Annotated in this window: 37 protein-coding genes, 1 tRNA gene and 2 pseudogenes (1 of these 40 running past the window's edge); 16 read left to right on the top strand and 24 right to left on the bottom strand. The window is 45.8% G+C overall.

Features of this window, described 5'->3' with window-relative positions; all coding sequences use genetic code 11:
• Both K5Q99_RS04070 and K5Q99_RS04065 read left to right on the top strand, forming a co-directional pair.
• A partial coding sequence (locus K5Q99_RS04070) for an IS3 family transposase (RefSeq protein ID WP_220775748.1) occupies positions 1-119 on the top strand: 119 nt, incomplete at its 5' end.
• Positions 120-127: 8 nt separating this feature from the next.
• Positions 128-697: pseudogene (locus K5Q99_RS04065) on the top strand (HD-GYP domain-containing protein); the annotation flags it as partial.
• A 210-nt stretch (positions 698-907) separates the two neighbouring features.
• On the opposite strand, the gene corA reads toward K5Q99_RS04065, so the two are convergent.
• From corA to cobB, 4 genes are all read right to left on the bottom strand, one after another.
• A complete protein-coding gene (gene corA / locus K5Q99_RS04060) occupies positions 908-1,855 on the bottom strand; it encodes a magnesium/cobalt transporter CorA (protein WP_106650748.1) in 948 nt (315 codons plus the stop codon).
• Between the two features lie 126 nt (positions 1,856-1,981).
• Positions 1,982-2,353 carry a hypothetical protein gene (locus tag K5Q99_RS04055; protein WP_220590437.1) on the bottom strand — a complete coding sequence of 124 codons (372 nt, stop codon included), beginning with the start codon at positions 2,351-2,353 and terminating at the stop codon, positions 1,982-1,984.
• Between the two features lie 344 nt (positions 2,354-2,697).
• A complete protein-coding gene (locus K5Q99_RS04050) occupies positions 2,698-3,147 on the bottom strand; it encodes an ATP-binding protein (RefSeq protein ID WP_220590438.1) in 450 nt (149 codons plus the stop codon).
• Entirely contained in the window at positions 3,144-3,875 is a 732-nt protein-coding gene (gene cobB, locus K5Q99_RS04045) for a Sir2 family NAD+-dependent deacetylase (RefSeq protein ID WP_220590439.1), read from the bottom strand. The genes K5Q99_RS04050 and cobB overlap by 4 nt, the downstream gene beginning before the upstream one ends.
• A 257-nt stretch (positions 3,876-4,132) precedes the next feature.
• On the opposite strand from cobB, the gene fur reads away from it, so the two are divergent.
• On the top strand, positions 4,133-4,564 hold the full coding sequence (gene fur, locus K5Q99_RS04040; RefSeq protein WP_106650752.1) for a ferric iron uptake transcriptional regulator: 432 nt from the start codon (positions 4,133-4,135) through the stop codon (positions 4,562-4,564).
• 81 nt (positions 4,565-4,645) lie between these two features.
• Here the strand turns inward: fur and K5Q99_RS04035 are convergent, their stop codons facing one another.
• The 10 genes from K5Q99_RS04035 to sdhC all read right to left on the bottom strand — a co-directional run bounded on the left by K5Q99_RS04035 (position 4,646) and on the right by sdhC (position 15,664).
• Positions 4,646-5,143, bottom strand: a complete 498-nt coding sequence (locus K5Q99_RS04035) for a GNAT family N-acetyltransferase (RefSeq protein ID WP_220776117.1) — start codon at positions 5,141-5,143, stop codon at positions 4,646-4,648.
• Positions 5,144-5,240: 97 nt separating this feature from the next.
• On the bottom strand, positions 5,241-5,648 hold the full coding sequence (rnk, locus tag K5Q99_RS04030) for a nucleoside diphosphate kinase regulator (protein ID WP_106650754.1): 408 nt from the start codon (positions 5,646-5,648) through the stop codon (positions 5,241-5,243).
• Between the two features lie 381 nt (positions 5,649-6,029).
• Positions 6,030-6,902: a succinate--CoA ligase subunit alpha gene (gene sucD / locus K5Q99_RS04025; RefSeq protein WP_220590441.1), complete on the bottom strand. Its 873-nt coding sequence runs from the start codon at positions 6,900-6,902 to the stop codon at positions 6,030-6,032.
• Positions 6,902-8,068 carry an ADP-forming succinate--CoA ligase subunit beta gene (gene sucC, locus K5Q99_RS04020; RefSeq protein ID WP_107947894.1) on the bottom strand — a complete coding sequence of 389 codons (1,167 nt, stop codon included), beginning with the start codon at positions 8,066-8,068 and terminating at the stop codon, positions 6,902-6,904. Before sucC ends, sucD begins: the two co-directional genes overlap by 1 nt.
• 105 nt (positions 8,069-8,173) lie before the next feature.
• Positions 8,174-9,364, bottom strand: a complete 1,191-nt coding sequence (gene odhB, locus K5Q99_RS04015; RefSeq protein ID WP_220590442.1) for a 2-oxoglutarate dehydrogenase complex dihydrolipoyllysine-residue succinyltransferase — start codon at positions 9,362-9,364, stop codon at positions 8,174-8,176.
• 31 nt (positions 9,365-9,395) lie between these two features.
• Entirely contained in the window at positions 9,396-12,227 is a 2,832-nt protein-coding gene (locus K5Q99_RS04010; RefSeq protein WP_220590443.1) for a 2-oxoglutarate dehydrogenase E1 component, read from the bottom strand.
• Positions 12,228-12,441: 214 nt separating this feature from the next.
• Complete coding sequence (locus tag K5Q99_RS04005; protein ID WP_106650759.1) at positions 12,442-13,149, bottom strand: succinate dehydrogenase iron-sulfur subunit; 708 nt, start codon at positions 13,147-13,149, stop codon at positions 12,442-12,444.
• An 11-nt stretch (positions 13,150-13,160) separates the two neighbouring features.
• A complete protein-coding gene (sdhA, locus tag K5Q99_RS04000; RefSeq protein WP_106650760.1) occupies positions 13,161-14,927 on the bottom strand; it encodes a succinate dehydrogenase flavoprotein subunit in 1,767 nt (588 codons plus the stop codon).
• Positions 14,928-15,275 carry a succinate dehydrogenase, hydrophobic membrane anchor protein gene (sdhD, locus tag K5Q99_RS03995; protein ID WP_106650761.1) on the bottom strand — a complete coding sequence of 116 codons (348 nt, stop codon included), beginning with the start codon at positions 15,273-15,275 and terminating at the stop codon, positions 14,928-14,930. It lies immediately after the preceding gene.
• A complete protein-coding gene (gene sdhC, locus K5Q99_RS03990; RefSeq protein WP_012089416.1) occupies positions 15,269-15,664 on the bottom strand; it encodes a succinate dehydrogenase, cytochrome b556 subunit in 396 nt (131 codons plus the stop codon). The genes sdhD and sdhC overlap by 7 nt, the downstream gene beginning before the upstream one ends.
• A 415-nt stretch (positions 15,665-16,079) precedes the next feature.
• On the opposite strand from sdhC, the gene K5Q99_RS03985 reads away from it, so the two are divergent.
• From K5Q99_RS03985 to K5Q99_RS03970, 4 genes are all read left to right on the top strand, one after another.
• Positions 16,080-17,366, top strand: a complete 1,287-nt coding sequence (locus K5Q99_RS03985) for a citrate synthase (protein ID WP_220776116.1) — start codon at positions 16,080-16,082, stop codon at positions 17,364-17,366.
• 298 nt (positions 17,367-17,664) lie between these two features.
• Positions 17,665-18,729 carry an efflux RND transporter periplasmic adaptor subunit gene (locus K5Q99_RS03980; RefSeq protein WP_220776115.1) on the top strand — a complete coding sequence of 355 codons (1,065 nt, stop codon included), beginning with the start codon at positions 17,665-17,667 and terminating at the stop codon, positions 18,727-18,729.
• Positions 18,730-18,741: 12 nt separating this feature from the next.
• Complete coding sequence (locus tag K5Q99_RS03975) at positions 18,742-21,999, top strand: efflux RND transporter permease subunit (protein WP_220776114.1); 3,258 nt, start codon at positions 18,742-18,744, stop codon at positions 21,997-21,999.
• On the top strand, positions 21,996-25,043 hold the full coding sequence (locus K5Q99_RS03970; protein ID WP_220776113.1) for an efflux RND transporter permease subunit: 3,048 nt from the start codon (positions 21,996-21,998) through the stop codon (positions 25,041-25,043). Before K5Q99_RS03975 ends, K5Q99_RS03970 begins: the two co-directional genes overlap by 4 nt.
• 115 nt (positions 25,044-25,158) lie before the next feature.
• Here K5Q99_RS03970 and K5Q99_RS03965 read toward each other — a convergent pair whose 3' ends face one another.
• Together K5Q99_RS03965 and yqfB are read right to left on the bottom strand one after the other, a co-directional pair.
• Positions 25,159-26,253: a hypothetical protein gene (locus tag K5Q99_RS03965; RefSeq protein WP_220776112.1), complete on the bottom strand. Its 1,095-nt coding sequence runs from the start codon at positions 26,251-26,253 to the stop codon at positions 25,159-25,161.
• 24 nt (positions 26,254-26,277) lie between these two features.
• Positions 26,278-26,598 carry a N(4)-acetylcytidine aminohydrolase gene (gene yqfB, locus K5Q99_RS03960; RefSeq protein WP_028759694.1) on the bottom strand — a complete coding sequence of 107 codons (321 nt, stop codon included), beginning with the start codon at positions 26,596-26,598 and terminating at the stop codon, positions 26,278-26,280.
• Between the two features lie 339 nt (positions 26,599-26,937).
• Between yqfB and K5Q99_RS03955 the strand changes: the two genes are divergently transcribed.
• On the top strand, positions 26,938-27,135 hold the full coding sequence (locus K5Q99_RS03955; protein ID WP_220776111.1) for a DUF2986 domain-containing protein: 198 nt from the start codon (positions 26,938-26,940) through the stop codon (positions 27,133-27,135).
• A 231-nt stretch (positions 27,136-27,366) separates the two neighbouring features.
• On the opposite strand, the gene K5Q99_RS03950 is transcribed toward K5Q99_RS03955, so the two are convergent.
• Positions 27,367-28,914, bottom strand: a complete 1,548-nt coding sequence (locus K5Q99_RS03950; protein ID WP_220776110.1) for an MATE family efflux transporter — start codon at positions 28,912-28,914, stop codon at positions 27,367-27,369.
• 47 nt (positions 28,915-28,961) lie between these two features.
• Positions 28,962-29,816, bottom strand: coding sequence for an ion transporter (locus tag K5Q99_RS03945; protein ID WP_106650768.1), 855 nt, complete (start codon positions 29,814-29,816; stop codon positions 28,962-28,964).
• 172 nt (positions 29,817-29,988) lie between these two features.
• Between K5Q99_RS03945 and K5Q99_RS03940 the strand changes: the two genes are divergently transcribed.
• The 3 genes from K5Q99_RS03940 (at position 29,989) to K5Q99_RS03930 (ending at position 31,940) form a co-directional block, all read left to right on the top strand.
• Positions 29,989-30,501, top strand: a complete 513-nt coding sequence (locus K5Q99_RS03940; protein ID WP_106651838.1) for a L,D-transpeptidase family protein — start codon at positions 29,989-29,991, stop codon at positions 30,499-30,501.
• A 175-nt stretch (positions 30,502-30,676) separates the two neighbouring features.
• A complete protein-coding gene (locus tag K5Q99_RS03935) occupies positions 30,677-31,372 on the top strand; it encodes a VOC family protein (RefSeq protein WP_220776109.1) in 696 nt (231 codons plus the stop codon).
• Between the two features lie 307 nt (positions 31,373-31,679).
• Positions 31,680-31,940, top strand: a complete 261-nt coding sequence (locus K5Q99_RS03930) for a DUF5062 family protein (protein WP_106650770.1) — start codon at positions 31,680-31,682, stop codon at positions 31,938-31,940.
• Between the two features lie 151 nt (positions 31,941-32,091).
• Here K5Q99_RS03930 and K5Q99_RS03925 read toward each other — a convergent pair whose 3' ends face one another.
• Entirely contained in the window at positions 32,092-32,955 is an 864-nt protein-coding gene (locus K5Q99_RS03925; RefSeq protein WP_220776108.1) for a M23 family metallopeptidase, read from the bottom strand.
• A gap of 415 nt (positions 32,956-33,370) precedes the next feature.
• Positions 33,371-34,243, bottom strand: a complete 873-nt coding sequence (locus K5Q99_RS03920; RefSeq protein ID WP_106650772.1) for a 6-carboxytetrahydropterin synthase — start codon at positions 34,241-34,243, stop codon at positions 33,371-33,373.
• Between the two features lie 482 nt (positions 34,244-34,725).
• Between K5Q99_RS03920 and K5Q99_RS03915 the strand changes: the two genes are divergently transcribed.
• Complete coding sequence (locus tag K5Q99_RS03915) at positions 34,726-35,724, top strand: cytochrome-c peroxidase (RefSeq protein ID WP_220776107.1); 999 nt, start codon at positions 34,726-34,728, stop codon at positions 35,722-35,724.
• A 156-nt stretch (positions 35,725-35,880) separates the two neighbouring features.
• Here the strand turns inward: K5Q99_RS03915 and yejK are convergent, their stop codons facing one another.
• Positions 35,881-36,909 (bottom strand): nucleoid-associated protein YejK, encoded by a 1,029-nt coding sequence (gene yejK, locus K5Q99_RS03910; protein WP_107947919.1) that lies wholly within the window; start codon positions 36,907-36,909, stop codon positions 35,881-35,883.
• A 77-nt stretch (positions 36,910-36,986) separates the two neighbouring features.
• Here yejK and K5Q99_RS03905 point away from each other — a divergent pair, with 77 nt between their 5' ends.
• Both K5Q99_RS03905 and K5Q99_RS03900 read left to right on the top strand, forming a co-directional pair.
• On the top strand, positions 36,987-37,205 hold the full coding sequence (locus K5Q99_RS03905; protein WP_011847036.1) for a YejL family protein: 219 nt from the start codon (positions 36,987-36,989) through the stop codon (positions 37,203-37,205).
• A gap of 66 nt (positions 37,206-37,271) precedes the next feature.
• Positions 37,272-39,059: a DUF3413 domain-containing protein gene (locus K5Q99_RS03900; protein ID WP_220776106.1), complete on the top strand. Its 1,788-nt coding sequence runs from the start codon at positions 37,272-37,274 to the stop codon at positions 39,057-39,059.
• Positions 39,060-39,475: 416 nt separating this feature from the next.
• Here K5Q99_RS03900 and K5Q99_RS03895 read toward each other — a convergent pair whose 3' ends face one another.
• On the bottom strand, positions 39,476-40,582 hold the full coding sequence (locus K5Q99_RS03895) for an NADH:flavin oxidoreductase/NADH oxidase (protein ID WP_220776105.1): 1,107 nt from the start codon (positions 40,580-40,582) through the stop codon (positions 39,476-39,478).
• Positions 40,583-40,700: 118 nt separating this feature from the next.
• Between K5Q99_RS03895 and K5Q99_RS03890 the strand changes: the two genes are divergently transcribed.
• Complete coding sequence (locus K5Q99_RS03890) at positions 40,701-41,567, top strand: LysR family transcriptional regulator (protein ID WP_220776104.1); 867 nt, start codon at positions 40,701-40,703, stop codon at positions 41,565-41,567.
• 84 nt (positions 41,568-41,651) lie between these two features.
• Here the strand turns inward: K5Q99_RS03890 and trmY are convergent, their stop codons facing one another.
• Both trmY and K5Q99_RS03880 read right to left on the bottom strand, forming a co-directional pair.
• Entirely contained in the window at positions 41,652-42,248 is a 597-nt protein-coding gene (gene trmY, locus K5Q99_RS03885) for a tRNA (pseudouridine(54)-N(1))-methyltransferase TrmY (protein ID WP_220776103.1), read from the bottom strand.
• 271 nt (positions 42,249-42,519) lie between these two features.
• A tRNA-Pro gene (locus K5Q99_RS03880) sits at positions 42,520-42,596 on the bottom strand.
• Positions 42,597-43,054: 458 nt separating this feature from the next.
• Between K5Q99_RS03880 and K5Q99_RS03875 the strand changes: the two are divergent.
• Positions 43,055-44,098, top strand: a pseudogene (locus tag K5Q99_RS03875) (diguanylate cyclase) (it continues 1,190 nt past the right edge of the window).

Here is a 44,098-nt window from a genome sequence, read left to right as displayed (position 1 = left end):
AGCAAGATGTGACGGCTTACATGAAATATTATAACTTGGAGCGGCTGCATTCTGCTAATGACGATCTGTCACCTGTAGAGTTTGAAAATTCTCAAGTAAAAGTGTCCAGTTTGGGTTGACCAGTACACAGCATCCGTTACTTGGGATTGAACTGCTCAAATTAGCCGATAATTTTCCCCAAGCAGCCTTACCTGCAATCATCAATCACCATGAGTTTCTCGATGGCAGTGGTTATCCCAAAGGCCTAAAAGAAGAGGCTCTCGATAAAGTTTCGCAATTGATTGCGGTAGTGAACGAATATGACTCCCTGTGTTATCCAAGCCAACAGGGCAAAGCCAGAATGCCCTATGCCGCTCTGGGACATTTATACAAGCAATACAAAACTAAGCTTAATCAAGAATACATTGGCAAGATGATCAAGATGCTCGGCATTTATCCTCCCGGCAGTGTGGTGGAATTATCCAGCGGTCAATATGCCATGGTGATGTCGGTTAACTTAACTAAACTGCTATGCCCTAAGATATTGGTTTACGATGCGTTAGTCCCTAAAGATCAAGCGCCTATCGTTGATTTAGAGATTGAAGGGATCAGCATAGTGCGCTGCTTACCCCCTGCGGCGCTTCCTGAAAAAGTTCACGAGTACTTGAATCCCCGCGAACGAGTGAGTTACTACTTTGGTGGTGACAGTCGTAAATGATGACTGAGTTAAGTAGCCGTACAATTGGTGCATAACTGGCGGCACTGATTTAATCAAAGTCATAGAGTTAGACTCGTGACGTAAAGCTCATTAAATCGAGTAAAGCGATTAAATCACAGTGATTAAATCGCAGTTACAAAAATAAGGGTCGAATATAATATTCGACCCTTATTCTTTTATTCGACAAAACCAACACGTCTAGCGGCTGACTTATAACCAATGTTTACGTTTAAAGAAGAAGTAAGTACCGGCGGCACTGGCTAACATCATCACAATCGCCATAGGGTAACCGTATTGCCACTCAAGCTCAGGCATACTGGTAAAGTTCATCCCATAACTACTGGCAATCAAGGTTGGCGGCAGAAACACCACAGCGGCAACCGAGAAGATTTTAATGATTTTGTTCTGTTGCAGGCCACTGAAACCCATAGCCGCATCAAGCAAGAAGTTTAATTTATCGAAAATAAATTGACTGTGGGGCATCAGCGACTCGATATCCGATAACATTTCCCGTAAATCCTTCAAGTGCTCATCGGATAGCTGACCACGATAGTAACGCTGCATATAACGCAGTGAACGCTGGGTATCGAGCAAACTCAAACGGATTTTACCATTGGAGTCTTCTTGCAGAGTGATGAGCTTAAATACATCGTCAAGCTCATCGTTATCAAACACTTGCTCACCGACATTTTCGAGCACAGTGTAAACGTCTTCGATTAAGTCAGACAGATAATCCACTTTCAGATTAAATAATTCGAGAAATAATTCCTGCGGCGTCGACACGTCTAACCGGCCCAGACGTAAATAGTTACGTAGCAAGCGGATAAGACCGACGTCTTCTTCACGGATTGTCAGTAAAAAATTGGCCCTAAGGTTGAAGGACACGTTAACACCACGCACATCTTGGCCGACACGCTGGGGAAATAACGAATTGATGTGCAAGCCGTCGCTGTTTTGATAAAAACGTGCAGAGGCCTCAATTTCATTGATATCTTCTTCGTCAGGCACTTCTTCAACAGAAAAATGACTTAACCATTCTCGCTCCGCATCATCGGGTTTATACAGATCTAACCAAATGGTCGACGCGGGAATACTGTCCAGTATGCCGAGCTCTGTCACAGTAAGGTGACGATTTTCATACACATAAGCAGTAATCATTTGTCCTCCTGAAAAAAACTTAAGTTAACGATCCCACTTAAGTGCAGGCTAAAAAATTGTCGCTAGTTTACCGCATAAGTTGGCAATGAAAAGGCGCGAAGGATAATTTAGTAAAATAAATATGCCTTAATCGGTCTCGATGATCGTCAGCCGTTCTTGGGTCGAAAAGCGAATATGGATGCCATCGAGCGTCACCATTTTCGAATCTGAAATATCCCCCTTACGCACGCGATACTCACCATTGTTGTCAGCATTGGGTGACACGATTCTTACCGTGACTATTGTGTGCTGGTCTCGCCAATACCAAACGCTATAACTGAGTACACTCAGTCCGAGCACCACAAACACGCCAGTGAGCAGATAACGACGCCACAGGGGTTCACTTAAACGTTTAGTGCTGATATTCGCGGCCTGAGGCACAATATGTCGCTGGCGCTTCATCAGCAAAAACCAAGCACCAGCAATAATTAAGAATGTCAGTAAAACTTTAGTGAGCATGACCCTTCCTTTGATGTACTTCGCCTACGCGCAGTCAACGATATAACACATGCTGTAATCGAGCATTAACCCGTCAGTGCCACACATTATCTAAAGGCCATTATACGCGGACTCAAGTGGATAAACTGTCTTTGGGATCAAGCTTAACGCTCACGGTCGAAGAGATAAGACAAATGGCAAATGACATTACACAAAAGCAATGATTTGAAACAGAGTACTACAACAATGTGGCAGGACGAAAAATGACAGGATAAAAAACACCGCGAGATACAGATAATGATAAAGGCCTAATCCGATTACTGTGACAAAAGCGTCACAACACTCATGATGATAAGCCATTTAGATTAAAAATCCTCAAATACCTTTGCCATTCGTTGAATTTGCGCCAAAGGTACGCCATGGCGATTCCGTTTTGCGCATTCCAACTGATGGGCAGGATTACTCGGTTCGCCCACAAGCACAATTCTAACTTGATAACCTAAGGCTTTTGCCGCCGCTTCATAGGCCATGTATTCCCAGCGGCACAGATTAGTGTTGTCGCAAATCACCACGGGCTCGCCTGAAGACAGTGCCTGAATAAACCCCGTCAGATTACATTGATGATACTCAGGCAACCTCTTAGCATCAAAACGGTATTCATCTTGATGGTAGAAAAAGCTATCGGTCGAAAAGACACCGCGTTGGCGCACGCCAATGGCTTTTTCTAAAGCAAGGGAAAGAATATAAGTTTCAACCCAATGTGACTTACCACTGCCCGGTAAGCCACGCATAATAATCGCGATTTTATCACTCATGCGTTTGACTCACTGCCAATCACTCTACCCGCTAAAATAGTCTCGACCAACTGGGGCACTAACTCCCCCGCTTTGCCCGTCAGATGATACTGGAACTGACTGTGTCTATCGGGTGCCATCATATTCACTTCAACCGTTTGCGCGCCGTGATGATTAGCGGTATCGACAAAGCCTGCGGCAGGATAAACAGTACCAGAGGTGCCAATGGCAATAAACAAGTCGCAGTTATCGAGCGCATCGTGAATTCGATCCATCCCTAAGGGCATTTCACCGAACCACACCACATGGGGGCGCAAACGCTGGGCAGGAATACAGCAGGTACAACAGTTATCGGCACCAAAAGGCTCACGTAAAATAAAAGTCTGACGCGAACGCGGACAACGGCCTTTGGATAGTTCGCCATGCATGTGCAGCAATCGACGTGAACCCGCACGCTCATGCAGATCATCAATATTTTGGGTCACGACCAATAACTGACCTTGAAATTCTGCCTCTAACTTTGCCAAGGCAAGGTGCGCGGCATTGGGCTCAACCGTACCACTGTGCAATTGCTGCCAACGACTATTGTAAAAGCGTTCCACAAGTTCAGCATCACGTTCATACCCTTCAGGTGTGGCAACGTCTTCAATATGATGTTCTTCCCACAAACCATCTTGATCGCGAAAGGTGCGTAGTCCCGATTCCGCAGAGATCCCCGCGCCGGTTAACACCACAATTTGCTGGTACATGCCGATTCCTTATTATTTTATTTATTTGAATTATTCTTACTGACTTTGGCAGCCGTGAATATTATTCCTTGGTATAACCATACAAAAACTATGCTTGAATTGCCGCAAAATATTGTGATTTAACGCCTATTGACACAATTTATCTGCATATCGCGCTATAAAGCCAGAACAAAGGTTTAAGTTTTCAACCTGAGCCCCTATAATGGCAAACACTATCCACGGATGAACCTATTGGTTCTGCAATCAAGAGATTAGCAATGACAGATGGAAATCAAGCGCTAAAAAAAGCGGGTTTGAAAATTACCCTGCCACGAGTCAAGATCCTAGAACTGATGCAAGGACCTGAAAACCAACATATCAGTGCAGAAGATTTGTACAAGAAGCTGCTGGATTTGGGTGAAGAAATTGGTCTAGCCACCGTCTACCGTGTGTTAAACCAATTTGATGATGCTGGCATTGTCAGTCGTCACCATTTTGAAAGCGGTAAAGCTGTTTTCGAACTCTCAACTCAGCATCACCATGATCACTTAGTTTGCCTGTCGTGTGGCAAAGTGATTGAGTTTTCAGATGAAGTTATCGAACGTCGTCAAGATGAAATTGCCATGAAACACAACATTAAGCTGACGAATCACAGCTTATATTTGTACGGCACTTGCACCAATGATACCTGTGAGCATAACGACGCTTAGTCGACTTCAGCTTTCATCGCAGAGACATAAAAAACCAGCTTTAGGCTGGTTTTTTATTGGATGATGTTAATCGGCAAATCGTTATAATAGTTTGGCGTAGATATTCACTTTATGGCCCATAAACTCATTTTGCTCGCGCAAGTGCATCCCCACTCGCTTAGCCACGCCTTCTGAACCGAGATTCCCTTCTAAGATAAGTGCAATTGTCTGCTCTATGCCAAAACGCTTAAATTCGGCTAATGCAGCAGATGCGGCCTCAGTGCCAATCCCTGTGCCCCAATACTCAGGGAAATAACGATAACCCAGTTCGACTTCATTAAATTCTGCAATGAATTTCGGGCCACAAAAACCGATCACACGTTTATCGGCTTTATGCTCTACTGCCCAGCGACCAAAACCATGTTGCTGGTAATCGGCTTGGATCACTTGGTGAAATAACTCAACCGCCTGCTCACGAGACGTAAAAGCAGCAGTGGGAATGTATTTCAGCATCGCAGGATTACTGTTCATCAAATACAGGGCTTCACAATCTTGCTCAGTAAATGGCCGAATAATTAATCGTTCAGTTTGGGTTATCATCTTTACTCCTTCAAAAATGGATCGCTTAATACATCAGCCTATCGATAAATGGTTACTATTGGCGTAACGTCAACGACACTACGCCAGAACCTTAAGCTTAACGGTGGTAATCACCACTGCGCTCAGGCTGATACAGGATTTCTTCAATACGCACTTTTACCATGGAACCACCAGGGCCTGGCCATTCAATCTCATCGCCTTGTGACAGCCCTAATAATGCACTCCCCACTGGCGCCAAAATAGAAATCGTGCCCGCGCCGTTTACGTCTTTTGGATACACTAACCGTAAACAGAAGGTCTCATTACTGGATGAAACGCTAAACTTCACTTCCGAATTCATGGTCACCACATTTGCTGGCATCTGAGATGCAGGCACGATATCGGCTCTGTCTAATTCAGCCTCCAATGCCGCTTTGCCCGGAAACGCATTTGCCGGCAGTGACTCCAATAATCGCTCTAGTCTTTCTAAATCGATTTCCGAAATAATGATTTTAGGTGTTTTCACAGTCTTTCCCTCGTAAAGAAACGTGATGCTCAAGCCGTGACTCAGGCTAACATCGACTCAGTGGCTTACCCTCCCCCAATGCGGTAAGCCCCATAATACAAATACGCTCGCAGCGATAGGCTGCAACCGTGTGATAAAAATTTGAATTCAAGATATTTTGCAGAAACAGCACTGAAGCCATAAGCACTTAGCTCATGGTTAATGGCTCTCATCACGCTATGCTCGCCGATGGCGCAGGCGACTGCCGAGTAGAGAAGCATCAATCTAACCCGTAGAAGAAAAAATATCTAGTCTTCATGGTGTTAGCTCAATCCCATTCCTGTCATTTTACAGCCAATAAAAAAGGCGCCTTAGGCGCCTTTTAGTATCGAACGGTTTAGCTTACCAACCAGTACGAGTACGCAGCGCTTTGCCGATATCAGCTAGCGAGCGGACAGTTGTCACGCCAGCTGCTTCTAATGCAGCAAATTTGTCTTCTGCAGTACCTTTACCGCCAGCGATAATCGCGCCAGCGTGGCCCATACGCTTACCAGCAGGTGCAGTTACACCAGCAATGTAAGACACAACAGGCTTAGTTACGTGTGCTTTGATGTAAGCAGCCGCATCTTCTTCAGCGTTACCACCGATTTCACCGATCATTACAATCGCTTCAGTCTGTGGATCGTTTTGGAACATTTCCAATACGTCGATGAAGTTAGTACCTGGAATTGGGTCACCACCGATACCTACGCAAGTAGATTGGCCGAAACCTTCATCAGTCGTTTGCTTAACCGCTTCATAGGTCAGAGTACCTGAACGTGAAACGATACCCACTTTGCCTTTTAAGTGGATGTGACCTGGCATGATGCCGATCTTACATTCACCTGGGGTGATAACACCTGGGCAGTTAGGGCCAATCATGCGAACGCCAGTTTCTTCAAGCTTCACTTTAACTTGCAGCATGTCCAGTGTAGGAATGCCTTCAGTGATACAAACGATAAGCTCGATGCCACCGTCGATAGCTTCAAGGATGGCGTCTTTACAAAATGGTGCCGGTACATAGATAACAGTTGCCGTTGCGCCAGTTGCAGCAACAGCATCTTTTACCGTGTTAAACACTGGTAGACCTAAGTGAGTTTGACCGCCTTTACCAGGAGACACACCGCCCACCATTTGCGTACCGTAATCGATAGCTTGTTGTGAGTGGAATGTACCTTGACCGCCAGTGAAACCTTGGCAAATTACCTTGGTATCTTTATTGATTAAGACAGACATTATTTGCCCTCCGCAGCTTTAACTACTTGCTCAGCCGCGTCAGTCAGACTGGTAGCTGCAATGATATCAAGACCTGATTTAGCTAATACTTCACGGCCAAGTTCAGCGTTAGTACCTTCTAAACGAACCACAACAGGTACTTTAACGCCCACTTCTTTAACGGCGCCGATAATACCTTCTGCGATCATGTCACAACGTACGATACCGCCGAAAATGTTAACCAGAACCGCTTTCACATTGCTGTCAGACAGAATGATTTTGAAAGCTTCTGCTACACGTTCTTTAGTCGCGCCGCCGCCTACGTCTAGGAAGTTCGCTGGCTTGCCACCGTGCAAGTTAACGATATCCATAGTACCCATAGCCAGACCAGCACCATTCACCATACAGCCAACGTTACCGTCTAATGCTACGTAGTTCAGTTCGAACTTAGCCGCGTGAGCTTCACGCGCGTCATCCTGTGATGGATCGTGCATGCCTTTGATTTTTGGTTGACGGAACAGTGCGTTACCGTCGATACCGATTTTACCATCTAGGCAGTGTAGGTTGCCTTCAGTGGTAATAACCAGTGGGTTGATTTCTAATAGTGCGAAATCATGATCAACGAACATAGTCGCCAGACCCATAAAGATCTTAGTGAACTGCTTCATTTGCGTTGGGTTTAAACCTAACTTGAAGCCAAGATCGCGAGCTTGATAACCTTGTGGGCCAGTCAAAGGATCGATGATTGCAGTGTGGATGAGTTCTGGCGTTTCTTCTGCCACTTTCTCAATTTCAACACCACCTTCAGTCGACGCCATGAACACAACGCGACGAGTCGCGCGGTCAACAACGGCACCAAGGTATAGTTCGTTAGCGATGTCGGTACAGCTTTCTACTAAAATTTTAGCAACTGGCTGACCTTTCTCATCAGTTTGATAAGTCACCAGATTTTTGCCTAACCAGTGTTCGGCAAAGGCTCTGATTTCTTCTTTATCGCCAGTGACTTTAACGCCACCCGCTTTACCGCGGCCGCCAGCGTGTACTTGACACTTAACAACCCATAAATTTCCGCCAATATGGCCTGCCGCTTCTACAGCTTCTTGGGCTGTATCACATGCAAAACCTTCTGACACTGGTAAACCATATTCGGCAAATAAGGATTTTGCCTGATACTCATGCAAATTCATGATGATCTATCCGTATACTTCTAATCAAATCCAACTGGCCCGTTTGGGCCAGTCACGAGGGTATGTCTGGCTATTTCTTTAAGCGCGAACTCTTAGCGAGTTGTCTTACAGATCAAGCAGCAGACGAGTTGGGTCTTCTAGGAAGTCTTTAATCGCAACCAAGAAACCAACAGACTCACGGCCATCAACAATACGATGGTCATATGAGAGTGCTAGGTACATCATGGGCAGGATTTCAACCTGACCATTAACTGCCATTGGGCGGTCTTTAATGGCATGCATGCCTAAAATCGCGCTTTGTGGCAGGTTAAGGATTGGGGTAGACATCAATGAACCGAAAACACCACCGTTAGTCACAGTGAAGTTACCGCCAGTCATATCTGCCACAGTCAGCTTACCGTCGCGGCCTTTGATGGCTAAATCACGAACCGCTTTTTCGATTTCAGCTAAGTTCATGGTATCTGTGTCACGTAACACTGGTGTTACCAGACCACGTGGTGTTGATACTGCGATGCTAATGTCGAAGTAGTTGTGATAAACGATATCATCGCCATCAATAGACGCGTTGACTTCTGGGAAACGTTTCAGTGCTTCTGTCACAGCTTTGATGTAGAAAGACATAAAGCCTAAACGGATACCGTGGCGCTTTTCAAAGATATCTTGGTATTGCTTACGGATATCCATGATGGGCTTCATGTTCACTTCGTTAAATGTCGTGAGCATAGCGGTAGAGTTTTTCGCTTCTAACAAGCGGTTAGCGATTGTCTTACGCAGACGTGTCATTGGCACGCGCTTCTCGCTACGGCCAGCCGCTAACGGAGCCACAGCAGGTGCTGCTGGCGCCGCTGCTTTAGGGGCAGACTTAACAAAAGCTTCAACGTCTTCTTTCGTAATACGACCACCCACACCCGTACCTTTTACTTTGCTAGCATCAACATTGTGCTCGGCCAGTAAACGGCGTACTGATGGGCTTAACGCATCGTTAGATTCGTCACTTGTCGCAGCTGCTGGCGTTGCCGCTTCTGCTTCAGCTTTAGTCACTTCTTGGCCAGAAACTGCACCAGCGATGAACTTAGCGATCACTTGTTCACCTAAAACAGTGGCGCCTTCTTCAAACAAAAACTCGCCAATGTGGCCATCTTCTGGCGCAACCACTTCAAGAACCACTTTATCGGTTTCAATATCAACCAGGTTTTGATCACGAGAAACTTGCTCACCCACTTTCACATGCCAAGTGGCAATCGTGGCATCGGCAACAGATTCTGGTAGTACAGGTACCTTGATTTCGATACTCATGAAAAACTATCCTTTTATAAAATGTCTATTACTACAGTGTGATTGTAAGTTTCAGGGCACTGTTCACTAAAGATTCTTGCTGATGTGTATGCAACTCAGGGTAACCACATGCTGGCGCAGCTGACGCTTCACGGCCGGCATAAGTTAACTGTGCACCTGCAGGAATCGCGGCCCAGAAATGGTGTTGACTCGAGTACCAAGCACCTTGGTTCTGTGGCTCTTCCTGACACCAAACAAAATCTTTAACATGTTGGTAATCAGCCAAAGCAACGATCATTTCATCATGTGGGAACGGATATAACTGTTCAACACGAATTAACGCTACGTTAGTGATGTTTTCTTTACGACGTTTTTCCAGTAGTTCGAAGTAAACTTTACCACTACAGAAAACAACGCGATCCACTTTGCTTGCTTCCAAGGTATCGATTTCACCGATCACATTTTGGAAACTACCATTGGCCAATTCTTCCAAACTCGACACGGCTAATGGATGACGCAGCAATGATTTAGGCGACATCACGATAAGTGGTCGACGCATTGGGCGCACCACTTGACGGCGCAACATATGGTAAACCTGTGCAGGTGTTGAAGGCACACACACTTGCATGTTGTGGTTAGCACACATTTGCAAGAAACGCTCTAAACGGGCGCTTGAGTGCTCTGGGCCTTGACCTTCATAACCATGGGGCAACAACATAGTCAGACCACATAAACGGCCCCACTTTTGTTCACCCGATGACAAGAACTGATCAATAACCACTTGGGCACAGTTGGCAAAGTCACCAAACTGGGCTTCCCAAATGGTCAGGCCGCCAGGTTCTGCCGTCGCATAGCCGTATTCAAATGCCAATACTGAGGCTTCAGATAATACTGAGTCAGTAATATCAATCGGACCTTGCTCATCGGCAATGTTGCGTAGTGGCATGTAAGTCGTGCCATCGTTTTGATTGTGCAGCACAGCATGACGATGGAAGAAAGTGCCACGGCCAGAATCTTGACCTGTGATACGAACGCGCTTGTTGTCTTCCAGAATCGAGGCATAAGCCAAAGTTTCTGCAAAGCCCCAATCGAGTGGTTTCTCACCTTTTGCCATAGCAACACGGTCGCCATAAATCTTAGCAACACGGGATTGTAATGGATGGCTTTCAGGAACGTAGCTCAATTTGTCCGCAAGGTTTTGTAAACGTTCTGCCGACATCGCAGATTCGAACGCTTCGTCCCACTCACGACCAATATAAGGTGTCCAGTCAACAGAATGCAGCGTCATTGGACGCCATTCTTTCACCACACAATCACCCTGATCTAATGCGTCACGGTAATTATTGATAAGACCAGTCACCTCATCGGCAGCAATCACGTTTTCAGCGATTAACTTGTCTGCATAAATCTTACGTGGCGTTGGGTGTTTCTTGATCTTGGCATACATCAGCGGTTGAGTTGCACTTGGCTCATCGGCTTCGTTATGGCCATGACGGCGATAACACACTAATTCAACCACCACATCACGTTTGAACTCGTTACGATAATCAACGGCTAACTGCGATACAAATGCAACCGCTTCTGGATCGTCAGAGTTAACGTGGAAAATCGGCGCCTGAACCATCTTAGCGATGTCAGTACAATATTCAGTTGAACGCACGTCCGCATGGTTAGACGTAGTGAAACCCACTTGGTTGTTCACTACGATGCGAATGCTGCCGCCCACTTTAAAACCGCGGGTTTGAGACATGTTGAATGTCTCTTGTACTATCCCTTGACCCGCAATGGCTGAATCACCGTGAATAGTAATAGGCATGACTTGTAAGCCATCCTTACAACCGCGACGGTCTTGGCGGGCACGTACCGAACCAATGACCACAGGGTTAACGATTTCAAGGTGCGATGGGTTAAAGGCCAGTGCTAAATGCACATTGCCGCCCGGCGTTTCGAAATCAGAGGAGAAACCTTGGTGGTACTTAACGTCACCCGAACCGTGGGTATCAGCATGCTTACCCGCGAACTCATCAAACAGTTCAGCAGGACGCTTACCTAATACGTTAACCAGTACGTTTAGACGACCACGGTGAGCCATACCAACGACGATTTCTTTAGTACCCGCTTCACCTGCACGATAAATAATTTCGCGCATCATAGGCACTAACGCATCGCCGCCTTCTAACGAGAAACGTTTCGCACCAGGGAATTTAGCACCTAAGTATTTTTCAATGCCTTCTGCGGCGTTTAAGCCTTCAAGAATGCGTGTCTTAACACTTTTATCGTAGTTAGCTTTACCTAAGGAAGGTTCGAGACGTTGTTGGATCCAGCGTTTCTCATCGGTATCGGTAATGTGCATATATTCAGCACCGATAGAACCACAATAAGTGGCTTTCAGTGCTTTTACCAAATCCGCCAGCTTCATGGTTTCGCCACCATGAGCAAAAGAACCAGTATTAAACTCACGATCCATGTCTTCTTTAGTCAGGCCGTGGAAGGCAGGATCTAAATCGGCCACAGGTTCGCGTTTCCACAGTTCTAGGGGGTCAAGGTTAGCACCTTGATGACCACGGAAACGATGGGCGTTAATTAACTGCAGGACTTTAACTTGCTTAGCATCGAGTTCAGGATCCGTCACACGAGCAGAGCTCTTATGGCGTCCTTCTAACGCTAAACTGCGAAAATAATCACGTACTTTTGAGTGAGCAGCTTCAGGCGCATCAACAGAGGCACCGTTCACAGGAGGGAGATTATCAAATACCGCACGCCAATCATCAGCGACTGACTGTGGGTTTTCTTGATAGGCTTCATACATCTCTTCTACGTAGGTCGAATTTGCACCACTTAAGTGAGATGATTCGAGCCAGGCTTTCATGATGCCTTGGTGCATTTCTATTCCTTTCAAACTTTATACACGTGCTTAGCCATAGTATTAAATATGCAGTCTGTAGAGATTACCTTCGACGCATAATTTCTGCCGCCCCTAGATGTCCAGATATACGGCGCGTTGTCTTCCATTACATACGCAAAAGAGTCACCTTCTGCTACCAGAAAGTGACTCTTCAAGAGCTATATTATTATTGGTTTCAGCTCGGGTTCTCGCATTACACTGCTCGCTTCAACAGCATGGACTTAATATGACCAATTGCTTTAGTCGGATTAAGGCCTTTTGGACACACGTCAACGCAGTTCATGATGCCGTGGCAACGGAACACGCTATAGGCGTCGTCCAGCTCAGAAAGACGTTCTTCTGTTGCTGTATCGCGACTGTCGATCAAGAAACGATATGCGTGAAGCAGACCGCTTGGACCGATAAACTTATCAGGATTCCACCAGAATGATGGGCAAGCCGTAGAACAACAGGCACACATGATACATTCGTACAGACCATCTAAATGAGCACGCTCTTCAGGTGATTGTAAGTGTTCACGGGCTGGTGCTTTCTCATCATTGATGAGGTAAGGCTTGATCTTCTCATACTGCTTATAGAACTGAGTTAAATCAACAACTAAGTCACGAACAACTGGCATACCTGGTAATGGGCGTATTTCTAATTTCTTGCCTTTGAAGGTTGAAATTGGGGTAATACACGCCAGACCATTTTTACCATTCATGTTCACACCGTCAGAACCACAAACACCTTCACGGCATGAGCGACGGAATGACAGAGTCGGATCTTGCTCTTTCAACTTAATCAGTGCATCGAGCACCATCATGTCAGAGCCGTCAGCTACTTCTAAGCTGTAATCCTGCATATACGGTTTAGTATCTACGTCAGGATTGTAGCGATAAACTGCAAATGTCAATTTCATCTTTGCAACTCCTAGTAGGTACGTTTCTTCGGTGGGAATGCTTCACGTAACTTAGGTGCCATGTTCACTGCACGACGATCCATCGTTTCAGTCACAGGGTCAAATAAGCTGTGGCATAACCAGTTCTCATCATCACGCTCTAAATAATCTTCACGTGAGTGAGCACCGCGACTTTCAGTACGGAAGTTAGCAGCATAGGCCGTAGCGATTGCTGTTGCCATTAGGTTATCTAACTCTAAACATTCAATACGTTGAGTGTTGAATTCACGAGAGTTATCAGACAACTTCGCCTTTGCAAGACGTTCGCGGATGACTTTCAACTGCTCTAAACCTTCAGCCATAGCATCGCCACGACGGAATACAGAGAAGTTTAATTGCATACACAGTTGCAGATCCTTACGGATTTGCGCTGGATCTTCGCCATCTTTGTTGCTTTCCCAACGATTCAGACGAGCCAGTGATGCTTGAATATCCGCATCGCTTGCATCTTTTGGATCGTCAGTCTCATCCAAAGCTTTACCTAAATGCTGACCCGCTGCGCGGCCAAAGACCACTAAATCGAGCAATGAGTTACCACCTAAGCGGTTTGCACCGTGAACAGATACACAGGCAATCTCACCCACAGCAAACAGACCGATAACATCTTGTTCAGTACCATCTTCATTCTTACGAATAACTTGACCACTGACTTTAGTTGGCAGACCGCCCATCATGTAGTGACAGGTTGGCAACACTGGAATTGGACCATCGGCCGGATCGATATGGGCAAAGGTACGAGACAATTCACACACGCCTGGTAAACGTGCTTCTAAAGTTTCTTTACCTAAGTGATCAAGCTTGAGTAAACAATGTGGACCTAATGGACCGTCTAAACCACGACCTTCGCGGATTTCAGTCATCATAGAACGTGCTACCACGTCGCGTGATGCTAAATCTTTCGCGTTAGGGGCATAACGCTCCATGAAGCGCTCGCCGTCTTTGTTCAGCAGATAACCGCCTTCACCACGACAACCTTCAGTCACAAGTACACCCGCGCCGGCGATGCCAGTTGGGTGGAATTGCCACATTTCCATGTCTTGCATTTGCACGCCAGCACGCATTGCCATACCGACACCGTCACCGGTGTTGATATGCGCGTTAGTAGTAGAAGCGTAAATACGCCCTGCACCACCGGTCGCTAGAATCGTTGCTTTGGCTTTGAAATAAACGATATCGCCCGTTTCAATTTCAATCGCAGTACAACCCACAACGGCGCCATCATCGTTTTTAACGAGATCTAATGCATACCATTCTGAGAAGACTTGCGTCTTATGCTTCACGTTTTGTTGGTATAAACAGTGCAGCAAAGCATGACCAGTACGGTCGGCAGCTGCCGCAGTACGTGCAGCCTGCTCGCCACCAAAGTTCTTAGATTGACCACCAAACGGACGTTGGTAAATCGTGCCATTTTCGAAACGAGAGAAAGGCAAACCCATTTGCTCAAGTTCAATCACGGCTTCAGGACCGGTTTTACACATGAATTCAATCGCTTCTTGGTCACCGATAAAATCGGAACCTTTCACGGTATCGTACATGTGCTGTTCCCAATGATCTTCATGGGCGTTACCTAACGCAACAGTGATACCACCCTGCGCAGATACGGTATGAGAACGAGTTGGAAATACTTTTGATAAAAGCGCACAGCTTTTACCTTCTTTGGAAATCTGCAGCGCTGCACGCATACCAGCGCCACCGGCACCGATCACTACAGCATCAAATTCGCGTACTGGAATACTCACTTAGACACCCCACACAATAACAATGCCGGCCGCTAAATAACAAAATACGGTAACGACAAAGGTGAACTGTAAAACACCACGTAACGACGTGCACTTGACGTAATCTGTCAGCACTTGCCATACACCAATCCAAGCGTGTACGAGTAATGCAACCAGCGTCAGAAGTGTAAACACTTTCATTGGCAGAGCGCTAAAAAGGCTATGCCAGACGTCGTAGGTGAGAGGGGAACTACATGCAATAAAGCCAACCAAGAAAATGGTGTAACAGGCGAGGATCACTGCACTAGCGCGTAGTAGAATAAAGTCATGAACACCACTGCGTCCAAAACTTGCTGCATTGGTTACCATACCCAAATCCCCGCTATGATTGAAAAGGCTACCGTTAAGGCAAATACAGCTTTCGCTGATGCGGCACCCGATGACAATTCTTCCCAACGACCGGTATCCATTACTAAGTGACGTAGGCCACCAAACAAGTGATACGCCAGTGCAGTCATAATGCCCCACAGGATGAACTTCATAACGAAGTTATCAAATAGAGATTGCACGCCAGCGAAACTTTCAGCTGATGCTAAAGATGAATTTAGCAACCAAATGAGAATGCCAACTGCGAACAGCATGATGACACCGGAAACACGGTGAAGAATTGACACAATCGCTGTTGCAGGAAAGCGAATGGTCTGCAGATCTAAATGGACAGGTCTTTGCTTTTTCACGTTCTGCTCACTCAGCTCCATTGAGCATTTTTTTTGTTATGTGAACCGCTTTTGTACAAACTTTAAACTGGGATGTGAATCACGGCAAAAGTAAACACAAAAGCAAAGTTTAAACAAACAGTTAACTATCTGAGCACGCACTCATTTAACATGTAAACAGAGGGTGCTTTATAATCGTTGTTTGCGGCCCTTATTGGGCGAGGCAAGTATACTCGCGGCAAATGTCAAATACAAACATCACAGAATGCAAATTATGTTTTTTTGACGAATTTTTACTGTAAGTGCCAGTTCCGCATGGGAAAGTAAAGGCATTTATACCATGGTCTAACAAATTTAAACGCTTATTTAAATTGAAATGTGATCTAGAATGGCTGTAAAGTAATGGCGGTTTGACATGCCGCACTCACAGATAAGAACTAAGTAAGGAGAACGGGGTATGGCTGATTTAAAAGCCAAATTAGAATTACCAGGGAACGACTCGATAGAATTGCCAGTAAAGCAGGGAACCGCTGGTTTTGACGTAATCGACATCAGTAAACTTGGCAGCAAAGGTTACTTTACTTTTGATCCAGGTTTTCTTGCGACTGCCTCCTGTGAATCTGCAATTACCTATATTGATGGTGATCTGGGTATATTGTTACACCGTGGCTATCCAATCGATCAACTAGCCGTTGACTCCGATTACCTAGACCTGTGTTATCTGCTGCTTTACGGTGAACTGCCGACGAAAGCGCAATATACTGAGTTTGTACATACAGTTAAAACCCACACTATGGTTCACGAGCAGCTAGCCTTCTTCTTTAGAGGTTTCCGTCGTGATGCTCATCCTATGGCCATGTTATGTGGTGTGACGGGTGCATTATCTGCATTTTACCAAGACTCTCTGGATGTTAACGATCCACGTCACCGCGAAATCGCCGCTTATCGCTTAGTCTCAAAAATGCCTACGATAGCAGCCATGTGCTACAAGTATTCTTCAGGCCAGCCATTCGTGTATCCACGTAATGACTTAAGCTATGCGGGCAACTTCTTAAGCATGATGTTTGCTGTACCATGTGAAGAATACATAGTTAACCCTATTGTTGAACGTGCAATGGACAGGATCTTCATTTTACATGCTGATCATGAACAAAACGCATCGACTTCAACCGTACGTTTAGCGGGTTCTTCAGGTGCTAACCCATTTGCGTGTATCGCAGCGGGTATCGCGTCTCTTTGGGGCCCTGCACACGGCGGCGCTAACGAAGCCTGTTTGCAAATGTTAGAAGAAATCGGTTCAGTTGACCGTATTCCTGAATTCATTGAACGTGCTAAAGACAAGAACGATCCATTCCGTCTGATGGGCTTTGGACACCGTGTTTACAAAAACTTTGACCCACGTGCCAAAGTTATGCGTGAAACCTGTCACGAAGTGCTGAAAGAGCTGAAAGTTAACGATCCACTATTGGATGTGGCAATGGAGCTTGAGCGCATTGCGCTTGAAGATGAATACTTCATTTCTAAGAAACTGTATCCAAACGTCGACTTCTACTCTGGCATCATCATGAAAGCCATTGGTATTCCAACCAGTATGTTCACTGTGCTGTTTGCACTGGCTCGTACTGTAGGCTGGATTGCTCACTGGAAAGAAATGTTAGATCAACCAGGCCACAAAATCAGCCGTCCACGTCAGTTATACACTGGCGAAACTGCACGTGATTTCGTCACACAAGACAAACGCTAAGTCCCACGGCTTACGCATTAAAAAGCGCCTGAGGGCGCTTTTTTCATATCGAACAATCACCTTTTACACTCCCCTTGTTACACAAAATACATTGTTGCAATTGCCTATTTGCATAACCGCTGTTAACCGCCTTTAGTTATTCTCATCACTTTTTAAACTTTTTAGCTACATTTAGTGAAATCCACACATTAGCCCTAACTTAAATATAGCTTAACCATATGAAATTAAGCTACATTTAACATTGGCACGGTTTCTGCTATCAAATGGCATCACAATAAAGACAACAGGTAACACTCTTATGGAAAAGTCAAACATTGCTAAATTCGCCCTCCCCCTGCTCATGATTTCAATGCTGGCAGCCTGTGGTAAGGAAGAAGTGGCCAAAAAAGAAGAAAAATATGCCATTCCCGTCGAAACCACCACTGTGATGCAAGGAAACGTTTCATCTTTCTACAGCACAACAGCCACCTTAGAAGCCCCACAGGAAGCCAATGTAGTGAGTCGTATATCAGGGCTCATTGAATCTCTCGCCGTTGAAGAAGGTGACCGCGTTCAAAAGGGCCAAGTGCTCGCCGTTATCGATGCCAAAAGACAGCAATACGATTTAGACCGCTCAGAAGCCGAAGTTAAAATCATTGAGCAGGAATTGAATCGTCTGAAGAAAATGGGCAACAAAGAATTTATCAGCGCAGATTCGATGGCCAAACTTGAATATAACTTGCAAGCCGCCATCGCCAAGAAAGATCTTGCCGAGCTACAAGTAAAAGAAAGCCGCGTACTCTCCCCTATCAGCGGCGTCGTCGCTAAGCGTTATGTGAAAGCAGGCAACATGGCGAAGGAATTTGGCGACTTGTTCTACATAGTCAATCAAGATGAACTCCACGGAATTGTCCATCTGCCAGAGCAACAACTTGCCAGCTTAAGACTTGGCCAAGAAGCACAAGTGTTCAGCAATCAACAAAGTAAAAATGCTATCCATGCCAAAGTGCTGCGGATAAGCCCGATTGTTGACCCGCAAAGTGGCACGTTTAAAGTGACATTAGCGGTACCGAATCAAGAAGCGCGCCTAAAAGCAGGGATGTTTACCCGTGTTGAGCTTAAGTATGACACCCACGAAAACGTGATTACCGTTCCCTACAGTGCACTGATCAACCAAGATAACAGGCAAGCTCTGTATGTTATCGATGGCACCAATGCTAACCGCCGTGAAGTCGAAATTGGCTACCGTGAAGGTGACTTTGTGGAAGTGATTGCAGGCATTAACCCAGGCGAACAAGTCGTTACCCGCGGCCAGCAAAACTTGAAAGACCAATCCTTAGTCGAAGTGATCACCCCACTCGATCTTGCTTCCGCTAAGAACTGATAGGAGCCTTTCATGTCAATTATCAGCACTTCCGTTAAACGGCCAGTCACGGTATGGATGTTCATGCTGGCGGTGATTTTATTCGGCATGGTGGGTTTTTCCCGCTTAGCGGTAAAGTTACTGCCAGACTTAAGCTATCCCACATTAACCATTCGCACTATGTATGACGGTGCGGCGCCAGTAGAAGTTGAACAGCTCGTCTCAAAACCCATTGAAGAAGCCGTTGGCGTGGTCAAAGGCTTACGTAAGATCAGCTCTATTTCGCGCTCAGGCATGTCAGATGTAGTGCTCGAGTTTGAATGGGGCACCACAATGGACATGGCGAGTTTAGATGTGCGCGAAAAACTCGACACTATCGCCCTGCCTTTGGACGTTAAAAAGCCATTATTACTGCGTTTTAACCCCAACCTTGACCCGATTATGCGTCTTGCGTTGTCTGTGCCCAATGCCTCAGAAGCCGATCTTAAGCAAATGCGCACCTACGCAGAAGAAGAGCTTAAGCGTCGCTTAGAAGCACTTTCTGGGGTCGCCGCCGTGCGTTTATCTGGCGGCCTAGAGCAAGAAGTACACATTCAGCTCAATCAAGAAAAACTATCGCAACTTAATCTCAATGCCGACGACATTAAACGTCGTATTAATGAGGAAAACATCAACCTCTCTGCCGGTAAAGTGATCCAAGGTGATCGCGAATACTTAGTGCGGACACTTAATCAATTCAATTCATTGGATGAACTTGGCCAAGTGTTCGTCTATCGTGACGAGCAAACCTTAGTGCGTTTATTCGAAGTCGCGACAATTACCGATGCTTATAAAGAGCGCAGTGATATCACCCGCATAGGTAGCCAAGAATCGATTGAGCTGGCGATTTATAAAGAAGGTGATGCGAACACTGTCGCTGTCGCCAAAAAACTGCGCGATGAGCTTGTCAAAATCAATCAAGATCCTAAGCAAAACAAACTCGAAGTGATTTACGATCAATCCGAGTTTATCGAAAGTGCGGTCAGTGAAGTCACCTCTTCGGCGCTGATGGGCAGTTTATTGTCTATGCTAGTGATTTACCTATTCCTGCGTAACATCATTCCAACACTGATTATTTCCATCTCGATTCCCTTCTCAGTTATCGCTACCTTTAACATGATGTATTTTGCCGATATCAGCTTAAACATCATGTCATTAGGTGGTATTGCGCTGGCCATTGGTCTGTTAGTCGATAACGCCATTGTGGTATTAGAGAACATCGACCGCTGTCGCAGTGAAGGCATGAGTAAGTTAGACGCTGCAGTCACAGGAACTAAAGAAGTAGCGGGCGCGATTTTCGCCTCCACACTGACGACCCTTGCGGTATTTGTACCCTTAGTGTTTGTAGATGGGATTGCCGGTGCCCTGTTCTCCGACCAAGCGCTGACGGTCACCTTTGCTTTATTAGCCTCGCTGTTAGTCGCCTTAACTTCTATCCCTATGCTGGCATCACGCGAAGGCTTTAAAACCTTACCCGCGCTGATAAAAACCACGCCTAAGAATAAACCCACCACTAAAATGGGTAAACTTAAGCACTACAGCGCGACGGTATTTTCATTCCCTATTCTGTTGATATTTAGTTACTTACCGAGTGCATTACTGACCTTAGTGCTGATTTTAGGCCGCTTTTTCTCCTGGCTTATCGGTCTTATCATGCGTCCTTTGAGTTCAGGGTTTAACTTTGTCTACCGCAGTATAGAGAAGGTTTATCACAAGCTGCTAGCCTCGGCGCTACATCAACAAATGACCACGCTGCTGCTCACCATTGCGATAACAGGTGCGTGTATTAGCCTATTACCTCGCCTAGGTATGGAGCTTATTCCACCGATGAATCAGGGCGAATTCTATGTAGAAATCCTACTGCCACCGGGTACTGCAGTGAGCGAAACCGATAAGGTATTGCAACAACTCGCGTTGTCTATCAAGGACAGAGCCGAAGTCAAACATGCCTATAGCCAAGCTGGTAGCGGTGGTTTGATGACCTCGGATACTGCTCGCGGGGGTGAAAATTGGGGCCGCTTACAAGTGGTACTGACAGATCACAATGCCTATAACGCAATCACTCAAGTGCTGCGTGATACCGCACGCCGCATTCCTGAACTTGAAGCGAAAATCGAGCAACCTGAGTTATTCAGCTTTAAAACGCCACTGGAAATTGAGCTCACAGGTTACGATTTAAACTTACTCAAACGCAGCGCAGATAGTCTAGTCAAAGCATTATCCGCATCGGAGCGTTTTGCCGACGTGAACACCAGTCTACGTGATGGTCAACCTGAGCTGAGTATCCGTTTCGATCATGCAAGGTTAGCAGCGCTCGGAATGGACGCGCCAACGGTGGCGAATCGTATTGCCCAACGTGTTGGTGGTACTGTTGCCAGTCAATACACAGTGCGTGACCGTAAGATTGATATTCTGGTGCGCAGTGAACTCGCGGAGCGGGATCAAATCAGCGATATCGATGCCTTAATTATCAACCCCAACAGCAACCAACCTATTGCATTAAGCGCAGTTGCAGAAGTTTCATTGCAATTAGGCCCATCGGCGATTAACCGCATCAGCCAACAACGTGTTGCTCTCGTATCAGCTAACCTCGCCTATGGTGATTTAAGCGATGCGGTGGCACAGGCGCAGCAGATACTATCGCAACAAGTGTTACCCGCATCGGTTCAGGCCCGTTTTGGTGGTCAAAATGAGGAAATGGAGCACTCGTTCCAGTCACTCAAAATTGCCCTTATCTTAGCGATTTTCTTAGTGTATTTAGTCATGGCGAGTCAGTTTGAGTCACTACTGCACCCCTTGCTTATCCTTTTTGCCGTACCTATGGCATTAGGTGGCAGTGTACTTGGGCTTTATATCACCCAAACTAACTTGAGTGTGGTGGTATTTATTGGCCTTATCATGTTGGCGGGGATCGTCGTGAACAATGCGATTGTGCTTGTGGATCGGATCAATCAACTGCGTAGCGAAGGTGCTCAAAAACTTGATGCCATTCGCGATGCAGCTAAATCGCGCCTACGCCCCATTATGATGACCACGCTCACCACCACCTTAGGCTTATTGCCGATGGCACTGGGGTTGGGCGATGGTTCTGAGGTACGTGCACCTATGGCGATTACGGTGATTTTTGGTCTGAGTTTATCGACTTTATTGACTCTAATTGTGCTCCCAGTGCTCTATGCCCTGTTCGACCGTAAAGTGTATGACGTTGCAGCCACTGATATAGCGCATGACGTTGAGGAGGCTCGCCCATGAACCTCACCCGTTTAGCCATTAAGCGTCCCGTGACCACCAGCATGTTCTTCTTTGATATCTTGCTATTTGGTCTCGCCTCGAGTCGTCTGTTACCGCTGGAAATGTTCCCCGGTATCGATATCCCACAGATAGTGGTGGAAGTGCCTTACAAAGGCTCGACCCCTGCTGAAGTGGAGCGCGATATTACCAAAGTGCTGGAGGAATCCCTCGCGACTATGGGGGGGATTGATGAGCTTGAATCAGAATCCTCCCAAGAAGGCGCCGAAATCGAAATCAACATGAAGTGGGGGGAAAACGTTGCCACTAAGAGCTTAGAAGCGCGGGAAAAAATCGATGCAGTGCGGCATTTACTGCCCAAAGATGTGGAGCGGGTCTTTATCCGACAATTCTCCACCGCCGACATGCCTGTGCTCACCATACGCATCTCAAGTGATCGTGAGCTTTCAGGTGCATTCGATCTACTCGATAAACAGCTCAAGCGTCCACTTGAACGTGTTGAAGGTGTCTCTAAGGTCAGCCTGTACGGCGTTGAGCAAAAGCAAATTGAGGTACGCATCAATGCAGACCGCCTTGCCGCCAGTGGATTTTCAGCCACAGATTTGCAACAACGTCTCGGCAGAGAGAACTTTGTGCTGAGCGCAGGTACACTCAGGGCCAGTAATATCGTTTATCAAGTTTCACCTAAGGGTGAGTTTAGAAACCTTGAAGATATCAAAGCACTAGTACTGATCCCCGGATTGACCTTAGGCGATATCGCCGATGTGCAATTTGCCCTACCTGAACGTATCGAAGGTCGACATTTAGATAAGCACTATGCCGTGGGTTTGGATGTGTTTAAAGAATCAGGCGCTAACTTAGTCGAAGTGTCTGAACGCGTACTAAAAGTCATTGAACTAGCGAAACAAGATCAGCAATTCCAAGGTATTCGTCTGTTTATCATGGAAGATCAAGCCTCTGGGGTTAAATCGTCACTGATGGACCTTTTACTTTCGGGCTTAATCGGTGCCCTGCTGTCCTTTGTGGTGCTGTACTTGTTCCTACGTAATCTGAAAATGACCTTAGTGGTTGTGTCATCCGTGCCTATTTCAATTGGTATGACGCTCGCCGCCATGTATTTACTCGGTTACAGCTTGAATATCCTGTCTATGATGGGACTCTTACTCGCCATTGGTATGTTAATTGATAACGCTGTGGTAGTGAGCGAGAGCGTGCTGCAGGAGAAACAGGGCAAATCACCCAAGGATAATGAAGAGTCAGTGATGACTGGGGTCGATAAAGTGTCCCTCGCCGTATTGGCGGGTACTATGACCACTGCCATCGTATTTTTACCCAATATTTTTGGCGTGAAAGTGGAAATGACGATTTTCCTCGAGCATGTTGCCATCGCGATTTGTATCTCACTTGCGGCATCACTACTGGTTGCTAAAACCTTGATCCCTTTGATGTTAACTAAGTTCCACTTCGATATCGCGCCCGAGAAGGATGCCGGTAAGTTACAGCGCTTCTACAACAATACGCTTAACTGGGTATTGCTGAGGCCTTGGCGTTCAGGCTTGATTGCGGTGGCCATTCTCGCCTCTACCGCCCTGCCGCTGTCGATGGTCAAACAGGATCAAGAAGACAGCCAGAGCAAGGAGCGAATTTACATCAACTACCAAGTGGAAGGTCGGCATAATCTCAATGTGACTGAAGCTATGGTCAATCAAATGGAAGAGTATCTTTATAACAATAAAGAGGAATTCCATATTGATTCTGTCTACAGCTATTATGCCTCTGACGATGGCTCATCGGTGATCCTCCTAAAGAAAGATTTACCTATACCATTGGATGAGTTGAAAAAGAAAATCCGTAGCGGCTTTCCTAAGTATTCCATCGCTAAACCACAATTTGGTTGGGGCAATGACAACTCTGGTGTGCGCGTGACGCTCACAGGGCGCTCAACCTCTGAGCTGATTAACTTAAGCGAACAAGTGATCCCTTTACTGCAAAATATCAAAGGAATGCAAGACGTTCGCTCCGAGCTTAACGGTGCGCAACAGGAAGTGGTTATCCGCATCGACAGGCAAATGGCGGCGCGGTTAGATTTAAAACTCAATGAAATCGCTTCGAGTATCTCTATGGCACTGCGCGGTTCACCGCTACGCTCGTTCCGCCACGACCCCAATGGCGAACTGCGCATCGAAATGGCCTATGAGAAAGAGTGGCAAAAATCGCTCGAAAAACTCAAGCAGTTACCAATAGTGCGCATCGACCAAAGGGTGTACACCTTAGATAACTTAGCGAAGATTGAGATCCAACCTCGCTTCGATACCATTAAGCACTTTAATCGCCAAACCTCTTTGTCGATTGGCGCAAACTTAGAAAACCTCACCACGGAAGAAGCGCAAACTAAGATCAAGCAAGTGATGGAAAATATCCATTTCCCTAATGGCTACGACTATTCACTGCGCGGTGGATTCGAGCGTCAAGATGAAGATCAGAATGTGATGGCAACCAATATGCTATTGGCTGTTGCGATGATTTACATCGTTATGGCGGCGCTATTTGAGTCGCTGTTATTGCCGACGGCGATTATCACTTCAATCCTATTTTCGATCACAGGGGTATTCTGGGCGCTGTTTATCACGGGCACGCCTATTTCTGTGATGGCCATGATAGGCATATTGATTTTAATGGGAATTGTAGTGAATAACGGCATAGTTCTGGTGGATCAAATTAACCAGATGACGCCGGATCTCGACAAATTGTCCGCCACCATTCGAGACGTGTGTATCACGCGCTTACGGCCAGTATTGATGACAGTGGGCACCACAGTGTTGGGCTTAGTTCCACTGGCGATGGGTGATACCCAAATCGGGGGCGGCGGCCCGCCATATTACCCCATGGCAATCGCCATTATCGGTGGCTTATCGTTCTCGACAGTGACTAGCTTGTACTTAGTCCCCCTGTGCTATCAAGCTTTTTATCGGATGCGTCACCGCGCAGCGATTCGCTTAGGCCAAGCCGATCACTTTGCCAAAAAACTGTTACCTTGGACGGTTTAGTTGTCTTGGATAGCTGATGTTCTTGAACAGTTCAGCAATCTTCGACAACTTAATATGCCATTGAATTTGTAATAAAAAGGCTGCTGTGCAGCCTTTTTTATTACAAAATAATTAATTATTGCCTTAACGGCGCGACAATCACCTGACCTTGCGCAGTTTGCGTCCCTCTAAAAAAGTCGTTGCTATTGAGCGATAGCATAATACCTTTATTGAAATTATCCCCTAGTCGGTACCAACAACGCTCACCGGATGTATTCGAAAATGAGCGAAAAGCGATGGGAAACACCTTTCCTTGCATAAAATCAGTTTGCTCAGCAACATCATATGCAAACATGTTAAATACTTCCTGTACCCCTTCCTCAAGATACTGGCGTAACGGCTGACCATTATCCGCTAGCCATGTCTTAGCCTGTTTTGCAGCGAACGCTTGCTCATCTAAAGGCTCATTAACCGCGGCTAAGGCTTTGTCACGCTTTTTAATCTCCCTTAAACGTTCACGCATGCCATCAGGCAATTTGGCATACTTGGCATTAATTTTCGCAAGATACTCCTGCTTTTCTTCTTCGGTGCGGAGTCTATCCACATAGGGATTCGATTTTGATTGGTATAGGAAGCGGTTTTGGTAAAGCAATTGCGGCTTTGCCCCTTTAACGGCACCTTGATACAGCTGGACCTGTAACAATACATGCAGCATTGTGTTATCCGGTGTTAAGCTGTATTCCGGTGTGAGGATAAGCGCAGTATCATCTGGTGCTAATCCTAAGGTTTTAATTCCTTTTGAAGGCCATTCATCATAAACCTTCACTTGATTGTCAGCCAATTGAGGCAAGGTCGTGATCAACATTTGGTACTGCTTCTCATAGGCCTTTTTTAAGGTATCACCCGCAAGTAACTCTCTAATTTTTGTTATCGCTTCTTCTGCATCAGTCTCTCGGGATTCATTAATTGCAACCTCAGTCAAACCGACAATTAAACCGCCAAGCGCCCCTGCAGTGACACCCGCTGCAGCTAACGTACCATCAGATGTGCCATATAAGTGATACTGAGCTCCTAATTTTTTATTTGATAAATCAACGACTAATTGTGCATTATTGAGCTTTTCTTGTTGGTTAGTATCAAGGTTTACCTTGTAAGGGGCTATGGTACAGGCCGATAAAGTGCTCACAGCCAATATCACCAGTAAAGGGGTTTTAAACATCAAGACTTTCATTTCAACTCCTTGTAATAAATATTTTTATTTTTCTCTCACCACACAAAACTGAATTTGAAACAACTGTTCAAGTCCAGGATAGATCTCGTTAATCACCCGACGAAGCTCAGAGAGTGACATATTTTCCTGCTTGGCATGTTGATCTGACAGATCAGAAAATAAAATAGGCACGACATCAATAATATGGATATCACAAAACCAGCGGTCGGTTTCGAAGGTTGAAACGGGAAGCGTTTGACCTGCAATCACATGGGATTCCGTTTCATCACGCAATGTAATGGTTTTAGTGCCACTTAATATATCGTGCTCAAAGCGCTCAAAAAAAGTGATTTTAGTTAATAACACACATCTTCCTCGGCTCAGGATATGAGCAATAAAAATAACATTAGAGTCAATTTTTCAAACTCATAATGCTAGGCAATATAATGGCTTTTGATCCACACTGACAGCCTATACCGCAGAATTTGTAGCATTTGTCGTGTGAAATACTAACAGCGCCGTTTAAGTCAAATTGTTATGCTAACGCCATTTAGCAAAACTAGTTCCCAAAGAGTAGCCGTTGTTTTCGACAAAATTCAGCAAAACATGGTCAGTTCGCTCAGATTGAGTTAGAATCCGCCCTCAATTGAGCCCTTGGCCTCATATTCCTGCGCATAGCGGGTGCGAAACGAAATTAGAGACGTCATGAACAAGAAACAAAAGATCATCAAGAAAATTGCTAAACGCGCTAAGGCCAGACTGAATAAAGTCGACCCAGTAACTATCGGCTCGCCAGCAAAATCAGGTTACATCTCTAAGGCCGAACGCGCAAAAATGGCGGCATTAGAAGCCTCGACTGAACAAGTCGAAGGCCAAAAAGACACGCCAAGCATTGAAGAATAAGCAGTACCGCAGAATAACGCTTTCTAGCGGCCTATTTTTGCATTGTTAACCCGACTCGATTAACTGCAAACGCCGCTTAAAACAAAATGCCACAAGCAAACTTGTGGCATTTTGTTTTTCTGTATTCCTAACGGTGCGCGGTGAAGCAGCTGGAGTATTTATGTTTGATTCAATAACGTTATTTGACAGTTTGGAGCGTCACTAAAACAGGTGAACCATTAACTGCTAAAGTCAGTTCGGCTTTTTGCCTTCTTCTAAATACGTTATTGGCAATACCGACTCAGTCTCTTGCTCCTCGGTTAATTGCGCCATCTGCACGCAAGAAGATGAAAGTGGATTGGTCGCACTCGGCAGGTTCTCAGCCACACAGTTCGCGATTTCCTCCTCTTCACTCAGCTCAACATTACGGGGAGCGGCATTGATACCGCCAACATTCACCATCGCGGACAACTGGGCCTGCGCCGCCACTTTATCCACTAAACGGTAGGCAACCCACACACCTAAAGTACCAAACAAAATAGACCCTAAAACTTGCCCAATCAACACGCCATAAACCCCGCCCCAAAGTGCACCCAAATACACAAAGGGCACTGTGCCTAAGGTGGCTTTACCAACATTAAACAAGGTGGAATATTTAGCCTTACCGAGGTTATTAAAGGACGCATTAGCCACGAATAAAATCCCCGAAAAGATAAAGAAAACCGCAATATAACTACAGAAAAAGTGGATAAGATCGGCGCTATCGCCCTTCATATCAAACACATTGACCAAATGTGACTTAAGCGCAAACAGCAATAGAGACATTACCAGCACATACACAGCACAAAACTGGATGGCGCGGGTTAAACTCTCGCGCACTCGGTCAAACTGTCCCGCACCAAAATTTTGCCCAACAATAGGGCCAATCGCACCCGAGAGTGCAAAGATCATCCCAAAGGTCACAGGGATTAAACGCCCTAATACCGCCCAGCCCGCCACGTAAGCGTCACCGAAATCGGCAATGGCTCGGGTCACAAAGGCATTACCGATAGGCGTCGCCACATTGGTTAACATAGCGGGTCCCGCTATGGCAAAGATGGGTTTTAGATCGGCGATAAAATGCGCCTTATCGAAATGACCTAACAACTTATGCTTAACTACAACGCCGCGGCCAGCAATTAAAAATACCGCCACCCGCGCTAAAACGGATGCCAATGCCGCGCCTTCAATCCCCATGGCGAACAAGAAGATAAAAATCGGGTCGAGTACAGCATTAACGCCGCCGCCCGCTAAGGTCGACATCATAGATAACTTTGCATCACCCACGGCGCGCAAAGCCCCGCCTAGCGCCATCGCAAGACAAATAAAAGGCAAGGAAGGCACTAAGATATACAAGTAGCTGGCAGCGAGCTCAGCCGTATGGCCACTTGCGCCCACTAAGGCAACCAACTCAGGGATGAAAGTGGTGACCACCGCGGCCACCAGCACGCTAATCAGCGTTGTCACAACGGCGCTATTGAGCAATAGCCGCTTTGCTAACACCACATCTTTTGCGCCAATCGAGCGAGACACTAAAGCGCCTAAAGCAATTGATAAGCCTATCCCAATGGATGTCGTGAAAAAGGAGATGCTGCCAGCATAACCCACAGCCGCCGCCAGCTCATGCTCCCCCAATAAACTCAGGAAAAAGATATCCAGTAAATCCACCACAAATAAGGCAGAAATTCCCACAGCGGCAGTCGAACTCATCACTAAGATGTGACGTAATATGGGGCCTTCAACAAACTTGGCTTGCGTCATACGTGTGTGTTACCTGCAAAAATAATAAGTGTTAGCTAAAACCATGACTAAGCGTCATTTTCAACGGGGGCATCTAGGCTATCTAACTCGCATCCGCAGCGGCTACAGTACATGGCATCAAGATCGTGGCCGGTTTTATGGCATTGATTGCACGAGCGTAAATCTCGATGACGCCCTACTTCTTGGGAGATTTCCGCGGTTAAAATCCCCGTAGGGATCGCGATAATCGAGTAACCAATCAACATAGTAAAAGCGGCAATCGCCTGACCTAATCCCGTTTTTGGGGTGATATCACCGTAACCGACAGTAGTAATAGTCACAATTGTCCAGTAGACAGATTTAGGTATTGAACTAAAACCATTATCAGGCCCTTCAACAACATACATTACCGCACTGAGCACCATAACGATCAAACTGACCGAGAAGAAAAATATAAAGACCTTACGACTCGACTGCATCATGGCTCTAAGCAACACATTCCCTTCACTCAAATAACGCAGTAATTTGAGTACGCGGAATATCCTGAATAACCTGAGAATCCGGATGACTAAGGTAAAGTTAGCACCAGGGATCAGTAAGGCGAGGTAACTTGGCAATACAGATAACAAATCGACTATGCCATAAAAGCTGCGGGCATATAACACGGGATGAGTCGCACAATACAAACGTAGGCCATATTCAAGGGTGAATATAATCGTAAAGACCCACTCCAAGACGCGAATAATCTGCCCGTATTCACGATGAAACACTTCTACCGTATCGAGAAACACTAGAGCGACACTCAGCACAATGCACACCATTAAGGCGATATCAAAATAGCGGCCAGCGGGAGTATCAGTGCCAAAAATAATGGTGCGTAATTGACGTTTTAGTGGGCTTTCGGATTCGATGTTTTCAGACATAAAAGCTTTTACTTCCTTGCAACAAACTGAGTAACTCTGGGATTACATCATAAATATCCCACGAGTCTGCCATGCAATTGCATTCAGCTCAAAATTATCTACTCACAGCAGGATAAAATTGCGGTATGATGCCGAAAAAAGCCAACAACTAGTGTTAATTTTCGAGGAATTCATGCGCGCCACCCTACTTTCCACATTGACCACTCTCACTGTGACTATCGCGGCACTCGTTTCACCCGGATTACATGCCTCAGGCATGGGTAAAGTGGATCTTGTGGTGATCACAAAATCCGAATCCAGTATGGCTTTATTGCGCGATGGCAAAATACTCAAACAATATCGCATTGCCATGGGTGACTTACCCGCAGGACACAAATTAAAGGAAGGCGATCAACGCACACCACAGGGACGTTATACCCTAGATTATAAAAAGCCCGACAGTGCCTATTATAAATCGATCCATATTTCCTATCCCAATGAAGAAGATAAACTCAGAGCCAAAGCCTTAGGCATTAGACCCGGAGGCATGATCATGATCCACGGTCAGAACCCTAAGTCGCCGTTGCCGCCAGAACAAGCCCAGCAATACAACTGGACCGACGGTTGTATCGCGATAACCAACGCCGAAATGGATGAAGTGTGGAAAGTGGTCGATGAAGGAACGCCAATTGAAATTTGGCCCTAACCTTAGCCTACTTAGACATGGCAACACGCCGAATAGATAATGTCACAACATCAAACACGCCCAGCTTAATGGGCGTTTTTATTTAGCCATTTACATCATATCGTTAGCCATATTATCCCCGTGATTTTGTGTAAAGGATAAAAACTAACGCTAATACACATGCCTTGGAGCCTATATGTCATCATCCAATGAAGCTGCCACGCCGCAGAGCACAAGCATCAGCTATGAGCAATTAACCCAAAGCTGGCCCGCCTTCGAAGCACAAATTTTAGCCTTGCTTGAAACCTTAGACTTAGCGGATAAAGCACTGGTTTGCGATCATGTCGCGCTGCGCGTCAATTCCATCGACAGTGCCGATGCGCTGCGCTATGCCTTTAGCCGCGTCGGTAAGATCATTTCAGACAATATCATCAATGGTCGTACGATTCTGATTATCGAACTAGATATCCCACTTACGCTGGGTCAATTTAGCATTGCCTGTGTCGAACTTCCCTACCCCAGCGACAAAGTCTATCCGCAGGAAGGCTGGGAACACATTGAGCTAGTCATTGATTCTAAAGCCAAAGATTGCGATACCCTGAGCCAAGATTTGCTCGCACTATGTCCCAAACTCAGCGCCTTACTGCCATCGGAGCACACTGCAGAGCCCGTTCAGTCAAGCTCACAAGGCTTAAATTCACAAGGCTTAAGTTCACAAGGCTTGAACTCACAAAGCTTAGCATCCCTTGCTGGGATAAAAATTAAGATGAGCTCGCCCAAAGGGGATAAAGAGCGTTTAGCCAATCCGACGATTGCCTTTAAGCGCGATGATGTGTGCATTAAAGTGCATCCCCATGGCATAAAAGCAGTGATCGCCAGCGAGCAAACGTAGACAGCCTATTTTAGGCGGGCTTAATATCTGCAAGAAGATAACATTGAGCTTAGATTTCCATTGGCACTTACCGCACTTGTCTTAACGAACAAATCTGTTGATGACTATATCAATCAGGTTCAGTGTTCAGACTCAGTATCCAAATCATCTTTAGGCGTTTTTTTTGGTAGTTTTGTCAAAAATTGCCAAAATTAAATCTAGAAACCAGCATATTTAGCGTAACTTAGGACGTATAACTCGCAGATGCCATCAGGCATACATTATCGAGTCCACTTGATGGATTCGATGTGCAAACAGAGGATCGCCAATGAAACCACACAAGAACGAAGCGCAAATATTGAAGTTCGCCATGGAAATCGGGATTGGCTATGCCAAAAAACGCGGATATGCGGACTTCGACAAAGGCATCTCGCCCAAAGATAAAGTGGAATGTATTTACCGTTTATTGGTCACAGACAATTTAATCCAGCCACTGGCCAAAGATAAAGAAGATGGGCCAAACATGAAACACAAACTGATTTTATGGATCACCCGCCAGCTACCTGCCGATCATCCATTATTGAAGTAATCTTTTTGAGCTAAGCGGTTGAAATTCATTATCTGCAAGCGGGCAGTGAAAGCAAATATAAAGAATCCAACTTGTCGAGTGCTAACGATAAGAATCATAAAAAATGGCGCATCATAGCGCCATTTAATTGAGCCAGAGCTGGATATCGAACCTAGCCCTTTTTAGCCGCTTTACTGGCTTTCTCATTCGCTAACACTGTTGCCATGGGTGGCACTATGGTTGTGGGATCGAGGCGCATTTGATACCAGTTCACTCGCCAATCTAAATGCGGGCCATTAGCACGACCTGTTGCGCCCACCTCTGCCACGGCTTGACCTTGCTTTACCGCTTCACCCGCGTTGACGTACAGCTTACTCAAGTGCAAAAAGCTCGAACTTACGCCATAGCCATGGTCGATCACCATAGTCCCACCCGAATAAAACATGTCAGGCACAGAAAGACTAATAACACCATCGGCGGGCGCTACCACGACAGTGCCGGTTTTCGCCGCCACATCCACACCAAAGTGTGGATTACCGGGTACGTCGTTATAAATACGTTGGCTACCATAAACCCCGGAAATACGCCCCGTCAGCGGCCAAATAAACGCCTGTAAAAAGGCCGTTTGCTCGCTAAATGTTGCCCGCGCTGCTTTTACCTGCGCCGTGTCTTTCGCCGCTCTTTCCTGCGCGACGGGATCGGGCTTCATAATCTTAGAACTAATGCCCTTGACACTTTGAATATCGTACTCACGCTTAGCCAAAGTTAAAGGCTTAACCTCAGTCAAACCATCGGGATAAACCAAGGTTAGCTGCTGGCTCAATTCACCGTCACGATCAAAACCAAAGGCAAAATGACCGTCAGGCGTGACCTTAATGGCTTCACCATTTAAGCTAATCTGAGTGCCCGCTGTCGCTTGACCCCGCATTAATGCGCCTTGCTCTAACTTGCCTTGCAAAGTCACCGCTGCTTGCACCTGAGGCACAATGAGCACTAGGCCCAAGGTTAACCATGCCGTTAAACGATTTCCCAACATCTTATTTCTTCCCGAAACGTTTCCCAAACCAATAGTTTCCAAAATCTGAGTTCCTAATATTCTACTCTTGGACATCTTCACAAAAATCCTTATCGATGGTCAACTCAGGGCAATGCCCATTGAATGCGTTCTGCACGACACTAACGCATCACCAGCACACCACTAACTTATCGCTAACACTGAATCACTAAACTCTGACCGATTAAATCCATGCGTCACGTTAACCTAACCCGCCCTAAAAATCGATCCACAGCGGCGCAAATACCTAATGATGTATTGCATACAATAGCAATCGCGCTTTATCTAAGGTTATGAAGACACAAAAAAGCCCCGACAATCAGCCGAGGCTCATTCAGCAAGTAATTTATATTTACTCGGCTCTATTTACCTAAACTTAGCTACCCAAACTTAGCGCTTATCCCTTAGACACAATCGCGCCTTTACCTACACCTTCAAACGCCACCACTTTAAACTGACTTCCAGGCACTTTAGCGACTAATGTCGTGGCAATATAATCGGCTAACAACTCAACCGTGGTGTCGTGGGGAATTAAATCACAGCATTCCTTTGGCATTGCCAATTGGAAATCCCCTTGGGGCGCTTGATAGTGAAAACCATAATGGCTGCTATCGGTGATCCGTGTTTGCGACGAAAGATTGAGAGTGTCAACTGAAACTAAATCCTCTTCACTGCCCAAATAAATATCGTGCCATCGCTTGGCCCAATACTCATCCCACTTTGGTGCTGGGCTGCCATTTTCATAAACGTGAATAGGGCTACGATGTCCATGGGCGATACGCTGACAATTACCATCGTGTTTACGTAAACCATGGCTGTAATGGTAGTAAGGCGTATCGAGGATTTCATGTCTCAGGGTGAGCGTGATCCCTTCGACATTCTTAGGTAAAGCTTCACGTAACGCTTTCTGTAAAAAGGCATTCACGCTCGGAATATCAATCTCTTCGGTCGGCACTAAGGCAAAGGCTTGGGAAGGACAGGCCAAATGAATTTCACCTAACTGACTATCAAAATCCATCCACACTCTATCGCCCTGCTGCTGCCATCGCACACTACTGCAGGCCGTAGGCACTAATAAACGATGATCGGCCACCGCATCTATAGTCTGCTTGATCGTACGTTTGACTTTAGCAAAATCGAGCACCATGTTTTGCTCGTCTAATCCGCCCTCAAGCAGAACATCGACAATCCAACTCTCCCCCACCATGCCGCGCTTTGGGCACAAATAGGAAAAATCGATCACAGTTAAATCTTTGACAAACAATTGCATTAACGCTCCTCGGCAGAAAAACAGTCCACCTATGTAATTTTATAGCACCGCTTGGCGATGGCCGAGCGTGCTAACTTGAGGCACTCAACACGAGTCAACTCAACATGAACAGAGATTCTAATCAATTCCGTCTGTTGTCGCGACAAATGAATCCACTCGGTTCAATATTTTGTCTCAGATGTTTGTATCAGATGTGTATATCAGGTAGTCGAAAATCCAGCAATGTAACTCATTGCAACCATCAAATGTCGTTAGACAGAAAGCAACAATGCATCGACCTTGTCGATTAACAGATAAAGCCTTAACAGGAACACAGTTCAACCTAGCAAAATAACAGAATAAAAACAGAGAATTAGATCGCAAAAGCTTAATCCGCAACAGCGATAGACCCAATCGAAACAAAGCATTATCACTCAGCCTTATTAACCGCTAGCATCCCTGTTAAACCATACAAAAACAAAGGTTATATAGGGAGAAATAAGATGACCAAACTTACATCTATCGCCATTTTCATCGCAGGTATGTTAGCCAGTACCCATGCTATCAGTGCAGAACAGATCGAAGTGATCACAGCCGCCAAAATCACTGAACCTGAAAAAGTTGAATTAGGTAAAATGCTGTTCTTCGAACCCAGACTGTCTAAATCTGGCTTTATCTCTTGTAACTCTTGCCATAATTTATCCACTGGTGGTGTCGATGCTCTACCCACATCCATTGGTCACCATTGGCAGGAAGGCCCAATTAACTCGCCCACAGTGCTAAATGCCGACTTTATGCTGGCTCAATTTTGGGATGGTCGTGCCAGTGATTTGAAAGAACAAGCCGCGGGCCCTATCGCCAACCCGAAAGAGATGGGCTTTACCCATGAACTCGCAACTGAAACTATCGCCTCTATGCCAGCCTACAGAGCGCACTTCGCCAAGGTTTATGGCGATGACAAAGTCACAATTGACCGTTTAACCGATGCAATTGCCACCTTTGAAAAAACCTTAGTCACCCCTAATAGCCCCTTCGATCAATTTCTTCTGGGCAAACAAGATGCCATCAGCGCGAATGCTAAAGCAGGTTACCAACTCTTCAAGGATAAAGGTTGCGTGAGTTGCCATAATGGCCCCGCCGTCGGTGGCACTATGTATATGAAAATGGGCCTCATCAAACCGTTCCACACCAATAATCCTGCAGAAGGTCGTAAGGGCGTCACAGGTAAAGAAGCTGATAAATTTGTGTTTAAAGTGCCGACACTACGCAATATTGAGCTCACCTATCCCTACTTCCATGATGGCAGCGTCTGGACCTTGGAAGAAGCGGTGAATACCATGGCAGACATTCAATTAGGGCAAAAACTCTCTGACCAAGAAGTGAAAGAAATGGTCGCCTTCCTTGAAGCCTTAACAGGCGAACAGCCACAAATCACGCTGCCGATTCTGCCACCATCGAATAAAGATACGCCACGTCCTGTGCCATTTAGCTCCAATAATTAACATAGGCAACGAGTCACTGACTAAGAAGTTCTCACTTAGAAACTAAGTCAGCGCGACACTTAGTGATTTGGTGATTGGGTTAGCAAAAAGGCCGAGAGTCAACACGCTCGGCCTTGGGTTATTCGTTCGCTTAAAAAACGATGGATTAATTAAGTGCTATTCGCCTTTAAGACGACGGTCGAGCTGATCTTTTAAGTTTGCTGGCACGCCTTTGATTAAAATCGTGTCCGAAATGGGATCGTAAATCACCCGTTGGCCTAAGTGGCCGCCATCAAAACTTAAGGTTACGCCGCCACCCGTACCAGAAAACTTCTTCAATTGGCGCAGAGTCGATTTGTCGGCCGGAAACTCTTCATCGAGATCATAGCTGCCGCCACGGGCAAAATCGTAGAAAGAATCCATACCTTGATCGGCTAACTCATCGGCCAAGTCTTTGATCTCAATGTCAGCGCCTTCATCGAAGCGCTCACTGCAATATTCAAACACTTTATTACGGCACTGCTGACGCTCGTCTTTCGTCAACTCACTGCTGGCAACAAAATCTTCAACCGCATTCATTAAGGTTTTGTTTTGCGCCTTAGTGTTGACACCTTCGACGCAGCCCATAAAGTCGAGGAAAAAGTCGGCCACTTTACGTCCCGCGCGGCCACGGATAAAGGAAATGTATTTACGCGAGTCTTTATCAGCTTGCCACTCGGTTAAATCGATACGTGCCGCCAGTTGAATATTGTTTAAATCCAAATGATTATTTTGCGACAGTTCCATATCGTCTAGCACAGTCATCGATGACTTAGCACTTAATAAGGCGACAAACAAATAATCGCTGGTGATGCTGGTGTAGCAAGACATCAGCAAAAAACCGCCTTGGCTGAAATCGTATTTCGACAATTCTTCTTGCAGTAATTTACTGGCTTGACCGGAAAACTCCACAAATCCTAAATCGCCGCCACGGTATTGAGTTAGCGCATTGGCAAAAGCAGGATTGGCCTCACCGTCGTCGCCATGGATACCAAAATAGCCAAAACCTTTACCGGCCTTTCCCGTATAAGTCTGATGCAGCTCGTCGAGCATCATCTCGACCGCCTGACCGTTCAGCAGAGGTTGAGGACGCAAACGGCAGCGCAATTGCCCCTGACTGTCCTGAGAAATCTCGTGAATAATTGCGTGTTCGATGTTAATACTCATAAGCCCTGATAGTGATACTGGGATAAATCCGCTATTATATGCCGCTAATCCATTCCAAAGTGAAACATTTTTTGATTATGGCAATCCAATCGAAATACTCAAACACCCAAGTTGAATCATTAATCGCCGAAATATTGGCTGTGTTAGAAAAGCATAAAGCACCGACTGACCTGAGCCTGATGGCATTGGGTAACTGCGTGACTAACCTGCTAGAACGTAAAGTGCCCAGCGAATCGCGCCAAGCCGTGGCCGAACAATTTGCAAAAGCACTCGCACAATCGGTTAAATCCCAGTAAGTTAACTGGGTAATAATCATCAAAAGAATATAAGATACAAGGCCTTTTAGGAATAAGCGGATCACTATGGTCGAGCGAAAAAAGCAAATGAGCCGCGATCGGGTTTCCCGGCTCATCAACTGGGGGCATTGGTTCGCCTTCTTCAATGGCTTATTAGCCATGATAGTCGGCAGCCGATACCTTGGCAGCGTGGGGTATCCAGAAACTTGGTATGGCTGGTTTTATCTGAGCGTCAGCACTATTGGTCAGTTTAGCTTTCTCGCCTTTATCGCCTATTTGATCTGTCTGTTCCCACTGACCTTGATATTGCCTTATTCAAAGATATTAAGAGGTGTCGCGGCGGTAATCGCGACTCTAAGTCTCTGTATCTTATTGTACGATACGATTGTTTACGCCGATTACGGCATGCACTTGAGCCCCTTCGCCTTCGATTTAGCTTGGGCGGATCTCAATGCCCTGCTCCGTGGTACTTCTTATATCGTCACCCCGTTGGCCATCATCGCCATTGAACTGACCATGGCCAATTTTTTGTGGAAACGCATAGAGAAGATCCAAAAACTCAATTTAGGCAATAAAGTTATCACCTTAGTGTGTATCTGTTTTATCAGCAGCCACTTGATCCACATTTGGGCCGATGCCGCCGATATCACAGAAATTACCCGTTTCGACGATACTTATCCTTTATCTTATCCCGCGACTGCTCGCTCCTTTATGGAAAGTCACGGTATCGATGGTTCATACCAAGGCGATGACGTCAATCACAATACCAGTGTACTCAGCTATCCAGAGCAGCCACTGACCTGCCAAGCTGACACTAAAATCAATGTGTTGATGATCACCATCGATAGTTTGCGTGCCGATATGGTCGATGGCAAAAGCATGCCATTCTTGCAGCAATACACTGAAAATAATCAATCTTTTACCCAGCATTTCAGCGGCGGCAACCAATTTAGAACGGGCATGTTTTCGCTACTCTATGGCCTGCAAGGCAGTTATGGCGATGCGCGAATTTTTAATAGCACCAGTCCGCTAATGACCCGAAGCTTCCAGCAAGCGGGTTATGAACTGGGATTGTTCCTGCCAGAAACCAATCTTAATTTGCGTTCGTCACAGGCAATGTTTAATGACTTCAATCCTGTGATAGCTAAAGAAACCAATGGCAGCGCCGATGCCGACTTGCACACAGTGGCCAGTTTTAACGAGTGGCACAGCATCCAAAATAAACCTTGGTTTGCGCTCGTTAATTTAAAAGCGCCGGAAAATTTCGATACTCCTGTGGGTTTCCTTGGCATTGAAACCGTGAAAGCCAATCCCGACCTTATGCCAGCGCAAAAGGTGCTGTTTAATCAATATCGCCAATCACTGTATTTTGTCGATCAACAACTTAAGGCAATGCTGGCCAATGTGCCCAACGACACCTTAGTGATTATCACTGGGGTAAATGGCAAGATGTTCACCAGTAACAGTGACGAAGCGAATCGCAACCTGTCACCACAGAGTGTCAAAGTGCCCTTAGTGATCCACTGGCCTAATACGGGCGCGTCTAAGGTCAAATACCGCACCAGCCATTACGGCATAGCGCCGACTTTGATGACCCACGTGCTCGGCTGCACCAATAACACCACAGATTACAGCGCTGGCCGCAGCTTATTGCAACCGAGTAAAGAAACGTGGATCTACATAGGTGATAGCCGTATTTTTGCTATCTATCAAGAAGCGGAAGTGACAGTGATTGACCGCCACGGCAAATACCGTATTTACGATGAAAACTATGAACATAGGCTCAATAAGAAAATGAGTGCGCCAGAGTTGATTGAAGTGATGCGCGAAGGTCGACGTTTCTATAATCACTAGTCTCAATCCTTTTCTCGAACAAGCCCCATTCCCTGCGGATTGGGGCTTTTTTATTCCCTACACGGCAGGATGAGTGCCTAAAAGTCAGAGTCCAGTTCTCAATACCGCACTAATCCCAGCTCAAAGCTCACTATAAGAGATTAATATCAGAGTACAGTATCTGAGTCTGAGTCTGATATAAGCTACAGCCGCGCGGTGCCTGCAACCTAAATATGGTGTATTCACAAAGCAAAAAGCCGCTATCCATGGATAACGGCTTTTAAGACTTGGGCTGAATCTTGAGGCCTACTTTACCTTGTACACAATCAAGCCTGTTATCTATCATGCATAAACGATAAAAGTCAGCTCACTCTCAAGTAAACTCGCAATTATGCCAGTTCACAATCATGTCAGCTCGCAATCACGTCAGCTCAAAATCAATCGGCTTTAACCGTGGAGTAACGCGCTAACCAATGGGCGTAAGAAGCGGGTAATACCCAAGATGGGCGCGCAATTTTCAAGGTTTGCGCCGCTTGATATGGCCAATGTGGATTCGCTAAAAAGGCTTTACCTATCATCACTAAATCCATTTGTTCATCTTCAATGGCAGCATTGGCTTGATGTGGATCATCCATACCCCAAGACGTCGCAACGGGGAACCCCACTTCTTGACGAACCCGCGCGGCAATAGGCGCCAAAAATGCAGGACTCCAGGGAATATTTGCCGTTGGGGTCGAGAAGCAAATGCTGACGTTCAGCATATCGAGCCCCGCTTGCTTAAATTGCTTCACCAAGGCTATCGATTCCGTCAGTGTTTCTTCATCTTTATGGTCGAATTCAATCACGCCAAATCGCGCCGTTAAGGGTAAATGCTGTGGCCAAACGTCTCTGACTGCGGCAATGGTTTCTAACAAAAAACGTCCACGCCCTTCGGCATTACCACCATATTGGTCGGTGCGTTCATTGGCATAGGTTGAGAAGAAACTTTGGGCTAAATAACCGTGGGCGAAATGCAGCTCTAACCATTCAAATCCTGCCGCTAAAGCCCGTTTGGCCGCCGCCACAAAGTCTGCTTTAACGCGCTCAATGTCTTCAATCGTCATAGCCGTTGGTACTTTAGGTAAGTTTGCACCGAAAGCAACGGCAGACGGCGCAATTGGTTGCCAGCCTTGTCCTTCACCATTGGGAATATGATCATCGCCTTCCCACGGGATATTGGCACTCGCTTTACGGCCCGCATGACCAATCTGAATCCCCGCCACTGCGCCGGCATTTTTAATCGCGCTGGCCACCTTAGCTAGACCTTGGGCTTGCTCTTCATTCCACAGTCCGAGGCATTTTGGGGTAATACGTCCTTCAGGAGAAACCGCAGTGGCTTCAACCACAACAAGACCCGCTCCGCCACGGGCAAGGCTAGAGTAATGCACCTGATGCCAGTCGTTGATGAGTCCGTCCGTGGCTTGATATTGGCACATGGGCGCAACGGCAATACGATTTTTGAGAGTAATTTCTTTAAGTTTGAAGGATGAAAATAGATCGGCCATAGGTGTTTCCTGTGTCAAATAGAATCAAAAAGAAATGGAATACTGAATGACGACAGACTAGCCTTATCATGCCATAATTAAAAGCACGCACAGATTATAGAGTTGATAAAGTTTGCTTATGATAAATCCACAGTGGTTACACACCTTTGCGGTTCTGGTCGAGAAAGGTAACTTCACCCGAACCGCCGAAGCCATAGGTATCACCCAAGCGGCAGTGAGCCAACATATCAGTCGCTTAGAAGAAGAATACGGCACACTGTTTTTACGCCGCCCCCGTCAACTTGAAATAACTCCGATTGGCGAAAACCTGCTGACCTACGTTAAAGACGTCGAATGCGCGCAAAAACGCCTACAGCAGAAACTAGTCCATGATGATGCTGAGGTCGGCGATATTAGCCTTATCACTCCGGGGAGTATTGGTTTAACACTCTTTCCGTTATTAATCGAACTACAACAAGCCTTTCCGGCGTTAAACATTCGCCACCGTTTTGCCCCTGACAGTGAAATAGTCGCCTCAGTGTTAGCCAATGAACATGAAATAGGCATGGTGACCTTAAAACCTTCCGATCCTCGTATTCACAGCACGCATTTCACCGAAGAGCCGCTTGAGCTTGTGGTACCTGCAAGCCATAAACAACATGAGTGGGTTGATTTACAACGGCTAGGGTTTATCTCCCATCCCGATGGCGAAGCCATGGCCACTCGGCTGCTTAGCCGTAAATATCCAAGTCATCCCGGTATTCAAGACATTCCCTGTAGGGGATTTACCAACCAAATCAGCCTGATCCTCGAACCTGTCGCAAAAGGGCTCGGATTTACAGTCATCCCGCAATACGCACGCAAAGCCTTTGAACGACAACAAGATATCTATGTTGTTGAATGTGGCAGCCAAGTTGTAGACACCATTTGGCTTATCCACCGCGCGGAATGGCCCTTGTCACGCAGAGCCCAAAAAGCGATTACATTTTTAAAGGGGAAAATATAAAACCCCATTTAAAAATGGGGTTCCGCACACAAGTTGCCGCACAGGAATAGTCAGCGTTAGCAACGGATACATAAGACTCAGCGGCTACTGATTGATATCCAATTCATTATGGATCAATACCACGCACTGGGAAGCAAACAGCATCTTGGGCCCAAGGCTGATCTTTTGCGCACCGAGTCGTTTCAAGGTATTAAAACTTTTCTTCGGCATAGGAATATGATCGGTCAGCAAAAAGCACGGATTCCCCACAAACTCCTGCTCACGGATAGAAGTGCCCTTCTTATCCATCATAAACAATTGATAATCCAACGCGAGGTCCTGCACCAGCTTTTCAAAACTGATGGTGCTCACAGTAATGCCCTCATCCACAACGCGAGTTTGCTCTTTCGTCATGCCCCGAGAAATATCTAAGGCCTTGGCAATTTTGGTCAGCAAAGCTTGTTCGTGGAAACCGCCAATATGGCAAATATTTCGAGTATCGAAGCTGATAGTGCGGGAAAAATCATGGGTACTTTCTAACACCAAATAAACAACAACATCGTTTCGATGGGACTGAGCCACAAAGATAGTGTTCATCAGGGTATGAGCCAAAATCTCGGTGTGCGCCTCTTGGCCGACAGAAGCCAAAAACAACTGACTGTCAGTAGGTGCTGATCTTGCTCGTAAAACAAACGCGCGCATAGGTAAATGTCCTACTCAATAATGTCTTAAATGCTAAATGGCGAATGCAAATATCGATGTGAAACGTGTCATTTCACGTTAAGAATTTTTGTCTTAACTGTACCAATGAAGTCGACTACTGGAGCTTAAACGATTATCGTTAGTCCTCATGACCACAAAAAAGATATAAAAAAACAAAACCCCGTATAGCAATGCTACCACGGGGTTTTGTTTTTACTTAACTGTCACTTATCTTAATAATTAAAACAGCCTAACAATTAAGCATTTAATTTGGTCGGTATGAGAGGATTCGAACCTCCGACCCCTGACACCCCATGACAGTGCGCTACCGGGCTGCGCTACATACCGAAATTTTTTAAGTGAATTGTATTATCAGCGTTGATTTAGTCCGTTATAACTTAGTGGCTATTTCAAGCTAATTTCTTCAATCACTAATCACTTAAGATACTGTTTATGGGGTTTATCTTAAGTGAGCCAGAACTGTAGCAATTGCCTTGCAACTGCGCAAGGGCTTCATTACATCTCTTTGATCGACTGCTTAGTTTATGTTCTGAATGACACAATTTTCGTCGATAACCGTTCGGAAATGGCCTCATACGTTGACTCTGCTAATCATCAGTCTGTTACTGACCAGAATTCAGCCTATGTTTACCCAGATAAAGCAGTGGCACTATTCCTTTCTATAATTCGTCTCAATAATTCATTTCTTTAATCCGTTCCCATAATCTGTTCCTACAATTCATTTCTATTATGGCTTTATATTGGGGACTTCAATTGAAGCTCTGGGATAGAGGCATTGGGTTTATTTGTGCCATAATCACAGACAGTTAACACAAGCAAATTTTCAAAGGGACTTTTCTTTGCATTTACCCGCCTTCCAAACCGCCCATCTCAGACTGGCAATTATTCTGGGGGTATTCGGCTTAGTCCTGAATCTTTTTCCCATCCCTCTATTCGCTAATGTGCAATTGATTCTCGGCAACGTGGCCGTGGTGATAGTGGCAATACTCTTAGGGCCTTGGTATGCGTTGATCACCGCCCTATTTACCGCAACGGGCTCATGATCGTGTGGTCGAGCCCCCACGTGTATTTACTGTTTTTACTCGAAGCATTATGGCTTGGTTTTGCAAGGCGCCGAGATATTCAAATACTCTATGCCAGTGTGAGTTATTGGGTGTTATTGGGGATCCCGCTGTTAGCCATTTATGTGGCAGTCATTGCTAAAATGCCCGCCAGCCACATTCCTTTTACCGCGATCAAACAAGCCGTTAATGGCATGATTTACGCTGCAATTGGTGAACTCTGTGTGGTTGCTATTCCAAGTCTATGGCATTTTAAAGGCAAGCTGACCAATCTTAATCGCCGTACTTTTAGCTCGCAGCTCAGTTATTTGTTTACCTTAATTATTACTGTGAGCTTATTGGTCTCATCCTTAGCTTTTAATCACTTTTTTATTGATAAACAACAAGTGATGATTAATCGCAATCTGGACGATACGGCAACTCATTTGAGCCATGCAACCGATAACTACCTCGCTTACAACACGCAAGTCATCGCTAGCACGGCCAAGTTTTTGAGTCTGTCGAACGCTGGCATCAATGAGTGGCAGGCATTGCTATCGAGCATACATGATAGCAATCAAGGCTTTAAAACTATGCTGATTGCGAATGAACAAGGCAATTTGCTCGCTGCCAGTCCAATGGCCAATATCGTGGAGTTAGACCGCCTAGCAGAAATCCCTTCTGTGATGGATAGGGAATACTTTATCCAAGCGTTTTATAACCATAAAACCTTTGTATCACCCGCATTTATCGGTAGAGGTTTTGGTAATGACGTGATCGTTGCCATCA

Origin of the sequence: Shewanella hafniensis, from assembly GCF_019655335.1 — a bacterium.
GTDB lineage: Bacteria > Pseudomonadota > Gammaproteobacteria > Enterobacterales > Shewanellaceae > Shewanella > Shewanella hafniensis.
The sequence above is the reverse complement of the archived record's forward strand: the minus strand, read 5'-3'. Positions and strand labels throughout refer to the sequence as shown.

What these genes read in the sequence shown, in the direction of transcription:
- K5Q99_RS03920 (WP_106650772.1), bottom strand. Translation starts at nt 34,243, where the DNA reads ATGCAATTGTTTGTCAAAGATTTAACTGTGATCGATTTTTCCTATTTG.
- K5Q99_RS03975 (WP_220776114.1), top strand. Translation starts at nt 18,742, where the DNA reads ATGTCAATTATCAGCACTTCCGTTAAACGGCCAGTCACGGTATGGATG.
- K5Q99_RS03945 (WP_106650768.1), bottom strand. Translation starts at nt 29,816, where the DNA reads ATGTCTGAAAACATCGAATCCGAAAGCCCACTAAAACGTCAATTACGC.
- K5Q99_RS03985 (WP_220776116.1), top strand. Translation starts at nt 16,080, where the DNA reads ATGGCTGATTTAAAAGCCAAATTAGAATTACCAGGGAACGACTCGATA.
- K5Q99_RS04035 (WP_220776117.1), bottom strand. Translation starts at nt 5,143, where the DNA reads ATGATAACCCAAACTGAACGATTAATTATTCGGCCATTTACTGAGCAA.
- sdhD (WP_106650761.1), bottom strand. Translation starts at nt 15,275, where the DNA reads ATGGTAACCAATGCAGCAAGTTTTGGACGCAGTGGTGTTCATGACTTT.
- K5Q99_RS03925 (WP_220776108.1), bottom strand. Translation starts at nt 32,955, where the DNA reads ATGTTGGGAAATCGTTTAACGGCATGGTTAACCTTGGGCCTAGTGCTC.
- K5Q99_RS03930 (WP_106650770.1), top strand. Translation starts at nt 31,680, where the DNA reads ATGAAACCACACAAGAACGAAGCGCAAATATTGAAGTTCGCCATGGAA.
- corA (WP_106650748.1), bottom strand. Translation starts at nt 1,855, where the DNA reads ATGATTACTGCTTATGTGTATGAAAATCGTCACCTTACTGTGACAGAG.
- K5Q99_RS04055 (WP_220590437.1), bottom strand. Translation starts at nt 2,353, where the DNA reads ATGCTCACTAAAGTTTTACTGACATTCTTAATTATTGCTGGTGCTTGG.
- K5Q99_RS03900 (WP_220776106.1), top strand. Translation starts at nt 37,272, where the DNA reads ATGGTCGAGCGAAAAAAGCAAATGAGCCGCGATCGGGTTTCCCGGCTC.
- yejK (WP_107947919.1), bottom strand. Translation starts at nt 36,909, where the DNA reads ATGAGTATTAACATCGAACACGCAATTATTCACGAGATTTCTCAGGAC.
- K5Q99_RS04005 (WP_106650759.1), bottom strand. Translation starts at nt 13,149, where the DNA reads ATGAAATTGACATTTGCAGTTTATCGCTACAATCCTGACGTAGATACT.
- trmY (WP_220776103.1), bottom strand. Translation starts at nt 42,248, where the DNA reads ATGCGCGCGTTTGTTTTACGAGCAAGATCAGCACCTACTGACAGTCAG.
- fur (WP_106650752.1), top strand. Translation starts at nt 4,133, where the DNA reads ATGACAGATGGAAATCAAGCGCTAAAAAAAGCGGGTTTGAAAATTACC.
- K5Q99_RS03905 (WP_011847036.1), top strand. Translation starts at nt 36,987, where the DNA reads ATGGCAATCCAATCGAAATACTCAAACACCCAAGTTGAATCATTAATC.
- sdhC (WP_012089416.1), bottom strand. Translation starts at nt 15,664, where the DNA reads ATGGAGCTGAGTGAGCAGAACGTGAAAAAGCAAAGACCTGTCCATTTA.
- sucC (WP_107947894.1), bottom strand. Translation starts at nt 8,068, where the DNA reads ATGAATTTGCATGAGTATCAGGCAAAATCCTTATTTGCCGAATATGGT.
- K5Q99_RS03970 (WP_220776113.1), top strand. Translation starts at nt 21,996, where the DNA reads ATGAACCTCACCCGTTTAGCCATTAAGCGTCCCGTGACCACCAGCATG.
- K5Q99_RS03940 (WP_106651838.1), top strand. Translation starts at nt 29,989, where the DNA reads ATGCGCGCCACCCTACTTTCCACATTGACCACTCTCACTGTGACTATC.
- K5Q99_RS04010 (WP_220590443.1), bottom strand. Translation starts at nt 12,227, where the DNA reads ATGCACCAAGGCATCATGAAAGCCTGGCTCGAATCATCTCACTTAAGT.
- K5Q99_RS04050 (WP_220590438.1), bottom strand. Translation starts at nt 3,147, where the DNA reads ATGAGTGATAAAATCGCGATTATTATGCGTGGCTTACCGGGCAGTGGT.
- K5Q99_RS03950 (WP_220776110.1), bottom strand. Translation starts at nt 28,914, where the DNA reads ATGACGCAAGCCAAGTTTGTTGAAGGCCCCATATTACGTCACATCTTA.
- K5Q99_RS03895 (WP_220776105.1), bottom strand. Translation starts at nt 40,582, where the DNA reads ATGGCCGATCTATTTTCATCCTTCAAACTTAAAGAAATTACTCTCAAA.
- K5Q99_RS03980 (WP_220776115.1), top strand. Translation starts at nt 17,665, where the DNA reads ATGGAAAAGTCAAACATTGCTAAATTCGCCCTCCCCCTGCTCATGATT.
- K5Q99_RS03965 (WP_220776112.1), bottom strand. Translation starts at nt 26,253, where the DNA reads ATGAAAGTCTTGATGTTTAAAACCCCTTTACTGGTGATATTGGCTGTG.
- K5Q99_RS03935 (WP_220776109.1), top strand. Translation starts at nt 30,677, where the DNA reads ATGTCATCATCCAATGAAGCTGCCACGCCGCAGAGCACAAGCATCAGC.
- K5Q99_RS03915 (WP_220776107.1), top strand. Translation starts at nt 34,726, where the DNA reads ATGACCAAACTTACATCTATCGCCATTTTCATCGCAGGTATGTTAGCC.
- odhB (WP_220590442.1), bottom strand. Translation starts at nt 9,364, where the DNA reads ATGAGTATCGAAATCAAGGTACCTGTACTACCAGAATCTGTTGCCGAT.
- K5Q99_RS03955 (WP_220776111.1), top strand. Translation starts at nt 26,938, where the DNA reads ATGAACAAGAAACAAAAGATCATCAAGAAAATTGCTAAACGCGCTAAG.
- cobB (WP_220590439.1), bottom strand. Translation starts at nt 3,875, where the DNA reads ATGTACCAGCAAATTGTGGTGTTAACCGGCGCGGGGATCTCTGCGGAA.
- K5Q99_RS03890 (WP_220776104.1), top strand. Translation starts at nt 40,701, where the DNA reads ATGATAAATCCACAGTGGTTACACACCTTTGCGGTTCTGGTCGAGAAA.
- sucD (WP_220590441.1), bottom strand. Translation starts at nt 6,902, where the DNA reads ATGTCTGTCTTAATCAATAAAGATACCAAGGTAATTTGCCAAGGTTTC.